The sequence below is a fragment of the Aeromicrobium sp. 636 genome (genome assembly GCF_024433585.1).
GTDB lineage: Bacteria > Actinomycetota > Actinomycetes > Propionibacteriales > Nocardioidaceae > Aeromicrobium > Aeromicrobium senzhongii.
The window spans coordinates 336,842-393,165 of record NZ_WNJU01000003.1 but is presented as its reverse complement, the minus strand read 5'-3'; the positions used below and the strand labels follow the sequence as shown (position 1 = coordinate 393,165).

The window sequence follows — 56,324 nt, the reverse complement described above, 5'->3', positions numbered from 1 at the left end:
GCCAGATGCGGCCCAGCGAGTAGTTGCCCACGATCGTGTCGGCGCTCGCCAGCAGGAAGACGATCGCGACGAGGAACGCCGGCAGCGCCCGGCGCGCCGCCCAGCCGCGGACCAGCCGCCACGACGTCCAGCCGATCAGGACGGCTGCCGCCGGGGCCATCACGAGGTAGGAGAAGGTGGCGGCCTGGACACCGATCGCGTGGGCGAGGGCGCCTTGGAGCGCCTCGATCGAGGGCGTGGGCAGACCTCCTCCGTACGTGGACTCCCACTCCCCCGAGCTGAACATCGTGTCGCGCAGCGTGGGGGTGCCGTGCGTGGCCACCCAGGTCGCGCGGTTCACGTAGTAGACGTCGTCCGCGTCGGGCCGGACCAGGAAGAGCGTCAGGGCGCCGAGGCCGAGGCTGACCGCGAGTGCCACGAGGTGGGCACCCATCGGGACGTCTGGCTCCGCAGGGGCATCGTCCACCGGGTCGGGCTCGCGAGCGCCGAGCCACGGGACCAACTGCAGGACGAGCGCTGCACCGGCGGCCACCGCGAGCGGCCACACCAGGTCGTGATCGCGCAACAGCAGCAGGGCGAGCGTGGCCACCACCACCACGGCGAGCAGGACGAGGCCTCCGACAGGACGCCGGGCCTCCGACGACCAGACGCGCGGCTGGTCCGTCCGCACCGCGCGCAGACCGCCCACCACGACGAGACCGGCGGTCAGCACGACCCAGGGCCACGCGGCCGGGAGCAGCGACCACTGCGTCTTCAGCGCGATCAGGTAGAACAGCGTCCACGCCGCGAAGGACAGGACGATGCCCTCGAGGGCACCGTCCAGGAACCGGGGCCAGGCGCGCCAGCGGATCACAAAATGTCGCCCGGACTGTAGGCGGCCGCCTCCGGGTGGCGCTTGAGGACGGCCCCGACCTGACCGACCACGGCGGCGACCTGCGACACCGCGGCGCCGGTGAAGGCCAGCGGCTCGGCGACGAGCCGGCGCAGGTCGTCGGCCGTCAGGCCCAGTCGCTCGTCGGCGGCGAGCCGATCGAGCAGGTCGTTCTCGGCCGTGCCCTTCTCGCGCATCTCGAGGGCCACGCCGACCGCGTGCTCCTTGATGGCCTCGTGGGCAGTCTCACGGCCGACGCCGTGACGGACGGCGGCCATGAGCACCTTGGTCGTGGCCAGGAACGGCAGGTACCGGTCCAGCTCGCGCTGGATCACCGCGGGAAAGACGCCGAACTCGTCGAGGACCGTCAGGAAGGTCTCGAACAGGCCGTCGGCGGCGTAGAAGGCGTCGGGCAGCGCGACCCGGCGCACGACGGAGCACGAGACGTCGCCCTCGTTCCACTGGTCGCCGGACAGCTCGCCCACCATCGAGGCGTAGCCGCGCAGCACGACCGCGAGGCCGTTGACCCGCTCGCACGAGCGCGTGTTCATCTTGTGCGGCATGGCCGAGGAGCCCACCTGGCCGGGCTTGAAGCCTTCGGTGACCAGCTCGTTGCCGGCCATGAGGCGGATCGTCAGGGCCAGGCTCGACGGGGCGGCGACCAGCTGCACGAGGGAGCTGACGGCGTCGAAGTCCAGCGACCGGGGGTAGACCTGGCCGACGCTGGTGAAGGTGCGCTCGAAGCCCAGGTGCGCCGCGACACGCTGCTCCAGGTCGGCCAGCTTGGACTCGTCGCCACCGAGCAGGTCGAGCATGTCCTGGCCCGTGCCCACCGGGCCCTTGATCCCGCGCAGCGGGTAACGGGCGATCAGCTGCTCGACGCGCTCGATCCCGATGAGCAGCTCGTCGGCGGTCGTGGCGAAGCGCTTGCCCAGCGTCGTGGCCTGCGCGGCGACGTTGTGGCTGCGGCCGGCCATCACGAGCTCGGCGTGCTCGGCCGCCAGCCGGCCCAGTCGCGCCAGGGCGGCGACCGCGCGGTCGCGCACCAACATGAGCGAGGCGCGCACCTGCAGCTGCTCGACGTTCTCGGTCAGATCGCGCGAGGTCATGCCCTTGTGGATGTGCTCGCTGCCCGCGAGGGCCGCGAACTCCTCGATGCGGGCCTTCACGTCGTGGCGGGTGATCCGCTCGCGGGCCGCGATCGAGTCCAGGTCGACCTGGTCGACGACCGCCTCGTGGGCCTCGATCACGCCGTCCGGCGTCTCGATGCCGAGGTCGCGCTGCGCCTTGAGCACGGCGATCCAGAGTTGACGCTCGAGGACGATCTTGTGTTCGGGCGACCAGATCCGAGCCAGCTCGGCGGACGCGTAACGGGAGGCCAGGACGTTCGGGGTGGTCACGCGCCCCATTGTCGCAGGACCGGCGGCCGACGCGAGAGCATGCTCGACCCGCGAACCGTCAGGCGGCTCCGTACGGATCGAGGACCACGCGTCCGTCGTCGTCGAGGACGTGACCCTGGCGCTTGACACTGCGCACGACCGTCGCGCGGTTGCGGACCCGCCAGCCCGGAATGTTGGCCGCGGCCCTCGTCTCGAGGTCGTAGACCGCGTCCAGCGAGGCGAACCGCGCCACCAGGGCGAGGTTCGCGGGACCGATCACCGCCGCGCAGCGCAGCACGGGCCTCTCGGCGCCGATGACCCGGCCGGCGGCGTGGGGGTCGTCGGTGCAGACCTCGAGCAGCACGGCGCGACCCGCACCACCCGCCGACGCCACGACATCGCACCCCAGCCGCAAGGCACCGGAGCTGAGGACGCGCTCGAGCAGTCGGCGAGCGGTCGGCTCGGGCTTGTCGAGGCGACGGCCGATGTCGGCCACGCTCATGCGGGGGTCCTCCCGCAGGATCTGCGTGACCTTCTCGAGCGTCTCGGCGTCCGGCGGCGTCGCCGGGCCCGTCCGCGGTCGTGCCAGGCCGCTCCTCTGCTCCTCGGTCAGGACGTCGAGCTGCCACTGGCCGTCCTCACGGTGCACCTCGGCGAGGAAGTACATCCGCGTGCGGACGATGTCCGGATCGGACGCCACGAGCTCCTCCACCGTCTGGCGCATCGTCGCGATCCCGCGACCGATGAGGACGACCGCGAGGTCGTCGTCGCCGGCGAGCAGGTCGACGGCGTAGACCTCGGGCACGGCCGCGATCCGCTCACCCACCCGGGCCTCGGCGCCGGGGCGGCAGCGCAGCTTCAGCAGGACACCGTCACGATCGGGCGCCAACTGCTCCGCGCTGGGCCGGACCACGAACCAGGCGAGGCGCTCCTCGACGAGCCGGTCCCACCGCCGTGCCGCGGTGGCGGGATCGACGCCGAGCGTGCGCGCGATCGCGCTCCACGGGGCGCGCGGCGCCACCTGGAGGGCGTGGACGAGCGCGAGATCGATGTCCGGGAGCTCCGGCAGGCACTGCGCCGATCCATACATGCGTCGGAGAATAGCGGCCCGGCGGGCCGAGTCCATGGATCGACCGAGGGGCGGGAGCGTCAGCGGGGGACGGACGCCGCGATGTCGGTGCGGTGGTGGGCGCCCCGGATCGAGATGAGGTCCACCCCCGCGTAGGCACGCCGACGCGCCTCGTCCAGGTCCGCTCCGACGCCGGTGACCGACAGGACCCGGCCGCCCGCCGTCACGAGGTTGCCGTCCTCGTCCATCTTCGTGCCGGCGTGGATCACGTCGACGCCCTCCAGCGCGTCCGCCTTCTCGACGCCCTCGATCCGGTCGCCCGTGACGGGGGCCTCGGGGTAGCCCTCCGCAGCGATGACGACCGTCACCGCGGCACCGTCGTGCCACTGCGGCAGGCCGACCTCGCCGAGCGTCCCGGTCGCCGCGCCGTGCAGCAGCGCCGCGAGCGAGGTCTTCAGCAGCGGGAGCAGCGCCTGGGTCTCGGGGTCGCCGAAGCGCGCGTTGAACTCGACCACCCGGGTGCCTCGGCCGGTGAGGGCCAGTCCCGCGTAGAGCAGTCCCTGGAAGGGCGTGCCGCGCGCGGCCATCTCCTGGACCGTCGGCACGAGCACGCGCCGCGACACCTCGGCGACGAGACCCTCGGGCGCCCAGTCCAGCGGCGTGTAGGCGCCCATGCCGCCGGTGTTCGGGCCCTCGTCACCGTCACGGGCGCGCTTGAAGTCCTGGGCGGGCTGCAGCGGCAGCACCGTCGAGCCGTCGGTGATCGCGAACAGCGAGACCTCGGGGCCGTCGAGGTACTCCTCGATCACGACGCGGTCGCACGAGACGCCGTGGTCCAGGGCGACCTGACGGTCCTCGGTGACGACGACACCCTTGCCGGCCGCCAGGGCGTCGTCCTTCACGACGTAGGGCGCCCCGAACGCGTCGAGCGCGTCCGCGACCTCGTCGGGCGTCTCGCACACGCGCGCGAGGGCGGTGGGGACGTCCGCCGCCGCCATGACCTGCTTGGCGAACGCCTTCGAGCCCTCGAGCTGGGCGGCCTCGGCGCTGGGGCCGAAGCAGGCGATGCCGGCCTCGCGGACGGCGTCGGCGACACCGGCCACCAGGGGCGCCTCGGGACCGACGACGACGAGATCCGCACCGATCCGCGAGGCGAGGTCGGCGACCGCCGCACCGTCGAGCGGATCGACGGGATGCAGCGAGGCGACTGCGGCCATGCCGGGGTTGCCGGGCGCCGCGTGCACCTCGGTGACCTGGGGGTCGCGGGACAGGGCCAGGGCCAGGGCGTGCTCACGGCCGCCGGTGCCGATGACGAGAACCTTCACGCGCCGAGCCTAGCGAGCGGCGTCCGTCTCCTGTCCATCCGCGGCCGCACTCTGGCGCGCGATCACGGCGAGAGCGCTCCACGGCTGCGGCTCATCGACCCCGGTCAGGAAGGACCCCCACGTCAGCGGGACGTCCTGCGGGAGGCTCAGCTCGTCGAACGCGCGGCTCCAGCCGCCCAGCAGGCGGGCGTCGTACCGGCCCGACGCCAGCAGGAAGGACGTGATGGCCGAGATGGTGGCGCGACGGCTGTCGTCCGTGTCGCGCAAGAGCTCGGCCAGGTCGGCGCCGAAGGCCTCCGCGTCGAACTCGGGCCACGAGACCGCCGCGTACAGGCCGTCGCGGAGCAGGTCGGGCAGGCGGTCCCAGCCGGCCACGTCCTCGCGGGACGGCTCCGACACCGTGGTGGCCAGCGCCATCACGACGCCCCGTGCCCCCACCCCGGCGAAGAACTCGGCCATGACCTCGGGGCGTGTGCGCTGGCGCTCCAGGACGCGCAGCACCCGCGTCAGCTCGGCGGAGTCCTGACGGCTCGGCTGCTCGGTCGCGAGCGATTCGGTCATCGGCGGCTCGTCCCTTTCGTCCCGCTGCGGTGCGTCCGGGGACGCGTGGAGATCGGTCATGCGTCCTCAGTCCCAGAAGCTGATGGTGTCCCAGGCCTTCGAGGCCGTCTCACTGATCTCGTCCCAGTGGTCGACCACCTCGGCGCCGGCCCACACCAGGCCGCTGCCGACGGCCAGGGCGCCCGTCACCGGGTTGGGCGCGACGAGGAAGGCGGTCGTCGAGGCGCTGAAGGCCGTCTCGGCCACGTCGGCGACGTACCCCGCGCCCTCGCGCTCGAAGGCATCGATCGGGTTGCCCTGCTGGACGAGATTCGCCACGCCGGCGCCCGTGCTGACGACACCACCGACGATGCCCAGGCCGCGCATGGCGCCCAGGCCGCTGGTCCGGAAGCTCGACGGGCTGCCCCATCCCGCGTTGCGCAGGGGCGACCCGGGCGTGTTCACCCACTTCGGCGGCTTGAGCAGGCTCGCGGGCGGCGCGAGGTGGCGCGGGCCGTTCAGCATCCAGCGCGCCCAGTCGCCCGCCCGCCCGGACTGCTGCGCGAGCTTCGTGAGCATCGTGCGGCCCACGAGACCGGTCTGGAAGACCGGCGCGACGCCGCGCGACATCTTCGTCATCTTGCCCAGCGCCGTGGCCAGGGAGATCAGGGGGAAGTCGTCGTCGTTGCCGAAGATGTTGCCGAACTCAGCGCCCAGGTACTCGCCGAGCATGTCGTTGAGCTGCTCCTGGATGCCGGCGAGCGACATCGACACCTTGCCCTCGCCCGACGAGTCGAGCAGCACCGCCACGTCGGCCAGTCCGTAGAGCATCGTGGCCTGCTCCTCGAGCCACGTCGCCTTGTTCTCGATGCCGTCGAGGCTGGGCAGCGCGACGGGACTGGCGCTGCGCGCCGACGCCGCGTTGGTGCGGATCTTCTGGGCGAGCTCCTCGGCGCGCGTGGCGGCGGTGGTGAGCAGTTCGTAGTCGAGTTCGACGGTCATGGGGGGCGTGCGTTCCTCTCCCGAGCGGAGGACGGTGGGATGGGCGGAGAGAGTCAGTCGTCGGAGGCGGCGGCGCGGCCCGTGACGACGTCGCCGAGCGCCGCGAGGACGGCCTCCAGGTCGAGCGGCACGAGCGTGACGTCGACCGGCTCGGCGCCCTCGCGCGGCGGGTGGTCGACCCGGTACCAGCCCTGACCGCCCGCGTCGACGATCGTGACGCCTGCGTCGATGCCGCGCTGCGCCCAGTTGCCGTTGGCGCGCCACGCCAGCCGCCAGTTCTCGATGATCGCGTCGAGGGCCGCGTCGCCGGTGGGCTCGACACCGCGCGCCGAGACGGCGGCGTCGAGCACGGTCGTGTCGGTGGTGACGACCTGGCGGTCGCCGGCGACCTCGCGATGGAAGATCCCCAGCCACTGACGCAGCTGGTCGCGCAGCAGGCCGAACTCGGTGGCCGTCACGACGACCGCCCCCTCGGCGTCCGGCGCACTGGTGGTGGCGCGCCCGTCCGGCAGCCAGCCGATGAACATCGGCGACAGGGTCGATCCGTCGAAGCGCTCGACGACCACGGACCGCGCCGGAGCCACGGCGACCTCGACCAGGCCGGCGGCCGTGGGGTTGAGGCCGGCAGACCCGACGAGTCCTGCCTGGCGCAGCCGGGCGGGCACGTCACCGGGCGCGGTCGTGCCCGCGTGCACCTCCGCGAGCAGCAGCAGATCGTCGTAGCCGACCGTCAGTTGCAGGAAGGTCTCGTCGAGGTGAGGCACAGCAGCTCCAGTCTTGGCGGTGTCGTCGTTCACGGGGGTCACCACGGGGTGACCTTGTCCCAGGCCTTCGAGGCCTTCTTGCTGATGGCGGACGTCTTCTCGGTGATGTCGTCCCAATTGTCCACGACCTCGGCACCGGCCCAGACCAGTCCGCTGCCCACGGCGGCTGCGCCGGTGACCGGGTTCGGAGCGACGAGGAACGCGGTGCCCGAGGCGGCGAAGGCCGTCTCGGCGACGTCGGCAACGTATCCGGCCCCCTCGCGCTTGAACGCCTTGTCGGGGCGGCCCTGCTGGTAGAGGTTGTGCGCGCCGTTGGCGGTGCTCAGCGCGCCTCCGGCGACACCGAGGACACGGAATGCCGCGAGCCCGCCCTTGCCCGCCTTCGCCAACGGGTCCGCCCAGCCACCGGTGGGCAGCATCTTTCCCTGGCCCGCCCACGCCGGTATCGCTCCCCCGAGGGCCCTCGGCAGTGCTTGCCGCTTGCCGCCGCCCTTGAGCATCCAATCGGCCCACTGTGCGCTGCGCCCACCCTGCTCCAGCATGCGGTTGAGCAGCAGCCGGCCGGTTCGCGTGGTCTGGAAGACCGGGGCCACCCCTTGACTGGTCCCCCTCATCGCGTCGATGCCCAGGGCGACCTCGATCCACGGGAAGTCCGTGTTGTCACCGAGCCCGTAATTGTCGTTGAACCTGGCCGTGAGGTACGAGCCCAGCACCTCCTCGAGGACGGCGCCGACCTCTTCGAGCGGCAGGTCGACCTGTCCGGACTCGTCGAGCAGGAGGGCCGTGTCGGCCAGGCCGCTCAGGACCTTGACCTGTTCCTCGAGCCAGTCGGCCTTCTTCTCGATGCCGTCGAGGCTGGCCAGGTGGACCGGGCTCGCCTGCCGTGCCGCCGCGGCGTTCGTGCGGATCCGGGACGCCAGCGCCTCGGCGCGCGTGGCGGCCAGGGTGAGCTTCTCGTAGTCGAGCTCGACGGTCATCGGTGCGTCTCCCTCATCGCGAACCAGAAGGCCACGTGCTCGGGGCGCGTGCCAGGCGCCACCCACGGCGGAACGACGCCATACTGGCCCGGCAGCGTGTAATGCCACGCGAAGTCGTCCCACGGAGCGCCCCACCGACGCGTGGACACCAAGGTCCCGGAATCGTCCGTCAAGGTGAGGAAGGTGGGCAACCCGCGGAGGGTGAGACGCATCCCCGGCAGGACGAACGACGGGTCGCCACTGATCTGCTGGCGGGCCCGCCGGAAGAACAGGCCCATCGGACCGCCCGGCTCGTTCGTGACGACGGCGACCTGCCTCCCGTCGAGCTCGACGGGCACCCCGTCGAGGAAGCGGCTGGCGAAGCGCTGCTTCTCCTGCTCAGCCTTCGACCGCCGGTCGGTGAGGTCCAACGCCACGGTGGAATCCCCGACGGTCGCCTCGACCGAGTTCACCCGGACCACCACGTGCACCGGGCCCCACCAGCTCCGGCTGAATCGGCTCCACTCGTACCGGACTCTGTCGCTCAACGTCGTCTCCCCCAGGCGCTCATCGGCAGGTCTCCCCGTCGCAAGCCACCGAGGGGCGTGACCCCGAGTCACCCGCGATGGGACCACACCCTAGCGACACTCCACCAGGTGGCGCAGGCGCATCAGACCGCCAGGGCCTCCTTGACCGCGAGCCACAGGGCGATGTGCTCGGGCCGGGCCTCACGGGCCACCTTCGGGGGGACGAGGTCGTGCTCGCGCACGATCGACCACTCGGTCACGGCCATGTTCAGCGGCGAGGCCCACCGCCGGGAGGCGACGAGGTTCCCCGCGCCGCTGCGCAGGGTCAGCAGGAACGGCAGCCCGCGATGGGTGAACGCCAGGCCCGGCAGCACGAACCGGTCGTCACCGGTCACCGCGAGCTGCTGCCGTCGCGCCAGACCGGTGCGACTGCCGGACGAGGTCGTGACGGTCGCGACCTGCTCACCGTTCCACGTGACGGGAACGCCGTCGGCGAAGACGCTGCGGTACGGGTCGGCCTGCCGCTCGGCGGCGGGACGACGGTCGGTCAGATCGATGCCGACGACGACGTCGCCGAGCTGGACCTCGATCGAGTCCCGGCGCCTCACCAGGTGGGCCGGCCCCCACCGGGACCACCGGTGGGCGCGCCACTCGTACCGGACGTCGTTCACCACGTCTCCCCCCATGACGGCGCCGGACCTCAGAGCAGGTCGTGCAGGACGATCGTCTGCTCGCGGCCCGGGCCGACACCGACGGTGCTGATCCGGGCGCCGCTGATCGCCTCGACGGCCCGGACGTACGCCTGGGCGTTCGCCGGCAGGTCCGAGAACTCGCGAGCGCCGCTGATGTCCTCGGTCCAACCGGGGAAGTACTCGTAGATCGGCTTCGCGTGGTGGAAGCCGGTCTGCGTCATCGGCATCTCGTCGACCCGCTCGCCGTCGACGTCGTACGCCACGCAGACCGGGATCTGCTCCCAGCCCGTCAGGACGTCGAGCTTGGTCAGGACGAAGTCGGTGACGCCGTTGATCCGGGCCGCGTACCGGGCGACGGGCGCGTCGTACCAGCCGCAGCGCCGCGGGCGGCCGGTCGTGGTGCCGAACTCGCCGCCGTTGATCCGCAGGCGCTCGCCGTCCTCGTCGAACAGCTCGGTGGGGAACGGGCCCTCACCGACGCGCGTGGCGTAGGCCTTGACGATGCCGATGACGCGGGTGACGCGGGTCGGCGGGATGCCCGAACCGGTGCAGGCGCCGCCGGTCGTGGCCGAGGAGCTCGTCACGAACGGGTAGGTGCCGTGGTCGACGTCGAGCAAGGTGGCCTGGCCGGCCTCCAGCAGGACGGTCTTGTCGGCCTTCAGCGCCTCCTCGAGCACGAGCGTCGTGTCGGCGACCATCGGGCGGAGCCGGTCGACGTGGCTGAGCAGCGACTCGACGATCTCGTCGGCGGAGACCGCGCGCCGGTTGTAGATCTTGGTGAGGATCTGGTTCTTGAGGTCCAGGGCGCCCTCGACCTTCGCGCGCAGGATCTTCTCGTCGAAGAGGTCCTGGATGCGGATGCCGAGCCGGTTCATCTTGTCGGCGTAGGTCGGGCCGATGCCGCGACCGGTGGTGCCGATGCGGCGGCTGCCCAGGAAGCGCTCGTTGACCTTGTCCAGCGTGCGGTTGTAGTCGGCGATGATGTGCGCGTTGGCGCTGACCAGCAGGCGCGAGGTGTCGATCCCCCGCTCGTTCAGTCCGTCGATCTCCTGGAACAGCACGTCGAGGTCGATCACGACGCCGTTGCCGATGACCGGGACGCAACCGGGCGAGAGGATGCCGCTGGGCAGCAGGTGCAGGGCGTACTTCTCGTCGCCGATGACCACCGTGTGTCCGGCGTTGTTGCCGCCGTTGAACTTCACGACGTAGTCCACGCGACTGCCCAGAAGGTCGGTCGCCTTGCCCTTGCCCTCGTCACCCCACTGGGCTCCGACGATCACGACTGCGGGCATGCGTTGCCACCCCTCCATCAGACGGAAAGCCCCGTGAGAGGGGCTCGTGCCCGCCAATCCTACCGAGGACGCCGCCCGCGGGCGATGAGTGTGGGGCCGGACGGGCCTTCTGCGCTCAAATATCAGGCATCTGCACCATTTCTGACGTAGTGACCGACGTCACGCCGAAGTGCAGTAGCCTCCGTGCAACGACTCATGTAACCGTGAGTTGCAAACCCCCCGGCCCCATCCCGGCGGCAGAAGGAGACCCCATGCATCCCCACCGTCTGACACTCGTCCCCGCGGGCGATGTCCACCTGTGGGTGCCGCGCTCCTCGACGCTGCGTGCCTTCGCGACGACCGCCCCCGATCCGCGACCCGTCACGCCCGACCAGGAGCGCCGCCTGCAGGTCGCGGGGGTGCCCCGCCGGCCCGAGGACGAGGTCAACCCCTGGATCGGGATGCGCGCCACCTTGCACGGGGCCGACTTCGTCTCCTTCGCCGGCACCCTGCGCCGTTTCTGTGCCCGTCACGAGAGTCTGCGCTGCATGTTCGTGCGGCGGGACGACGACACCTTCGAGCGCCGCATCGTCGAGCCGGAGATGATCGGCTTCCAGCCCCGCCACCTCGGCCACTACGACGACCGCGGCGAGGCCTTCGACGTGGTCATGGCCGAGCTGGACGACCGGACCGGTCCTCTCTCGTGGCCCAACGCCACCGTCCTCACCGTGACCGAGGAGAACGGTGACATCACGGTCTTCGCCGCCTTCGACCACGTGACCTTCGACGGTTACAGCGCCTACCTGACGATCGGCGAGCTCAAGCAGCACCTCGAGGCCGAGCTGAACCACGCACCGCTGCCCGCGCCCGTCGGCAGCTACGTCGACTTCGCCGTCGAGCAACGCGCCGTCCAGAGCTCCATCACCGTCGACAGTCCCGCCCTCGAGCCGTGGCGGCGGGCAGTCGACGCCACCGGCAACCTGCCCGGACTGCCCCGCGCCACGGGCGTCCGGCGCGGCGACGAGCTGCGCCACCGCCTGCGGTTCCCCACGTTCGCCGGACCCAAGCTCAGCGAGGCCTTCCGGCTGTGGTGCGACCAGCACCGCGCGCCCCAGCCCCTGGCGTACACCGCGGTGCTGCTGCGCGCGATGGTTGCCGAGGAGGACGACGACCGGATCACGGTCCTGATGTCCACCCACAACCGCAACCGGCCCGAGTGGCACAAGGCCATCGGCTGGTTCTCCGGCGTCGTCCCGATCACCGTCGACCTGGGCGCGGACCTGCCCCTGGCCGAGGCCATCCGTCGCACGGCCCAGGCGTGGATGTTCGGCAAGACCGCCGAGACCGTGCCCCTCCCCCTGGCCAACCGCCTGCTGGGTACCTCGATGCGCCCGGCCACCGTGCTGTCCTTCATGGACTCGCGCCACGTCCCGGGTCGCGAGGACTGGGAGGAGATGGACTCGACCGTCTTCCTGGGCGAGGTCGAGCCCAGCGACGAGATGCACATCTACATCAACGCCATGCCCTACGGCACCGAGCTGGCGCACCGCGCCCCGGACACGCCGCCGTGCACCGAGTGGCTCGACCGGGTGATGGGCCGCATGCGCGACCAGATGGTCGCGGTGACGCGCCAGGTGAACGACCCCATGGAGGCGCTGGCATGAGAATGGCTCGGATCGAGGAGCTCGAGACGATCGACGGCGAGGTCTTCCTGCTCCGTCCGTCCGAGGAGTCCCGCGCCGCCCTGGCCGAGGCGCCCGCCAACGGCCAGCGCCCGTCCTACATGCAGGACCAGCACGTGCGGCTGCGCCGCGCGATGGAGCGCGTGGGCTCGGCCGACGCCAACTGGCTCGGCCTGTGCTTCGACGTGCCCGGCGCTCTCGACGTCGACGCCCTCGAGCGTGCCGTCACCTCGTGGCTGCGCCGCCACGAGGTCATGTGGGGCACGTTCCGCGACGACCCCACCGACCCCGACGGCGAGATGACGCGCCACGCGATCGACCCCGAGCAGCTCACCGTGTCGGTGACGCCCCTGGGCGCGCACTCCGGCGACGAGGTCAACCAGGTCATCCTCAAGAACTTCACCGACGCCGTGGATCCGATCGACAACTTCGGCTACGCGATCGCCGGGGTGCGCGGCACCGATCGCTCCACCATCTTCTGCGGGCTCGACCACTGCTACGGCGACGGCTTCAGCGTCCTGCTGGCGTACATGGAGCTGTCCCAGCTGTACGCAGCCGAGACCGGACGCCCGTACACCGAACTGCCGCCGACCCTGGGCTACATGACGTACGCCCAGCAGGAGCGCGCCGACGCCCAGCAGTACGACATCGAGCACCCGGCCATGCAGTTCTGGGCCGACTACGCGATGGACGGCGCCGGTGCGATGGACGGCTTCCCGATGGACCTGGGGATCGCCGAGGGCGAGCGGTTCTGGCTCGTGCCGATGGACTACGACATCCTCACCGGCGAGGAGTGTGAGCGACTCGAGGAGATCGCGAAGCAGGAGGGCGCCACGTTCCCCTCGGTCATCTATGCGTCCTTCGCGATGGCCGCGCGCGACCTGGCCGGCAAGAGCGCCTACCGCTTCCTCAACCCCGTCGCGACCCGCAACACCCCCGAGACGCTCACGACGATGGGCTGGATGGTCAACGTCCTGCCCATCCACATCCCCGTCGGGCCCGGCGACGGCCTGTTCGAGATCGCCCGCGGCGTACGCCAGAAGTTCCGCGACGCCCGCGTCTGCGAGCCGGTGCCCGCACTGCGGGTCATGGAGGTCATCCGCGAGGTCTTCGGCTTCTCGCCCGACGACACCAGCCGTCCCGCGATCGTGTCCTACCTCGACGGCCGGATGATCCCGGGCCAGGAGCAGTGGGCCGCCGATCGCTTCTACGGCACGACCGGCCAGGGCTACGACGACAACGTCAACGTGTGGATCAACCGCACGCCCACCGACCTGTACGTGATGTGCAGCGTTCCGCAAACGCCGACGGCGATCGAGAACGTGGATCGGTTCTTCACGCACGCCTCGGGAATCCTGCGCCAGACGTTGGCCCGGTAGCGTCGAGGAGTGAACTCATGGCTCGCGGTCAGCAATGCCGGTGCAGGCTCGTCCGACGAGACCGTGATCGAGGAGGCGCTCGGCGCCCTGCGGCACGCCGCTGACGTCGAGCACGTCGCCACGGAGGACCCCGACGATCTCGCCCGGACGCTCGCCGAGCATCCCGACGTGGACCTCGTCGTCGCCATGGGCGGCGACGGCAGCCTGCATGCCGTCGTCCAGGCGCTGTACGACGCCGGCCGACTGCCGGGCACCGCGGTGGGGCTGGTCCCGCTGGGCACGGGCAACGACTTCGCCCGGACGCTCGAGCTCGACGAGGACCCCGTCTTGGCTGCCCGCGACCTCGGCGCCGGCACCGAGCGCGACATCGACCTCATCGTCGACGACCACGACATCGTCGTCGTGAACGCCGCTCACGTGGGGATCGGCGCCGAGGCCGCCGCCCGCGCCGAGCCGGTCAAGTGGGCGCTCGGCCCCCTCGCCTACGTGCTGGGCGCCCTGTCGACCCTCTTCACCCGCGGCGCCGACGTGCACGTCACGATCGACGACCGCACGCTCAGCGGGCACATCGCGCAGGTGGCGGTGGGCAACGGCCGGTTCGTCGGCGGCGGCGGCGAGCTGCTGCCGCGCGCCGTCATCGACGACGGCCTGATGGACGTGGCCGTGGCGTTCGCCGCCCGGGTGCCGCAGCGCATCGCCTACGCCCTGCACCTGCGCCGCGGGACGCACCCGGGCGCCGATTTCGTCCACTACACCCGGGCGACCTCGGTCAAGGTCGTCGGTGAGGCCGTCCGGTGCACCACCGACGGCGAGCTCACCGAGATGCGCACCGAGCACGCGTGGACCGTGACGCCCGGCGGCCTGCGGATGCGCCTGCCGAAGACCGGCTCGGCCAGTCGAGTCAGCTGACGAGCGCCTCGTAGCCCTCGAGGCTGGACTCGCGCAGGAACTCGCGGCAGCGGTGCGCCTCGGCGTCGTCGCCCAGGCGCTCGCTCGCGGTGGCCAGCACGGCCAGCGAGTGCAGGAAGCCGCGGTTCGCCTCGTGCGACCACGGGACCGGGCCGAAGCCCTTCCACCCGTTGCGGCGCAGCGAGTCCAGCGACCGGTGGTAGGCCGTCCGCGCGAACGCGTACCCCTCGAGATCGCGTCCCTGCGCGAGCGCGGCCTCGGACAGTCGGGCCCAGGCGGCGACCGAGTCGGGATGGCGCTCGGCCACCTCCTCGGGCCCGGCACCCTCGGCCAGCAGGGCGGCACCGGGGTCCTCCGGCAGCAGGGTCTCGGGCGGCTCTCCCAGCAGGTTCGTCATGCTGGCGAGCCTAGACGCGACCGCCCAGCCTCACCTCTGGTGGGTGTGGGCGATGTAGACGTCGCACGGGGCGTGCGCGGCGACGTCCCGAGCGATGCTGCCCAGGATGCGGGTCAGGCCCTGCACGCGCTTGTTGCCCACGACGATGACGTCGGCGCCGAGCTCCGCGGCGGCCTTGACCAGCGCGTCGGCCGGGTTGCCCTCGGCGGGTGCGTACGTCATCTCCAGGTCGGGGAAGTTCTTGCGCAGCTCGGTGAACACGTCCTCGGCCACGCCCTTGGCGGTCAGCTCGCTGGTGACCAGCACCTCGGCCTTCCCGTGCGCGATCCGCTCGGCCTCGAAGGCCCCGTAGGCCGACAGGATGTGCAGCCGGGCGCCCAGGCCGGACGCGAGGACGGCGGCCTTGTCAGCGGCAGCGGCAGCGGTCTCGGAGTTGTCGACGCCGGTCACGACGATCTTGGCCATGATTCCCCTTCCGGCCGGGCGGTGGACGACCGGCTTCCACCCGGAGCGTAGTGGTCCCGAGGGCCCGACGGGCCCGCTCGCAGCGGGATTCCATCCCCCGGACGGTCCCCCGGCGTGGGGACATGGGAACGGCGGGGACGATCGACTCGTCCCCGCCGTTTCGCGTGCTGCTGCTGCGTCAGTGCGTGCCGGCGCTGCGCAGGTTCTGGCAGGCCTCGACGACGCGCGCGGCCATGCCGGCCTCGGCGGCCTTGCCCCAGGCGCGCGGGTCGTACGCCTTCTTGTTGCCGACCTCGCCGTCGACCTTGAGGACGCCGTCGTAGTTCTGGAACATGTGGCCCGCGACCGGACGCGTGAACGCGTACTGGGTGTCGGTGTCGACGTTCATCTTGACGACGCCGTAGTCGACGGCGGCGCTAATCTCCTCGGGCAGGGATCCCGATCCGCCGTGGAAGACGAAGTCGAAGGCGCGCTCCTTGCCGAACTTGGCGGCGACGGCTTCCTGGGCGGCCTTGAGGACCTCGGGACGCAGCTTGACGTTGCCGGGCTTGTAGACGCCGTGCACGTTGCCGAACGTCAGCGCCGTCAGGTAGCGGCCCTTCTCGCCCAGACCGAGCGCCTCGACGGTCGCGATGGCGTCCTCGGGCGAGGTGTAGAGCTTGTCGTTGATCTCCGCCTCGACACCGTCCTCCTCGCCACCGACGACGCCGATCTCGACCTCGAGGATGACGTTCGCGGCGTGCGCCTTGGCCAGCAGCTCCTGGGCGATCTCGAGGTTCTCGGCCAGCGGCACGGCCGAGCCGTCCCACATGTGCGACTGGAAGTACGGCAGTCCGCCGCTCTTCACGCGCTCGGTCGACGCCTCGAGCAGCGGACGGACGAAGCCGTCCAGCTTGTCCTTGGGGCAGTGGTCGGTGTGCAGCGCGACGTTGATCGGGTACTTCTTGGCGACCTCTTGCGCGAACGCGGCGAAGGCCAGCGAGCCCGAGACCATGTTCTTGATGGTGGGGCCGGAGAAGTAGTCGGCACCGCCGGTGGAGACCTGGATGATCCCGTCGCTGCCGGCCTCGGCGAATCCGGCCAGGGCGGCGTTCAGCGTCTGCGACGACGAGACGTTGATCGCGGGGTAGGCGAAGGAGTTGTTCTTCGCCTTGTCCAGCATCTCTGCGTAGACCTCGGGAGTGGCGACGGGCATGGGTCCTCCTGTGGGGAAAGTCTCGTTGCTGTCAGTATTCCACCGATGTCAGGTCGGCATGCTCACGGATCCAGGCGTGCATCGTGATCGCGGCCGCGGCACCGGCGTTGATCGAGCGCGTGGAGCCGAACTGGGCGATCGCCACCATCGACTCACAGGCCTCAGCAGCCTCAGGCGTCAGGCCCGGTCCCTCCTGCCCGAACAGCAGGACGGCGTCACGCGGCAGGGTCGTGGTCTCGAGCGGCACCGCCCCCGGCAGGTTGTCCACACCGACCACGGTCAGGCCGGCGTCGCGGGCCCAGGCAGCGAAGGACTCGACGTCCTCGTGGTGGTGCACGTGCACGTAGCGGTCGGTCACCATGGCGCCGCGCCGGTTCCAGCGTCGCTTGCCGACGATGTGGACTCCCCCGACGTTGAACGCGTTCGCGGTCCGCACGATCGACCCGATGTTGAAGTCGTGCTGCCAGTTCTCGATCGCGACGTGGAGGCGGTGCCGGTGCTGGTCGAGGTCGGCGACGATCGCCTCGACGGTCCAGTAGCGGTAGCGGTCGACGACGTTGCGGGTGTCGCCCTCGCGCAGCAGCTCGGGATCCAGCCGGGGGTCCTCGGGCCAGGGACCTCGCCAGGGGCCGACGGTCACGCGACCCCGTAGCGCTCGCGGTACGCGCGGACGGCCGGCAGGTGCTCGGCGAAGCGGCCGGTCTCCTGCAGGTACTCGATGATGTCGTCGAACGTCACGATGGAGGTGACGGCGATCCCGTGGTCGCGCTCGACCTCCTGGATGGCCGACAGCTCGCCCGTGCCGCGCTCGCGGCGATCGACCGCGACCACGACGCCGGCGACCGTCGCGTCGAGTCCGTCGACCAGCGCGATCACCTCGCGGATGGCGGTGCCCGCGGTGATGACGTCGTCCACGACCAGCAGACGACCTCGCGGCTCGGCGCCCACGAAGAGGCCGCCCTCGCCGTGGTCCTTGGCCTCCTTGCGGTTGAAGCACCACGGGACGTCACGGCCGTGGGCGTCCGCCAGCTGCACCGCCGTGGCGGCTGCGAGGGGGATGCCCTTGTAGGCCGGGCCGAGGAGCACGTCGAACTCGAGTCCGGCCGCGGCGACGGCGTCGGCGTAGAACCCGCCGAGCGCCGAGAGTCGCGAGCCGGTGTCGAACGATCCGGCGTTGAAGAAGTAGGGCGACGTGCGACCGGACTTCAGCGTGAACTCGCCGAAGCGCAGGACGTCGTGCTCGAGGGCGAACTCGATGAAGCGGCGCTGGTAGTCGTGCACGCGCACAGCCTAGGACGGCCGCACCGGCCCCGGCCTCAGGCGTCCTTGCGGGTGGTCTTCTCCAGCTCGCCGACGACCACGTTGCGATCGTCGGTGCGGAACAGCTCCGAGCACGTCACGAGGGTGACGACGGCCCGCGTCGGCTTCTCGCCGGCGGCGTCGGGATCGGGCACGGGCCACAGCGGCCACGACGTGGTGAACGGGACGCGGATCTCGTCGCCGTCCTGCAGCAGCCGGTACGTGTAGACGTGGGTCCGCGTCTCGATCTCGACCTCGTCACCCACGCGCAGGTCCAGGAACTTGCGGAAGGGCTCGCCGTGGGTGATGCGGTGTCCCGAGAGCACGACGTTGCCGATCTCGCCGGGCAGGGCGCTGTCGAGGTTGCGCCCGACCCCCTTGGACAGCGTCGCGTCGTCCTCGCCGTCGAGGATCGGCACCTCGAAGTCGTCGCCGAACCGCGGCACGCGCAACAGCCCACGCCCGTCGATCTTCTTCTCGGCGGAGGGCTTCTTCCACTCCTCGACGATCTCGCTGCGGATCCGCTCGTGCTGGCGGTGCGACACGACGTTCGTGCCGAAGTACTGCCAGCCCACCCAGCCCAGAACGCCCAGGCCCGCGAGCACCAGGACGAGGCCCACGACGAGCAGGGAGCGTGACCCGCGGGCGCGGGTGGAGGTCGCTGACATGACTCCATTGTCCGGACCCTGTCCAGACCTGCACGGGAAGTTGAAGATGTGACATTCATCTTGCCCATTTCACTTCGGCGCCATGTGCCCGCATGTATGATGGACATGCAGGTTCGAGGAGCTCTTCAGAGCCGTCGATCCTGCCGTCGGCCCGCCGTTTCACCCCCCGAGAACGGCGGGCCGACCTTTTACTTTCTGCCTCCGTCAGCGGCCCTGGCCAACGCCCGCCGTTATCGTCGAGGCGTGAAGCAGCTCAGTGCGCGACTCGACGGCCTCGGGGTCACGATCTTCGCCGAGATGGCGCAGCTGGCCACCTCGACCGGCGCGATCAACCTGGGCCAGGGATTCCCGGACCAGGACGGGCCGGACGTCATCAAGGACGCGGCCCGCCGCGCGATCGCCGAGGGCCACAACCAGTACCCGCCGGGACTGGGCATCCCGGCCCTGCGCGAGGCGATCGCCCGACACCAGCATCGCTTCCACGGCATCGATGTCGACCCCGAGCGCGAGGTCGTCGTCACGACCGGGGCGACCGAGGCCATCGCCGCCGCGGTGCTGGGCCTGGTCGATCCCGGCGACGACGTCCTGGTGCTCGAGCCCTACTACGACTCGTACCGGGCCGTCATCCAGATGGCCGGTGCGCGACACCGTGCCGTCACCTTGCGCGCTCCGGACTTCCGGCTGCCCGTCGACGATCTGCGCGCCGCCGTCACGCCACGCACCACGGCGATCGTCCTCAACACCCCGCACAACCCGACCGGCGCCGTGCTGACCGCCGACGAGCTCGCCGCCGTCGCGCAGGTCGCGGTCGAGCACGACCTCGTGGTGATCAGCGACGAGGTCTACGAGCACCTGACGTTCGGGGTGCCGCACGTGCCGATCGCGACCTTGCCGGGCATGGCCGAGCGCACCCTGACGATCAGCAGCGCCGGCAAGACGTTCTCGTTCACCGGCTGGAAGGTGGGGTGGGCCACCGGCCCGGCCCACCTCGTGTCCGCGCTGTTCGGTGCGAAGCAGTTCCTCAGCTACACCTCGGGCGCGCCCTTCCAGCACGCGGTGGCGGAGGCGCTGGACCTGCCTGACTCGTTCTACTCGTCCTTCACCGCGGACCTGCGCCGCCGCCGCGACCTGTTGTGTGCCGGACTGGGGTCCGCCGGCTTCGAGGTCTTCGTGCCCGACGGGACCTACTTCGCCACGACCGACGTCGCCGCGCTGGGCTTCACCGACGGGCTCGAGTTCTGCCGCTCGCTGCCGACCCTGGCCGGGGTCGTGGCCATCCCCCACCAGGTCTTCTTCGACGACCGTCCCGACGGATCCAATCCGGGCCGGACGCTCGTGCGCTGGGCGTTCTGCAAGCGCGACGCCGTCCTGACGGAGGCCGTCGAGCGCCTGCGGTTGATCTCGCGCCTCAACTGACTCTTCTGCAACTCACGTTTGCAGGTGTCCCAGATCACGCCCTAGAGTCCTCGGAAGCGAACTTTCGGAGGGGGACTCCTGTGGGGCGAACGATCAAGGCGTTGGTGGTGGCGGTACTCGGAGCCGTGGTGGTGATCGCCGGCGGAACCGGGGCCACCGCGGAATCGGGATGGTGGGTGGCGACCGCGACGCCCAGCCCCGAGTCGGAGGTGAACGCCACCGGTGAGCCGGAGCGTGGCACCGACGCGGACGGCAACGTCACCGGTTACATCGACGCCCACACCCACATGTTCATGGACCTGGGCATGGGTGGGAACGCGGTGTGCGGCTCGACCTGGAGCGAGAAGGGCATCGCCGATGCCCTCAAGGACTGCGATCGTCACGGCGTCTCGATCCTGGAGAACCTGACGAACTCCGCCGCCGGCCGCGGCATCCTCGACAAGCACGACACGGTCGGCTGGCCCACGTTCAAGGACTGGCCGACGTACTCCTCGTTCACGCACCAGCAGATGTACTACAAGTGGGTCGAGCGGGCGTGGCGCGGCGGCCAGCGGGTCATGGTCAACGACATGGTGTCCAACCCCGGGCTGTGCCCGATCCTGGGCATCGTCGCCGGACCGAACAAGTACAGCTGCGACGACATGGACACCGTGCGGCGGCAGATCAAGGCCACCTACGACCTGCAGGACTACGTCGACAAGCAGTACGGCGGCGCCGGCAAGGGCTGGTACCGCGTCGTGAAGACGCCCGAGCAGGCCCGCAAGGTCGTCGCCGACGGCAAGCTCGCTGTCGTCCTGGGCGTCGAGGTGTCCGAGCCGTTCGGGTGCAAGCAGGTCCTCGGCGCCCCGCAGTGCACGAAGGCCGACATCGACAAGGGCCTCGATGAGCTGAAGGGCAAGGGCGTGTCGAGCATGTTCCTGTGCCACAAGTTCGACAACGCCCTGTGCGGCGTCCGCTACGACGAGAGCACGGCCGGCCTGCTGGTCAACGTCGGCCAGTTCCTGACGACCGGCACGTGGTGGAACCCGACGACCTGCAAGGAGGGCCAGGTCGCGGACAACACGGTGATCGGCGGCGTGCTGCCGAGCGAGATCGCCGCAGTGCCGGGCCTGCCCGCCGTCCTGCCGGTCTACCCGAAGGGCCCGCACTGCAACCCCCGCGGCCTCACCGAGCTGGGCGAGTACGCGCTGCGCGGAATGATCAAGCGCAACATGATCGTCGAGATGGACCACATGAGCGCGAAGGCCGCCGGCCGGGCCCTGGACATCCTCGAGGCCGAGGCCTACCCCGGCGCCGTGTCGAGCCACGACTGGATGGCCGAGCCGTACATGGAACGGCTCTACGCCCTCGGCGGCTTCGCGAGCCAGTACGGCCACAGCGCCGACGAGTTCGCGGCCCAGTGGAAGGAGACCAAGCCGCTGCGCGACAAGTACGGCGTCGCGTACGGCTACGGCACGGACATGAACGGCTTCGGCGGCACGGCCGCGCCGCCGACCGACGCCGCGAAGATCTCCTACCCGTTCACCGGCCGTGACGGCACGGTCTTCGAACGACAGGTCACCGGCGAACGGACGTGGGACTACAACGTGGAGGGCGTCCCCCACTACGGACTGGTGCCGGACTGGATCGAGAGCCTGCGCGTGCTGGAGGGCTCGGAGATCGTCGACGACCTCGCCGCGGGCTCCGAGTCATACCTGCGCACGTGGGGCGCGACCGCCGACTTCGAGCCGGGCGCGAACCTCGCCTCCGGGGCGATCGCCTCGGCCAGCTCGACCGAGCGCAACCTGCTCAAGGACCTCAAGCCCGGCAACGCCATCGACGGCAAGACCTCGACCCGATGGGCGAGCCGGTGGGGTCAGGACGACGCCTGGCTGCAGGTCGAGTTCCTGTCGGCGCGACAGGTGGGCAAGGTGACGATCGAGTGGGAGCAGGCGCACGCCCGGCAGTACCGCGTGCAGACCTCGCTCGACGGCAAGCGGTGGCGCGACGTCGCCATCGTGGGCCGGGGCGACGGCGGCCTGGACACCGTGCGGCTCGACCGCCCGGTCTCGGCCCGCTTCGTGCGCGTGCAGGGCGTCGAGCGGGCCACGAAGTACGGCTACTCCATCAAGGAACTCGGCGTCTTCAGCTGACCGAAACGGAGACCGCCCCGGACCACCAAGGGTGGCCGGGGCGGTTGTCGCCGGTGCTGCTCCGGCTTCACTTCGACCGAAGCCCGGAAGTGATGGGGCGACCCTATCGTTAGCAGAGCAACGAACATGAGGCGGGTCTCATGTTTTCTCCGGCGCGTGATTCAGACCCGATCGGCGACGAAGGCTGCGGCGCGGCCGAGGTCGCCGTTGACGAGATAGCCCAGATGCGGCAGGAAACGACTGTCGGGCGCGGGGTCGCACACGAGGTCCTTGGCCTGACAGAAGTTGACCGTCCGGCTCGCATACGGCTCCGCGACCGACCGGCCGACGATCCGCAGCGGGTCGCCGAACAACGCGATCGCCACGATGTGCGACGAGAGCTCGGCCGGGACGACGGCCGGCACGGGGACCGGTCCGTTGGGCGTGCCGGCCAGGTCGACGCCGAGCGCTCCGTTGACGACCTGCGCGCCCTGCGAGTACCCCGACAGCACGAGCTTCTCGTCCGGGCAGGCGGCGGCGCGTGCCCGGACCGTCGACACCAGCTCGGTGATCCCGGCCGGGGCGGAGTCCCTGCCGATGCTGGCCGGGTAGTCCAGCGCCGTCGCCTTCGCGCCGGGGACCTGCGCGCGGATCTTGCGGACCAGCCCGTCCCCCACGATCCAGCCGTAGGTGCCGGGCTCCCCCGTCCCGCGGACGACGATGACGTGCACCTCGGCGCAGTCGTCGGCGGCCGAGGCGGGAGCGGCCGCCGCGGCCGGAAGGGCGACAGCAGTGAGGGCCAGCAGGCCTGCGGCCAGGTGTGAACAGAGACGTCGGACGTTCTTCATGAGCGGTTCCTCGCGTCGAAGTCAGCCCGAGAACGGTGCGATCCAGATCACACTCTCGCTGCACGGTAACCCAGACGGGGCTGGGAACGGAGGCCGATTCTCGCGGGCCGGACACCGGTCCGATGCGGGAAGAGACGCGCGAAGCGCGGGGAAAAGATGGAGCCGCCTGTCGGAATCGAACCGACGACCTTCTCATTACGAGTCCGGCTGAACAACCGTGGCGTTCGTGCAGGTCAGCGGCGGAATCCCTCTGACCTGCGGAAACTCTATCGGTCTTTCCAGTCTCTTGTGCTCTGGAGCTGTCTCGCCGGTCTCCCGTTATGGCACGTTGTGGCACGGAGCCGGCACGCGGATCAGGGCTTGTTGGATGTCTCGGCCTGAGCACGGACTACGAGCCATGTCGCAACCGCTGCAGTGACCGACCCGACGACCCCGATTCCGACGACCATTAGAACCACGGCTACGGCGCGCCCTTCGAGAGTCACTGGAAAGCGATCCCCGTATCCGACCGTCGTGACCGTTGTGCACGCCCACCAGAGAGCGTCCCCGATCGTGGTGATGTTGGCGCCTGCCGCATCCTGTTCGACGTCGAGTACCGCTAATGACCCGAGACCCACTGACATGACAGCAGTGCCTGTCACATAAACAAGAACCCGGCCAGCAAGCGACGAGGCCGCGGACCGGTCAAGGACCCGGACGAGCGCGAGCAGACGCAAGAGTCGGAGCGGACGAAGCATCGGAAGCACGATCAGTGCCACGTCGTACCAGTGCGTGAGTGCGTAGGAGGCGCGCTCACTCGCGAGCCACACGCGGACGGCGAAGTCGAGGGCGAATACAAACCAGACTGTCCAGGTGACGCCGACCAGGACTGTCCGTAGATCCGTCTCCAAGCGTGGGTCCAGCACCGGCCAGGCGTAGGCGACGAGAAAAGCGACGGCGAGGAGCAGCAGCGGAACATCCGCGCGGCGCTCCCATCGTTCGACACGAGTTTGGCTGGTCGGTTTCACACTCGCTGACGATAGGCGGGGCGAGCGCAGAAGTGGCTGGAACCCGGGATTGGCCTACTCGACGGCGGCGTGGCCGAGCGCGACCATCGCATCTGCCCAGTCACAAAACACCTGGGAGCCGCCGTGCGTACGCGACCGAAGATAGGAATCAAGGTCTTCGTGATCATTTACTGGCAGCACGTCGGCGACCTTCTTGAAGTTCACTTCCGTCTTGTGAGCGACGTAGTTCCGAAGCTTCTGGAGGCTGGCGCTGGGATTATCGACAATGATCGACTCACTCAGCTGAATCTGCGATGCGGTCAGCGCTCCGCCAATCTCGGGGCCGTTCTCAAGCTCCAGCGTCTCGGCAATCTCGAACGTGTCCTTCGCGATATACCACTTAGGCTCGCCCCTCTTGCCGAAGGAGAGTTGATAGCTCTTGCCGGCATGCTTCTCAGCCTCAAGGTGTGCAAGGGCGTCGGTCGGAGTCCGCTGCACCTTCGGGGCGTAAACGGCACCACCGGCGCTTTCAACGTCCCCGGCCGCACACGTCAGGATCAAGTTTCGAACAAATCGCCCCCACGCATCCCAGAGGCTGACAACACATCCATCAGCCAAAGGCGCGTATGGAAAGGGCGAGTGCTCCACCACCTTGGCGATAGAGCCCGTGAGGAACCACTCCTGGATGCGGTCGACCTCGCGCTCGAAATCTAACGCCGTCTGCGCAAGCGAAACGGTCATCTCTGGTCAGTCGAGTGGCTGGGAGAGTGCCTTGCAGAAGATCGCAAACCGGGCCTTCCGGCTCTTCATGCGCTGAGTCGTCGCGCGAGCTTCCCGAAATTCGATCAGGTCCCGCGTGGTGGCCGCTTCAGCGTCACCAAGAGCACGGTTCAGACGCTCGAAGTTGTCTTGAATCGTCTGCGAGTCCGTCATCCCCAGCTTCCGGAAGTCCTCGAACTCGGCGAGGTCAAGCCTTCCGGGGCGCAGGTCACCTTGCATGAACAGGAGCGCCGCATACAGAACCAGGAAGTGCGGACGCTTCACAAGTGCCTCCCCATGGAACGGCGCAAGCAAGTCCGCAACGGCGAGACACTGTCCAACAATCGTCTCTGCTGGCGGGAGGTCGGATACCTCGCTGGACCGGTGTGTCTCGTAAATCTTTGTGATGTCCTTCTCCGCGCCATCCGTGAGGCCGGAGGTCGTAATGCCGACCAACTCCGCAACCAGAGATTGGTCGATCATCCTGACGCGGTCGCGTTCGCTAAGCACTCCCAAGGCCCACACAGAAGAAAGCGCCTTTGCAAGTTCCTTCACGTACGAACTGAACTCGTTGTCGAACTGCGCATTACGAAGTTCAGGTTCGTTGACCGGTACCGCATAGGAGTTGATCCGTCCGAACACCTCAAGCACGTCATCATCGGAGGCGTTGATCAGCTGCTCGCAAGTGAGCTTGTATGCGAGCAGCCGATCCTGCTCATCGGGCTCCAGGTCCGAATAGCGCTTTCCCTGATATCCGGTTGCCTTGGGGCCCAGGACGAGCTTGTCGTTCACGAAGTCGAAGATTGTTCTGAGTCGCTGCTGGCCGTCGACGACGTCTCTCACCGTTCGCCGTGTCGTCCGGTCGACGGTTGTGCGAAGCAGCAACTTCGGGATCGGATACCCGCGCAGGAGGGAGTCGATCAGGTAAGTCCGAGCGTGACTTGGCCAGACTGAACCTCGTTGGAAGTTCGGGTTAAGGACAAGTTCCTTGTCCTCGTACCACTTCACGAAGTCCGCAACGGTGTAGTGCTGGGGGGTGCTTCCCTCCACGGGTTCCTCCTGCTTGTGACTTGCACCGAACGGTAGCCCGTTCCAGCCGGGCACCCCACCTAGTTCAACATAACAACGACCGTGGCGGCCGGTTTTTGTCTCGCACAACGAACAATCTCAAGTTGCTCAAGACGTTGACCCTGGGCGTACATCGCTAACCCATGCAGTTCCGTAACACGCCGTTGGGCATCAGCGTTAGTGCAGATCCGGACCGGGTATCAGTAAACGCTGAACCTCCCCCACAAGCGGGGTCCCAGTCGCGGATCAACGCTCTGCGAGAGACATGCACGCGCACGTGCGATCCTGTCGCAAGGCGCACCTAGGCAACCGGCGCGGGGTAGTGCTCACAACCCGCGTTCCACACGTCAAACTCCAGTCACGAGATTCGCGTTCCAGCCACTGTTAGCGCTCCACTGACCTAGGTTTCGAGCATGGAGTTCAATCATCAAGACACCTACGTTCGGGACGAAACAAAGCGCCTCACTGCCTCCGGCGAGTTGATCCCGCGAGCCCTCTTGTTGCCTTATCTCGCGCTCCTTGCTGAGCGGTCCCCAGAAAAGGTGCTTGTCGAGCATCAGTCGCGCGGAAAACAGACCGTGATAGCTGTGCACGCGATATTGGGTCGCACGTTGATCCGCGTATGCGGTTCAGGACCTGCCGGATGGGAGAACCCCCATCCCCAGGCGCCCAAACCCGCCACCCTTGAGGCCGACGCGTTTGATATTGCTTGCCTTCAGCGTGCCGAGGTGCTGCCGGACGGCCGAATCGAGGCAGAAGGTGCTGTCGACCGGTACGAGCCCGTGATCAGGTTCCACATTCTCAACCACGTGGGGATCGACATCCCTCACTGCGACTCCGGCCGCGCTCTGTCAGAAGTCACCGCGTTCCAACTTGCCCTGCTCGAGAGACTCGGGAGCAACTAGTGAGACCGGGCTCGCACACACGCAGAGCCGCCCCACCGCTCCCGCATAGCCCGAAGACCTGCCACGCCCTGCCTTGGCGAGCGGGGCGCGGCATGACTTCGTGGCCGTCGAGCCACCCGGCGAAGTAGGTCGCGAGGGTGACCGCTCCGGCGTCGGGGTCGCGCCAGGAGCCGCGCACCAGGTCGGCGCGGACGGTGGCCAGCCAGGCGTCGGCGTCGTCCTTGCGGGTGAAGGTGGTCGGCGCGGTGTGGTCGCGGCCGTCAGGTCCCTGGCACCGGGCTTGGTAGCGGCCGGACGGGAGTTTGCGGATGGCGCCGAACGTGCGGCGCGAGGACCGCCGACGGGCGGTGGAGGGGTTGCGTGTGGTGGTGGATTTGCTGGTCATCGGTCGGGCCTTTCAGGCGCGCTATGGCACGTTGTGGCACGAACGCCACAATCGAGCCGCGCTGATTGACCATCAGAAAGGGCTCCAACCCTGCCTGACCAGCGGAAACTCTGGAGCCGCCTGTCGGAATCGAACCGACGACCTTCTCATTACGAGTGAGATGCTCTACCGACTGAGCTAAGGCGGCGCGATTCGGCGAGGATCGCCCGCCGAACCAAAAGTGGACTATACCCCGTCCGGACACCTGAAGGACAACCCGGGTTCGGACCGTATGATCGGCGCGTGGACGCACCGACCCAGGCCGAGCTCGACGACATCCGCGCCAGCATCGACAACATCGACGCGGCGCTCGTTCACCTGCTGGCTGAGCGGTTCAAGTGCACCAAGCGCGTCGGGCGGCTCAAGGCCGAGCACGACCTGCCCCCGGCGGACCCCGCCCGCGAGTCGCGTCAGATCGAGCGACTGCGCGAGAAGGCGATCGAGGCCGACCTCGATCCGGCGTTCGCGGAGAAGTTCCTGAACTTCATCATCAGCGAGGTCATCCGCCACCACGAGGCCATCCGCGACTGATCGCGGGGCTCACTGCTCGGCGCAGACCGTTCCGTCATCGGGGACGGTGCCGTCCTCGAAGTACGCGTCGACGGCCTTGCGGATGCACTCGTTGCCCGACGTGTACGCCGTGTGACCATCGCCCTCACGCGTCAGCAGGACGCCCGACTCGAGCTGCTCGGCCATCGCCACGGACCACTCGTACGGCGTGGCCGGATCGCGGTTGGTGCCCACGACCAGGATCGGCGGAGCACCCTCGGCCTTCACGGCCTGCTGCGGGTGGGTGGCCTTGATCGGCCAGTCGTGGCATGCCATGACGCCCCAGCCGAGCGAAGCACCGAACACCGGTGAGACCGCGCGGAACTTCGGGATCAACGCCTTCGTCTGCGCCGCGTCGGGTGCGTCGTCGGTGTCCATGCAGTTGACCGCGTAGATCACCTGGCCGGAGTTGTTCGCGTAGGTGCCGTTCTGCTTGCGCTCGAAGTAGGCGTCGCTCAGGACGAGCAGGACGCGGCCGTCGCCCTCGACGAGCCCGCTGAGGGCGTTGGTGAGGTACGGCCACGACTCCTGCGAGTACAGGGCCATCGCGATGCCGTAGAACGCCTGACCCTGGCTGAGCTCGCGGCCGTCGACCTTCAGCGGGGTCGTGCCCAGCGCCGTCATCAGCTCGGTGATCGTGGTGGTCGCCTCGGCGACCGAGTCCCCGACCGGGCACTTCCCCTTCTCGATGCAGTACTCGAGGTAGGCGGTCAGTGCCTGCTGGAAGCCCTTCGCCTGGCCCAGCCCCTGACCGACCGGATCGAGGCTGACGTCGACCGCTCCGTCGAGCACCATTCGCTCGACCTTCTCGGGGAACAGGTTGGCGTACGTGGCGCCCAGTTGGGTGCCGTAGGAGAAGCCGAACCACCACATCTTCTTCTGGCCCAGCACCGCGCGGACGATGTCGTGGTCGCGCGCGGCCTCCTCGGTGGAGACGTGCGCGGCCAGCTCGCCCGAGTTCTCGCGACACGCCTCTCCCATCCCGCGCACCGAGCGCGCCAGCGCGTCGATGCCGGCCTGGTCGTCGGGATCAGGATCGGTGTCGATGAAGGCGTCGAAGCCCCGGTCGGACAGGCACTGCAGCGGGGTGCTCTGACCGACGCCGCGCGGGTCGACGCCGACGACGTCATGGGTGCGGCGCAGCGAGTCGGGCAGCTCGGAGGCCAGGTAGCCCACGAAGTCCTGCGCCGAGCCGCCCGGGCCGCCGGGGTTGGCGAAGATCGCCGAGCCGCCCTTGCCGGTGGCCGGCACACGGCGCACCGCCAGGCGCAAGGTCTCGCCGTCGGGCTTCTCGTAGTCGATCGGCACCTCGACCGTCGTGCACCGGTCGTCGTCGCAGTCGGTCCACGTCACGTCCTGGCCGTAGAAGCGCTCGAGCCCGGTGGGGGCGGCCTCGTCCGTGCGCTTCGGGTCGGGCGCCTGGCGCTCGACCAGGAAGATCGCGCTGACCGCGCCCGCCACGAGCGCGACGACCAGGACCGACACCAGCGCGATGATCGTGAACCGCTTCATCCCAGGAACCTCGACATCATGTGCTCGAGCGCCAACTGGGGCGCGGCGTTGGCTTGCAGGGCCTCGCGACAGGCGACGATCGCGTCGATCGCGGCCAGCGTCTCCTCGGGGGTCTTGCGAGCCGCGAGATCGGCGATGTCGTCGGCCACGTCGGCGTTGATCGGCTCGGCACCGGTGGCCAGCTGGACCGTGAGGACGTCGCGCTGGAACGACAGCAGGTCCAGCAGCACCCCGTCGATCGCGTCGCGGGCCATGCGCTTGCGGCGCCGCTCCTGCTCCTTGGTCATCGACGAGAGCGCACCGGCGTACCCGGCGGGGCGCCGGCCACGCTCCTCGACCCCCCAGGACTCCTGCAGGTTCGACAGCTCGCGGGCGTCCAGGACGTCGCAGCGCTCCTTCGCCCGGGCGGTGGCCTCCTGGTCGATCCGCTGGGCCGCGCGCAGGCAGTCGCCCAGGCCGCGCAGGCCGACCGGCAGCGCCAGGATCTCGGCGCGGCGACGACGAGCCTCGGGATCGCGGGCCAGGCCTCGGGCCCGGCCGATGTGCCCCTGTGCGGCGGCCGCGGCCTTGCGGGCGACCTGGGGATCGATCCCGTCGCGCTCGTGCAGCAGACGGGCGATGGCGCTGGCCGGCGGCGTGCGCAGCAGCACCGGGCGGCAGCGCGAGCGGATGGTCGTGATGACGTCCTCGACCGACGGCGCGCACAACAGCCACACGGTGCCCGGCGCCGGCTCCTCGATGGCCTTGAGCAGGGCGTTGGCCGCCTGGTCGGTGAGCCGGTCGGCGTCCTCGACGACGAGCACCTGGTACCGGCCGAGGGAGGGGTGCAGCGCAGCGCGACGGACGGCGTCACGGGCCGCGTCGACGCCGATGCTGAGGCCGTCGGTGTTGATGATGGCGATGTCGGGGTGGCTGCCCGCGGCGGCCGTGACGCACGAGTGGCACTGGCCGCAGCCGCCGCGCTCGCACTGCAACGCCGTGGCGAAGGCGACCGCCGCGTTCGACCGACCCGACCCGGGCGGGCCGGTGAAGAGCCAGGCGTGGGTCATCTGCCCGGCGACAGCCGCGCTCAACGTTCCGACGACGTCGTCCTGACCGACGAGCTCCTCCCAGACGGGGGCGGTCACGACGCCACCTCGCGCGCCTGACCGAGCCACGGCGTCACGGCGGCGCGCACCCGGTGGTGGATCGTCTCGGGATCCTCGTCGGCCGCGAGCACGACGTAGTGCGCCGGGTCGGCGGCAGCCAGCTCGAGGAAGTGGTGGCGGACCCGGTCGTGGAACTCGACCGGCTCGCCCTCGATCCGGTCGGGCTCGCCGGCGCGGCCCAGGCCGACGCGCGGGTCGATGTCGAGGACGACCGTCAGGTGCGGGCGCAGGTCGGCGGTGGCCCACCGGGCCAGCGGCTCGAGCTCGGCGACGTGCAGCGCCCGGCCGGCGCCCTGGTAGGCCAGGGTCGAGTCGACGTAGCGGTCCGTGATGACCACCGCGCCGTCGGCCAGCGCGGGCAGGATCATCGTGTCGACGTGCTCGGCCTTGTCGGCGGCGTAGATCAGCGCCTCGGTGCGCGGCGACAGGTCGCCGGTGGCCGGGTCGAGCAGGATCGAGCGCAGCATCGTGCCCACGGCGGTGCCACCGGGCTCGCGGGTGAGGACGACGGAGTGACCGGAGGACTCGAGCCACTGCGCCAGCAGACGCGACTGGGTGGACTTGCCGGAGCCCTCACCGCCCTCGAATGCGACGAAAACGCCGACCTCGGTGACGAGGGGGTCCTGCGAAGGCTGCATGGGGCGAGCCTAGTCGGGGCGCCCGACACGGCGCGGGAGCGGCCGCAGGCTCAGCTCGGGGCGGCCGGCGGCTCGACCGGCTCGGGGTCGTTGTCCGGACCGAGCAGGTAGTCGTGGGAGAAGCCCGCGATGGCCGCGCCCACGATCGGCGCGAGGATGAAGACCCACACCTGCAGGAGCGCGTCGGAGCCGGCGAACCACGCGACGCCCAGCGAGCGCGCCGGGTTCACCGACGTGTTCGAGATCGGGATGCTGATCAGGTGGATCAGCGTGAGCGCCATGCCGATCGAGAGCCCGGCGAAGCCGACGGCCGCCCGCTTGGCGGTCGCGCCCAGGATCACGAACAGGAACACGGCCGTCAGGACCACCTCGGCGACGATCACGGAGCCGAGGTTGTAGCCCATCGGCGAGCGGTCGCCGTAGCCGTTGCTGGCGAAGCCCGACTCGACGGGATCGAACCCGCCGGCGATGCCCTCGGCGATCACCAGCAGCACGGCGCCCGCGACCGTGGCGCCGACGACCTGGGCCACGACGTAGCCGGGCAGGTCACGCCAGGAGAACCGCTTGGCCATCGCCAGGCCGACGGTCACGGCCGGGTTGAAGTGGCCGCCGGACACGGGCCCGAACGCGTACGCGCCGGTCAGGACCGTGAGACCGAAGGCGAAGGCGACGCCCAGCCAGCCCACGCCGACCGCCATCTGGGCGTCGGCCGGAATGGCCGTGGCGGCGAAGATCGCGGTGCCGCAGCCACCGAACACCAACCAGAAGGTGCCGAGCGCCTCCGCGCCGAGGCGCTGGCTCATCGTGTACTCCGGTGCCTGGCTCATCGCGGCTCCTGGTGTGAGGATTCCTCTCACCGTACGACAGACGCACCCCGCCGGGCGAGACCTCGAATCGAGGTCCCGCCGGCGGTCAGGCCTTCTTCGCGGGGGCCTTCTTCGTGGCCGTCTTCTTGGCCGCCGTCTTCTTCGTGGCCGTCTTCTTGGCCGTGGTCTTCTTGGCGGTCGACTTCTTCGTCGTCTTCTTGGCGCCCTTCTTGGCCGGGCCCTTCGCCCGACGCTCGGCCAGCAGCTCGACGGCCCGCTCGTGCGTCAGGGTCTCGATGTCGTCGTCCTTGCGCAGCGTCGCGTTGTACTCACCATCGGTGACGTACGCGCCGAACCGGCCGTTCTTGGCGACGATCGGCTGACCGCTCGTCGGGTCCTCGCCGAGCTCCTTGAGGGGCGCCGCCGCGGCCCGACGGCCGTAGGTCTTGGGCTGCGCGTAGATCGCCCGGGCCTGCTCCTCGGTGATGGTGAGCAGCTGCTCCTCGGACTCCAGCGAGCGCGAGTCGGTGCCCTTCTTGAGGTAGGGACCGTAGCGGCCGTTCTGGGCCGTGATCTCGGTGCCCTCCTCGTCGGTGCCGACGACGCGCGGCAGCGTCAGCAGCTTGACGGCGTCCTCGAGCGTGATCGTCTCGAGGTCCATGGACTTGAACAGGCTGGCCGTGCGCGGCTTGGCGCCCTTCTTGGCGTCCTCGGGCAGGGCCTCGGTGACGTACGGGCCGTAGCGGCCGTTCTTGGCCACGACCTGCAGGCCGGTCTCGGGGTGGTCGCCGAGCACCTTCTCCATGCCGGCCGGGGCGGCCAGCAGCTCCTTGGCCTTCTCGAGCGTGAGCTCGTCGGGCGGCAGGTCCTCGGGGATGTTGGCGCGGGTGGGCGTGGGCGTGCCGTCCTTGCCCTCGACCATCGGCGGGCCCTCGACGTACGGGCCGTAGCGGCCGACGCGCACCGCGATGTCCTCACCGAGGTCGAACGTGGCCAGGCCACGCGCGTCGATCTCGGGCAGGTTGTCGACCAGGCGCTTGAGGCCGGTGTCCTTCTCGTCCTCGCCGGACCAGAAGCTCTCGAGCACGGCGACGCGGTTCTCGCGACCGTGCGAGATCTCGTCCAGCACGCCCTCGAGCTCGGCGGTGAACTCGTACTGCACCAGGCGCGGGAAGTGCTGCTCCATCAGCCGGATCACGCTGAACGCGACCCACGCCGGGACGAGCGCCGTGCCCTTCTTGTAGACGTAGCCGCGGTTCTGGATCGTGTTGACGATCGAGGCGTAGGTGGAGGGACGACCGATCTCGCGGTCCTCCAGCTCCTTGATGAGGCTGGCCTCGGTGTAGCGGGCCGGCGGCTTGGTCTGGTGGCCGGCCGCAGCCAGCTCGACGGCCGTGACGCTGTCGCCCTCGGAGAGGTTGGGCAGCTTGGTCTGCTTGTCGTCGTTCTCGGCGTCGGGGTCCTCGGTGGTCTCGACGTACGCCTTGAGGAAGCCGTGGAACGTGATCGTGCGGCCGGTGGCGCTGAACTCGACGTCCTGGCCGTCCTCGGTGGCCGCGCCGATGCGGATCGACACCGAGTTGCCCTTGGCGTCGGCCATCTGCGACGCGATCGTGCGCTTCCAGATCAGCTCGTAGAGCTTGAGCTCGTCACCGGACAGGCCGGTCTCCTTCGGCGTCCGGAAGCTCTCGCCGGCGGGACGGATCGCCTCGTGCGCCTCCTGGGCGTTCTTGACCTTGGAGGTGTAGACGCGGGGCTTGTCCGGCAGGTAGTCGGCGCCGTACAGCTCCTTGACCTGGGCACGCGCCGCGGTGAGCGCGGTCTGCGACAGCGTGACCGAGTCGGTACGCATGTAGGTGATGTAGCCGCCCTCGTAGAGCTTCTGGGCGATCGACATCGTGCGCTGGGCGCCGAAGCCGTACTTGCGCGAACCCTCCTGCTGCAGGGTCGTGGTGCGGAAGGGCGCGTACGGACGGCGGGTGTACGGCTTGGACTCGACCGAGCGGACCGCGAACTCGCGGCCCTCGAGCGCGGTGGCCAGGGCGCGGGCTGCGGACTCGTCCAAGTGGACGGCGTTGCCCTTGAGCGTGCCGGTGCTGTCGAAGTTCGAGCCCGACGCGACGCGCTTGCCGTCGATCGTCGCGAGCTTCGCGGGGAAGCGCGACGGCTCCAGGTCGCAGCCGAAGGTGGCCTCGAGGTCCCAGTAGTCGGCCGAGCGGAACGCCATGCGCTCACGCTCGCGCTCGACGACGAGGCGAGTGGCGACCGACTGGACGCGACCGGCCGACAGGCCGCTCATGACCTTCTTCCACAGGACCGGGCTGATCTCGTAGCCGTAGAGACGGTCGAGGATGCGGCGGGTCTCCTGCGCGTCGACGAGGTCCTGGTCGATGTCGCGGGGGTTGGCGATCGCGCGCTGGATCGCCTCCTTGGTGATCTCGTTGAAGGCGATGCGCTTGACCGGGACCTTGGGCTTCAGCTCGTCGAAGAGGTGCCAGGCGATCGCCTCGCCCTCGCGGTCCTCATCAGTGGCCAGGACGAGCTCGTCGGCGTCCTTGAGCAGCCGCTTCAGCTCGGTGATCTGCTTCTTCTTGTCGGCCGGCACGACGTAGACCGGCTCGAAGCCCTCGTCGATGTTGACGCCGAGCCGCGCCCACGACTCCCCCTTGTACTTGGCGGGGATCTGGTCGGCCCCCTGCGGCAGGTCACGGATGTGCCCGACCGACGACGAAACGACATAGCCGTCCCCGAGGTAGGCAGCGATGCTGCGCACCTTGTTGGGCGACTCGACGATCACCAGTGATGTCACGTTGGGCTCCTCTGAGGCCGCCAGGTGGGGGATGTGCGGCCGATGGAGGCCCACCGTAGCGCCTCTGCTCAAGCATTTTCCTCACCGGTCCCGGCCGTGGGAGAATCGACCAAGTGGAGAAGGTGACGTACGGACAGGTGCTTCGGGCACCCGGCACCGTCCCTCTCTACCTTGCCGCATTCCTCGCGAGAATCCCCATGATGGCCGTTCCGCTGGTCCTGACCCTGCTCGTCGTGGAGGGGCTCGGCGGCAGCTACGGCGAGGCCGGGATCGTCGCCGCGGTCGAGACCGTGGGCGCCGGCCTGGGTGCTCCGTGGCGGGGCCGGTTGATCGATGCGCTCGGGGTCCGGCGCGCCCTGCTCCCCTCGATCGCCGTCCTGTTCGTCGTGTACCCGCTCGCCACGATGGCGACCTACTTCTGGCTGCTCCCCCTGGCCTTCGTGGCCGGCCTGTTCCTGGCGCCGGTCCACTCGATCGTGCGCGTCTCGTTGGCGGCGAACCTGCCGACCTCACACCACCGCAGCGCCTTCGCGCTCGACTCGGTGATGGCCGAGGCGTCCTTCATCATCGGTCCGGCCGCCGCCGGCGCCCTGGTCGTCGCGGCCTCCCCGCAGACGGCGCTGGTCGCCGTCGGGGCGACGGTCGGCGTCGGCCTGGCGATCCTGTGGTGGCTCGATCCGCCGACGCGCAGCACCGACGAGCCGCTGGCGCCGCGCGTCCGCGGGTTCGGCTGGGTCACGCGCGACCTGGTCTTCCTCTTCCTGGTGTCCGCCGGCGCGATGATCGCGCTGATGGCCACCGACCTGGGCATCATCGCCTCGTTGCGCGAGCTGGACGCGATCGGACTGGTCGGCGTCGTGTACCTGGGCTGGGGGCTCTCGTCGCTGGTCGGCGGGCTGGTCTACGGCATGCGGCCGGCGTCGATCCGCCCGACCCGCCTGCTGCTGGTGATGGGGCTGCTGACCATGCCGGTCGGCATCGCGCACGCGCCGTGGACCCTCGCGCTGGCCGCCATCCCGGCCGGGCTGCTGTGCGCGCCGATCATGACGGCCTGCAGCGAGTACATCGCGCGGCTGACCGACGAGGCCCGGCGTGGCGAGGCGATGGGCTGGCAGGCGTCGGCGTTCACGGCCGGCGGCGCCCTCGGGGCCCCGCTCGTCGGGACCGCGATCGACCAGTGGGGTGCAGCCGCGGGCTTCGCCGCCGGTGGCGCGATCGCGGCGCTGATCGCGCTGGTCGCGATCGGTGGTCAGCGCGGACCGCGAGCCTCCTCGACCCCCGGGTCGCGCGTCCACGTCTAGTCGACGAGGAACCCGTCGGCCACGAGCTGCGCCACCACGGGCGTGTAGACCTGCCGCAACTCGCGGGGGTCGCGGTCGAGGATCTGCGCCAGCGCGTCGAGGATCTGCCCGGCGGTCAGGTCGCCGTCGCAGGCCGAGAGCAGGCCGGCCTCGATCGTGTCGACCTGGCGCGAGGGCCGCAGCCCGCCCGTCCGCAGCACGCGGATGAGGGCGGGGTCCTCGGCGCCGACGGGTCCGGCCGTCTCCTGCAGGACGTCGGTCCCGAGACGCCACCGGTGCGCCAGCAGGTCACCGGAGGCCAGGGCGTCGGCGCGCCCCGCCCAGGCGAGGAAGTCCGCGCCGACCGGCTGGGCGACCGGTGCCGTCCACTCCTCGATCCGCACCTGCGGGAGGTCGCGACCGGCCTTGCGCAGCGTGATCCAGCCGAAGCCCATGGCCTCGGTGCCCTGCTCGGCGAACCAGGAGAGCCAGCGGTCGTAGCGCTCGACGTGGCCCGGCGCATGCCGCAGGCCGGCGTCGGCGAGCCACATCTCGGCGTACTCGGGCAGGTCGACCCGCTCGCGCTGGACCACCCACGCGTCGAGGCCGGTCGGCTCGATCCACGCGGCCAGCCGCTCCTGCCACGGCACGCCGTCCTCGTGGATCCACGCCGCCAGCAGCTGGCACCAGCCCCCGTCGTTCAGGTGACGGTCGGCGCCCATGACGATCCGGCGGACCACCTCGTCGCCGGGGAACCCGGTCTCGCGGTAGACGAGCCGGTCGCCCTCGGGCGGCGAGACGACGAAGGGCGGGTTGGTGCAGATCAGGTCGAAGCGCTCGTCGGCCACCGGCTCGAACAGGCTGCCCGCGCGCACGTCGACGTCCAGTCCGTTCAGGGCCGCCGTCAGCGCGGCCAACTCGACGGCGCGCGGGTTGACGTCGGTCGCGACGACGTCGCGGGCATGTCCGGTGAGGTGGAGCGCCTGCACGCCGCAACCCGTGCCCAGATCGAGCGCGCGGCCCACCTGGGGCCGCACCGTGAGCTGGGCGAGCGACGAAGAGGCCTCGCTGATGCCGAGGACGTAGAGCGGGTCGCGGGGGTTCTCGCGACCGTCGAGTCCCGGAGTGAGGTCGCAGACGACCCACCAGTCGTGCTCCTCGTCGCCGTACGGACGCAGGTCGAGCAGCGCCCGCGCCTCGTCCCCGTCCACCGTAACGAGGCCGAGCGCCTGGGCGGCGGTCCACGCCGGGCCGAAGGCGGCCTCCGCGGCCGAGCGCGGCACCGGTGCCTGCAGCTGGAAGAGCCGGATCAGGGTGGACAGCGACGACCCGTCGGCCGTGGCACGCAGGCCCGGGACGGTCTCGGAGCGCGCCAGCGCTCGCCACGCCTCATCGCCCAGGACCCCGTGGACGGCGTCGACGGTGAAGCCGGCGATGGCCTCACGCAGTCGCGCGACATGCGTGTCGGTCACCGTCAGGAGACCAGCTCGTCGATCGAGGCGTGCAGGCCGAAGACCTTGTCCAACCCGGTGATGGCGAAGATGCGCAGCAGTCGTTCGCTGGTGCAGATGATGTCGAGCGAGCCGTTGTCCGCCCGGACGCGCTTGAGCGCGCCGACGAGCACCCCGAGTCCGGTGGAGTCCAGGAAGGCCACGTTCTCGATGTCGATCACGAGCCGGGTGTGTCCGTCGTCGATCGCGCCGACGACGACCTCGCGCAGGCGCGGCGCGGTGTAGACGTCGATCTCCCCCGCGACCTCGACCACGTGGAACGGCGGCGACTCACGTTCGGTGAGCGTCAGATCCATGACCGCATTCAATCATCTGGAACCGATTCTCCCCACATGAACGACGCGCGGCGCCCCCGTCAGGTCCGTGCGGGAGACTTCGAGCATGCAGTTGCACCCGGCTCTCGCGCGTCACAGCGAGCGACTGGTGCACATCCAGCACCACCCCGCGGTCGAACCGGTCGTCGAACCGTGGCCCGAGTGGATCGACCCCGAGGTCCGTGAGCTCTTCGCCGCCGAGGGTGCCGACGTCCTGTGGGGACACCAGGCCGAGGCGCTGGCCGCGCTGCACGACCGACGCCACGTCGTCGTGGCCACCGGCACCGCGTCGGGCAAGTCCCTCGTCTACCAAGCAGCGGCCCTGCAGGCGCTGCGCGACGGTCGCGGCGGCTCGTCGCTGTCCGGTGCGCGCCGTCCCTCGGTGCTCTACCTGGCGCCCACCAAGGCGCTGGCGGCCGACCAGCTGCGCCGCCTGCCGGTCGCGGCGGGCCTGCGCCCGGCCACGGTCGACGGTGACAACAGCCGCGAGCAGCGCGCCTGGGCGCGCGACCACGCCAACTGGGTGCTGGCCAACCCCGACATCCTGCATCGCACGATCCTGCCCACCCACGAGCGGTGGGCGCGTCTGCTGGCCGGGCTGCGCGTCGTGGTCATCGACGAGTGCCACCACTACCGCGGGGTCTTCGGCGCCCATGTCGCCCTGATCCTGCGACGCCTGCGCCGGATCTGCCAGCACTACGGCGCCGACCCGCTGTTCGTGCTCTCCTCGGCCACGGTCGCCGAGCCCGCCGCCTCGGCCGAGCGCCTGCTGGGCGCCCCGGTCACCGCCGTCACCGAGGACGCCTCGCCGCACGCGGCGCGCACCGTCGCGTTCTGGCAGCCGCCTCTGCGGGCCAGTCGCGAGGGGGTCGAGTTCCGCCGCGCCGCGGGCTCGGAGGCCGCCGATCTGCTGACCGACCTGGTGGTGGACGGCACCCGCACCCTCGTGTTCGTCCGCTCCCGGCGCGGCGCCGAGCAGCTCGCGATGACGACACGACGGGCGCTGGCCGAGGTGCACCCCGAGCTGGCCGACCGGGTCGCGACCTACCGGGGCGGGTACCTGCCCGAGGAGCGGCGCGAGCTGGAGTCGCGGCTGCGCTCGGGGGACCTGCTCGGACTGGCCAGTACCAACGCCCTCGAGCTGGGGATCGACGTGGCCGGGCTCGACGCGGTCGTCTCGGTCGGGTTCCCGGGGACCCGCGCCGCCCTGTGGCAACAGTGGGGCCGCGCCGGACGCGCCGGGGTGGACAGCATCGGCGTGATGATCGCGCGCGACGACCCGCTCGACTCCTTCCTGGTGAACCACCCCGAGGCCGTGCTGGGCGCACCGGTCGAGGCGACCGTCTTCGACCCCGAGAACCCCTACGTCCTCGGACCCCACCTCGCGGCCGCCGCCCAGGAGCTGCCCCTGACCGAGGCCGACTTCGACCGCTTCGGCCCGCGCGCCGGCGAAGGCGTGGCGGCGCTCGAGGCCGCCGGGATGCTGCGCCGCCGCGCGTCCGGCTGGTTCTGGACCAGCCGCGAGCGCGCGGCCGACCTGGCCGACATCCGCTCGGCGGGTGGGCACCCCGTCCAGATCGTCGAGGGCAGCACGGGCCGCCTCGTCGGCACGGTCGACGCGGGCTCGGCCGACGCCGAGGTCCATGAGGGAGCGATCTACGTCCACCGCGGCGAGGACCACCTGGTCGAGGCCTACGACCCCGAGCAGGGCACCGCCGTCGTGCGGCGGGCCGAGGTGCACCACACCACGAGCGCCCGGACCGCGACCGCCGTGACCATCGTCGAGCAGCGCCGCGAGGTGCAGTGGGGGCCGGCGACCGTCGCATTCGGTGACGTCGAGGTGGTCAGTCAGGTCGTGGGCTACCAGATCCGCGACCGCAGCACGGGCCGGATCATCGGCGAGGAGCCGCTGGACCTGCCCGAGCGCACCCTGCCCACGGCTGCGGTCTGGTGGACGCTCGACACGGACGTCGCCCTGGGCCTGATGGACCCCGAGGCGCTGCCGGGCGCGGCCCACGCCGCCGAGCACGCCGCCATCGGGATCCTGCCGCTGCTGGCGACGTGCGACCGCTGGGACATCGGCGGCCTCTCGACCGCCCACCACCCCGACACGGGGCGGCTCACCGTCTTCGTCCACGACGGTCACCGCGGCGGTGCCGGCTTCGCCGAACGGGGCTACGAACAGATGGCCGCGTGGCTGCGGATGACGCGCCAGACGATCAGTGACTGCACGTGCCGCGACGGGTGTCCGTCCTGCGTGGTGTCGCCGAAGTGCGGCAACGGCAATCACCCGCTGGACAAGGCCGGAGCGGTCGTTCTGCTGGACGCCGTGCTGGGCTCCTGCGTCGACTGAGCACGCGACCGCAGCGCTCTCCCGCCGCCCGTTCTCCACGGGTCGGCCGCGCTGCTGACGAATTGCCGGGTCATGCGACTCGTGCAACGGTGGGGAGGTTTGCACCGTCCCACCCGTCACATTGTTCAGGAGAGATTGCATGGCCACCGGCCTCGACCGACCGATCGATGACGTCCGCGAACCGGAACTCGAGCCACAGCCGGAGACCCGGCTGGACCGTGCGGTCTTCGGCATCGCCGCGGTCCTGGCGCTCGCGGTCGTCACCTGGGGTCTGGTCGACCAGGCCTCCCTCGGGAGCCGTGCGGCACAGGCCCAGTCCTGGGTGATCGAGTACACCGGCTGGCTCTACGTCCTGTCGACCACCGGCTTCGTCGTGTTCGCCATCTGGGTGGCCGCGAGCCGCTACGGCAAGATCCCGCTGGGCCGCGACGGCGAGCGGCCCGAGTTCCGCACGACGTCGTGGATCGCGATGATGTTCAGCGCGGGGATGGGCATCGGCCTCATGTTCTGGGGCGTGGCCGAGCCGTTGACGTTCTACCTCTCGCCGCCGCCGGGCACCGTCGAGGCCGGCACCGACGGCGCCGCCCAGGTCGCGATGGCCCAGACGCTGTTCCACTGGACGTTGCACCCGTGGGCCGTCTACGCGGTCGTGGGTCTGGCGATCGGCTACGGCACCTTCCGCCTGGGCCGGCCGCAGCTGATCTCCTCGGCCTTCACGAAGCTGCTCGGGCGCAAGCAGACCCGCGGCCCGCTCGGCAAGGCGATCGACATCATGGCGATCTTCGCGACACTGTTCGGCTCCGCCGCCTCGCTGGGCCTGGGCGCTCTGCAGATCGGCGCCGGCATCGAGCACAACGGTTGGGTCGACAGCGTGGGCGAGACCCTGGTCGTCGTGATCATCGTCGTGCTGACGATCCTGTTCATCCTCTCGGCCGTGTCGGGTGTCGCCCGCGGCATCCAGTGGCTGTCCAACATCAACATGGTGCTGGCCCTGGTGCTGGCGGCGTTCGTCTTCATCGCCGGCCCGACGCTGACGATGCTCAACCTGATCCCCACCTCGATCGCCGACTACGTGGCCATGCTGCCCGAGATGGCCGGGCGCACGAACGCCAACGGCGCCGCCCTCGCGGACTGGCTGGGTGCCTGGACGATCTTCTACTGGGCCTGGTGGGTGTCCTGGACGCCGTTCGTCGGCATGTTCATCGCGCGTATCAGCCGTGGTCGCACCATCCGTCAGTTCGTCACCGGCGTCCTGCTCGTGCCCAGCATGGTCAGCCTCGTCTGGTTCGCGATCTTCGGCGGCGCGGGCATCAACGACGCCGAGGCGATCACGGGCGCCGACGGGGTCGTGGACTCCAACTACGCCCTGTTCGACCTGCTGCAGCAGTACCCGCTCGCGTCGGTCATGACGGTGCTCGTCATGGTCCTGGTCGGCATCTTCTTCGTGTCCGGCGCCGATGCCGCCTCGCTGGTCATGGGCACCCTGACGCAGCGCGGCTCGATCCACCCGTCGACCTGGAACGTCATCTTCTGGGGCGCGCTGACCGGCGCCGTGGCAGCGATCATGCTGCTGATCGCCGACCCGGGCGACCCGGTCGCCCTGCAGGGCCTGCAGGCGCTGACGATCGTCGCGTCGCTGCCGTTCCTGCTGGTGATGGTGCTGCTGTGCGTGTCGCTCTACCGCGACCTGCGCGAGGACCCGATCATTCTGCGCGAGGACCTGGCACAGACCCTCGTCGAGGAGGCCGTCATCGTCGGCGTCGACCGCCACGGTGAGGACTTCTCCCTCGTGGTCGAGGAGAGCACGACGGGCTGGCCCGAGGAGGACATCCCCACGAGGTCCGATCGGGACGACTGAGCCCGACCCGGCCCGGTGCCTCACTCGAGGTACCAGGCCGGGGCGGCTCGCGCCCGCTGCTCGGCCGCCCACCGGCCGATCGCCCACCGTGGTCCCGCCGCGCGCACCGTGACCGTGGCGACGTCGGCGTCCATCCGGCACTGTCGCAGCCTGGCCCCGTTGTCCTGCGCCAGCTCGCGAGCCACGGCGCACGGATCGCGTCCCTCGACACTGGCCTGCGAGGCGGCGAGCGCGGCCAGGTCGGCGGCTGCAGCAGCGCGCTGACGCAGCCCGACGGCGAGCGCGACCTGCAGACAGGCGAAGGCCACGAAGCACACCAGGACGGTCAGCCCGAGCGCCTGGACGGTGGCCGAGCCCCGTTCGCGGATCACTCGACCACCGCCACCGACCGGCCCACCAGGTCGAGGTGGACCCCCGGCACGAGCGGCAACCGGGCTCGGAACCGGACCGTGACCCCGGCCCGTCCCCCGGCCAGCCTGATGTCGACCGCGGAGCCCGGCGCACTGTCGCGGGCCACCCGGCGGGCATCGCCCGCGTCCTGCCCCCGTGCCATGACCCGCGCCCCGTCGCGGGCGGCGTCGGAGACGCGCATCTGGGTCAGGCCCAAGGACACGACCCACGTCAGCACGAAGGCCACGAGGACGACGAACGGCAGCACCATCGCCGTCTCGGCGGTGATCATCCCCCGTTCACGACGCGTCACCACGGCCACCTCAGGATCTCGGGCAGGGTGAGCGAGAACGAGCGGGCGAGGTGATCGAGGACGAACTCGCGCAACCAGTTCGCGAGGATGGGCTCGGGGCCGACGAGGACCCCGGCGATCGTCGCCGCACCGAGAGCGGCCACCGCGTACTCGGCGGTGACCTGGCCCCGCTCGGCGCGGCCGTCCGGATCGATTCGATGCATCGCACTACCTCCTGGGTGGGGGTGGGGTCCCACGGCACCCGTGCACCCGGGTGCCGTGGGATCGAGGTCAGAACGGCAGCAGGTCGGGGATCTTGCCGATGACGTCCTGCAGGAGATCGCCGAACCAGTCGGACTGCCCGATCTTCACCAGGACGCCGCCGATGGTGCAGGCGCCGAGCGTGCCCACGGCGTACTCGGACGTGCTCATGCCCCGCTCGTCGGCTCGGGCGGCGACGCGGCGCAGGGCGTTGATCATCTTCATGGGATGTCCTTTCAACGGATGATGTGACACCTGAAGATGGAGATCGGGACGCCTGATCTGCGGCGGCCCGAGCCGGTTGGGGACAACGCCGCCGCGCGGGGACAGGTTGGGGAGAACTCAGAAGCCGACCGAGCCCAGTGCGGCCAGCACCGTCGGTGCCACACCCACCAGCACGAACGCCGGCAGCAGGCACAGCCCCATCGGCAGGGTGGTGCGGACGCCCACCCGACCGACGGTCTCCCGCCGCTCGGCCCAGGCCCGCCGACGCAGGTCCGCGGCGGTGTCGCGCATCAACGGCACGATCGCCGCCCCCGAGGTCTCGGCCCGCGCGAAGGCCCGACCGACCGGCTCCAGGGCGCTGCCGTCCAGCGAACGCCACGCGACGGCGGGATCGGCGGCGAGCCGGACGCGATGAGCGAGCGCCTGCAGCTCATCGCCGAGTGGTGGCGGGGTGTGCACCGCGACCAGCCGGACCGCCTCCTGCGGCGAGCGGCCCGCCGCCAGCACCGCAGCGACGAGGTCCAGCGCGAGCGGCGCCTGACGGACGAGCATGGCCCGGCGCCGCTTCGTCCGCTCGGTCTCCCACCCCGAGACCTGCCGATGCAGGAAGGGCGCCACCGCGACGCCGACGACCAGCCCGACCGGGCCGAGCAGGAGCAACGCCAGCACCGGGATCGAGACGGCGACGACCAGGGGCGGCCCGGGGCGGACGAAGCCCGCGGTGCCTCCGTTCACCCGCCGGGCCCGACGCCCGGCCGGTCCGGGCACGGCGACGAGGAACGCCGCCACGACCAGCAAGGCGGCCGGCAGGGCGCCCGTCACGACCCGGTCTCCACACCGTCGGCGATGAGTTCGATCCACCGCACCCCGGCCAGGGCGAAGCCGACACCGGCGGCCACGCACAGCGCCCCGGGAACGGTGGTGAGCACCACGTGGAGCGGATCGACGCCCAGGCCGGAACCCAGTCCCAGACCGAGCGGGGGCATGGCCACCATCAGTGCCGCCGTGGCCCGTGCCGGCGCCACACCGGACGCGAGCTCACGCTCGAGCTCTCGCTCCTCGCGGAGCGTCTCGCGCACCTGCTCCAGCGTCGGGGACAGCGGCGCTCCGCACGATTCGGCGACCGCCCAGGCCCGACCGATCTCGGCCAGCGGGTGTGCGCCGTCGCGCCGCCCCTCAGCGACGAGCGCTGCCGGAACATCGCCCCCGCCGGCCGCCGCCACGGCGGCCGAGCCGAGCGCGCCCGTGTCGGCGGCCGCTCGCTGGAGCGCCACGACGGGCGGGGCGCCGGTGCGCAGCTCGGCCACGAGTCCGTCGATCACGCCCTGGCACTCCTCACGCACCACGGTGCGGCGCCGGCGGGCCCGGCCGCGGCGCCAGCGTGTGCCCGCGCTCACGGCGACGGCCACCAACGTCCACGCCACGATGGTGGGAGCGGTGGGAAGCAGCACCAGGCTGAGACAGAGCACCCCGGCGACCGCCACCACGCCCTCGCGCCGTCCGGGTCGTGGCCAGCGAGCGCCCGTCACCCGCACCCGCACCCACGACCACGGCGGTCGCCAGACCAGGACCGTGGTGAACACGAGAGCCGCGCACAGTGCTCTCACGGGTCGACGACCCGGCCCCGGCGCACCACGAGCCGGGACCGCACCACCAACCGCCCCCGGTCGTCCGCGTCGACGTCCGCCACGGCCGCGACCTCGCGGTGTCCGTCCGCGTGACGAACGACGTGGACGACCGCGTCCAGTCCGGCTGCGACCTGGGCGTGGACGGCGTCGCGACTCAGGCCGGCGGCGATGCCCAGCGCCTCCATCCGCGCCGGGACGTCATCGGGCGCATTGGCGTGGACCGTGCCGCACCCACCCTCGTGCCCGGTGTTGAGGGCGGCGAGCAGGTCGACCACCTCGGCGCCACGCACCTCACCCACGACGATCCGGTCGGGCCGCATGCGCAGCGCCTGGCGGACGAGGTCCCGCAGGCCCACGGTCCCGGCGCCCTCGATGTTGGGCGGCCGCGCGACCAACCCGACGACATGGGGATGGTCGGGCCGCAGCTCGTCGGAGTCCTCGACCACGACGATCCGCTCCGTCGCGGGGACCAGGCCGAGCAGGGCGGACAGGACGGTGGTCTTCCCCGAGCCGGTGCCGCCGGTGACGAGGAAGCTGCGCCTGGAGGCGATGAGCTCGCGCAGCCACCGGCCCATCTCCGGCGCCACCGAGCCCCGCTCCTCCAACTCGGCCAACGCGAGCGTCCGGCGCGCGGGCACCCGCAGCGAGATGACGGTGCCCGTGCGGGCCACCGGCGACAGGACGGCGTGCAGGCGCGTCCCGTCCGCGAGCCGCCCGTCGACCCAGGGCGACGCGTCGTCGAGCCGGCGCCCGGCGGAAGCCGCGAGCCGTTGCGCCAGCCGGCGCACGGTCGGCTCGTCCGCGAAGGTGACCTCGGGCCGACGGACCAGGCCGTCACCCGCGTCGACGTACACGCCGGAGGAACCGTTCACCAGCACGTCCGTGATCCCCGGCAGTGCCAGCAGCGGCTGCAAGACCCCCGCCCCGAGCACCTCGCTGCGCAGCTGTTCGACGATCGCGAGCACCGTGGTGCTGCCCCACAGCTGGTCCTCGGCCCGGAGCGCCTCAGCCACCGTGTGCGGCGTGGGCTCGGCACCGGAGCCGGCCAACCGGCGCCGCACCCGTTCGACGACCGCTCCGTCGACCGGGCTCATCGCAGCCCGACGGTGTCGAGGATCCGGCGTGCCGCCGAGCGCACGGTCCTGGCGCGCAACGGTCCGAGTCCGTGCTCGAGGTCGGCCGGCAACCGCCGCGAGGTCCCCAGGTCGGCCAGCACGGGCAGCCCCAGCTCACGCCCCACGGCCGCGGAGGCCAGGGCGCCGGGCGCCGTGCGCGTGACGACGGCCAGGGCACCGGACCAGTCGCCGAGCCGCTCGACGAGGGCACGTGCCGCGACGACGCCCCGCACGTGACGGGGCACGACCACGACCGTGAGAACCGAGCGGGAGACCAGCTCGCGGCCGAGTCCGTCCAGGTGCCGCGGGACGTCGGCGACGACCACGTCGAATCCGCGCATCGCCGCCGCGATCACGGGCGTGGCACCCTCCACGGGCCGTCCCGAGCGCGCGAACGAGACGAGCGCGAGTCCGCGATGCACCGGCAGGCTCGACACGAGCTCGGCCGCGCCGACGTGGCCGATGGCGCCGTCGAGGTCGTCCCAACGGGATCCGGTCGCGTGCTCGGCGCCCGCGACCAGGTCGAGGCCGCCGCCCATCGGGTCGCCGTCGACGAGCACCGGCGCGAGATCACGGGTCGCCGCCAGCCCCGCCGTCGCGGCGGCGAGGGTGGAGGCACCGACGCCGCCGACGGCACCGACCACCGTGATCGCGCAGGCCTCGCCCGATCCGTCCAGGGCCCGCACGAGAGCACCGACGATCGCCGCATCCTCGCTTCCGGCCAGGACGTCGCGCGCGCCCAGGTCGAGTGCCTCGCGCCAGGCGAGGCCGGGATCGGCGGCCACGACGAGCACCTCGTCACGGCGCGGCAGGCCGACGGCCAGGAGCGAGTCCACGTCACGCTCGTCGACCAGGACCGCCGGTGCCGAGCGCCAGGACCGGCGGACGCGATCGAGGTCGGTGACGGTCTCCGGCTCGTGCCCGGCTGCGGCGCACCACCGGCGGGCACTCTCGGCGAAGGTCTCGTCCCGCGTGACGACCAGGGGCGGGGCGGAGCGTTCACGATCGTCCATGGCCCCACCCTCGCGACCCCGGGCGACGGGCGGCAGAGGGCAGCGACCGGCTGTGGACGGCCGCGCCGGTGTGACGCACGTTGTGGACCAATGTCGGTGTCCACGAGGCGGGAGCGCCTAGTGTGGGACGCATGTCGACAGCAGCGGGGCGTCCCGCCGCCTTCTTCGACCTCGACAAGACCATCATCGCGAGGTCCAGCACGCTTGCCTTCAGCAAGTCGCTCTTCGCCGAGGGTCTGCTCAGCCGGCGCTCCGTCCTGCGCAGCGCGTACGCCCAGTTGGTGTTCAGCACCGGCGGCGCCGATCACGACATGCTCGAGAAGATGCGCAAGGAGATCAGCAAGATGGTCACGGGCTGGGAGGCCCAGGCCGTCCGCCAGATCGTCCGCGAGGCGCTCTACGAGGTCATCGAGCCGCTGGTCTACGCCGAGGCGCTCGAGCTGATCGAGCAGCACCGCGAGGCCGGCAACGACGTCATCATCGTGTCGGCCTCCGGGTCCGAGATGGTCGAGCCGATCGCGCAGATGCTGGGCGCCACCCACGCCATCGCGACCCGCCTCGAAGAGGTCGACGGTCGCTACTCGGGTCGCATCCTGCAGTACTGCTACGGCCCCAACAAGGTCACCGCGATGCGCGAGCTGGCCGAGCGCGAGGGCTACGACCTCTCCCGCAGCTTCGCCTACTCCGACTCCCAGACCGACATCCCGATGCTCGAGGCGGTCGGGCACCCCTTCGCGGTCAACCCCGACAAGGGCCTGCGTCGCCGCGCCACGGAGGAGGGCTGGCCGATCCTGACCTTCGAGCGGCCCACCGCCCTGCGCTCGCGGCTGATGCCCGAGTCCACGACCGGCAAGGCGATGGCGCTGGGCGGACTCGCCGCCTCGGCGTCGCTGTTGGCGCTGGGCATCACCGCCGCGTTGCGGCGACGGGCTCGCCCCGAGACCTTGTGATCCGGGCCGTCGCGGGGCACAGTGGGACGGGAGAACACCACAGCAGCCCGCACCCCAGTACCCACGCGGCGACCTCCCTTCCTACAGGGCAATCGCAGGTCGGGACATCCGCACCCTGATGCACGCGGCCCCGGGGCGATGATCGAAGTAGCACGCTTGGTAGCAGCGGTTCGGGCTCTCGACGGCGTCGGACCTGTCCGGCGCCGTCGTCCTGCGAGCAGCGTCAGCGCGAGGCCAGCGGGGACGCCTCGGCGCCCCGCGTGAACGCCTCGGCCGCGTACAGCAGCCACTGGTGGACGCCCGTCTCCTCGGCGCCGTAGGCGGCCAGCGCCCCGAAGTAGTCCGGAGCCGCCGCCACGTGCCCGGCCTCGGGCACCGTGACCGACGCGGGGTCGACACCGCGCGCGACCAGGACGAGCCGCTCGGCCGCGCGGGCCACGACGCCGTTGTGCGAGACGAAAGCGCCGGCGGCGGCGATCTCGGCGTGCGTCAGGGCCGCCACGACCAGTCCGGGCGCCTCGGTCTTGCGGCTCAGGAGGCTGGCCAACAACGTCAGTCGCGCGGTTCCCTCGGGATTGACCGGGCGTCCCAGATCGCTGTCGGGGACCGAGCCGGCCGCGGCCAGCGCGTGCAGCCGGGCCATCGCCTGGACGGGCGAGCGCTGCCAGATCGGCAGCAGGCCCAACAACTCGGTCGAGAGGCGGACGGCGGCGCGGGCGGTGGCGTCACCGCCGCCGGCGGCCAGCTCGTCGAGGTCGCACTCGCTGCCCTCGAGGGTCGCGGTGGCCCAGGCGCCGATCAGCAGCGATCGCGCCGTGTCGTCGGGCGTGCTGCGGCGCAGTCCGCGGTCCCGCAAGATCGCGTCCATCCCGTCTCGGGCGGCGCGGAACGCCGACGGGACGCCCTCGAGGGAGGCGGCGGCGATGAAGGGATCGGACACGAAAGCAGCGTACCCAGCGCGCGTCCGGGCCCAAGCCGTGCCCGACGGTAGCCTCGGAACGTGGACGTCATCCCTGCACAGCGCGCCGCCAAGTGGATGGTGGGCGACCGGTTGTCCACCGTGCTGCACCTGGGAGACGGCGGTCTGGCGTACGAATTGGCCGAGCAGGGCCACGACGTCACGGTGCTCGGTGACGAGGTCGAGCAGGTGCGCAACCCGGACCTGTCGTACATCCGCTCCGGCGGCGACCGGCTGCCGCTGCGCTCCTCGACCTTCGACGTGGTCATCACCCCGTTCTTCGAGGAGTCGCCCGCTGCGCTGGCCGAGTACGCGCGGGTGCTGGTGCCCGGCGGCCTGCTGTCGAGCATGAGCCGCCGCTACGACGACTCCATCCCGTGGATGCGCCGATTGCGGACCATCACGGGCGATCGCGACGCCCCCGAGCCCGCGGTCGACACCTTCTCGGCGTCCGGCCTGTTCGGCACGCCCGAGGTCGAGGTGTTCAACGCGTGGGAGGAGCTCGACCTGCCCCACCTGATCCGCTTCGCCGAGCAGACCCGCCGCCCCTCGGTGCCCGAGTCGGCCCTCGGTGCCGTCCACGACCTGTGGCGCGAGTACTCCACCGGCACCGCCAAGCTGCGCCTGCGGCACGAGACCCGCTGCATCCGGGCGGTCGTCGACAAGTCGGCGCTGGCCTCGGAGCCGGACCCGCCGGCCGCGATCCTGCTCTCGCTGGACTGACGTGGACCCTGTCGACGTCGCGATCGCCCTGGCCGTCGCGGCCGTGCTCGCCGGGCTGGCGCTGCTGGCCCGGTGGATCCTGCTGAGCCGACGTCGCAGTCTCGGATCGCCCGAGGACCGAGCGACCTACGAGACGCTGCACACCGCGTCGCTCGCCGCGCCCGCGCTGCGCGCCGGCCTCGATGCCGAGAGTGCCGCCCGGGCCCTGCCCCACCTGCGTCAGCTGATCGGCGCCCGCACGGTCGGCCTCACCGACACCCACGGTCCGCTGGGCTGGGCCGGCGAGGACGAGACCGAGCAGACCGCCGAGCTGGTGGCGGTCGCGCTGGAGCACGGCCGGACGCAGGCGTCGAACCGGGTCATCGTCGCCCCGGTGTCGGTCGAGGGCAGGGTCGTGGGCAGCATCGTCGTGGTCGACGCCAGCGCCTCGGCCGGCATGGCACGCACCGCGACCGAGGTGGCCGGCTGGGTGTCGAGCCAGCTCGAGCTGGCCGAGCTGTCGGCCTCGCGCACCGCCCTCATGGAGGCCGAGCTGCGCGCGCTGCGCGCCCAGATCTCCCCGCACTTCATCTACAACTCGCTCGGCGCGATCGCCTCGTTCGTCCGCACCGATCCCGAGCGGGCCCGCGAGCTGCTCCTGGAGTTCGCCGACTTCACCCGGTACTCCTTCCGTCAGCACGGCGACTACACGACCCTGGCCGAGGAGCTCCGCTCGATCGAGCGCTACCTCGTGCTCGAGAAGGCGCGCTTCGGCGACCGGCTGCGCGTGACGACCCGCATCGCCCCGGAGGTCCTGAGCCTCACGGTGCCGTTCCTGACGATCCAGCCGCTGGTCGAGAACGCGGTGCGCCACGGACTCGAGCGCAAGCCGGGCCCCGGCACCTTGACGGTCATCGCTGAGGACGCGGGCGCGGAGTGCGTCATCTCGATCGAGGACGACGGCGTCGGCTCCGACCCCGAGACGGTGCGGGCGGCGCTCGGCGGCCGCACCAGCTCGCCGTCGGTGGGCCTGGCGAACGTCGACGAGCGGCTGCGCACCGTCTACGGCAACGACCACGGCCTCGTCGTGGAGACGGCGCCGGGCCTGGGCACGAAGGTCACGTTGCGGATCCCGAAGTTCACCCCCACCACGGTCGACTGATCATCCGTAGACTTGCGCGGTGAGGTTTCTCAACGATCTGCAGCCCAGCCACGACCTGACGTACAACGACGTCTTCATGGTCCCCGGACGTTCCGAGGTGGCGTCGCGCTTCGACGTCGACCTGTCGACCGCCGACGGGACCGGCGCCACCCTGCCGCTGGTGGTCTCCAACATGACGGCCGTCGCCGGGCGACGCATGGCCGAGACCGTCGCCCGCCGCGGCGGCATCGCGATCCTGCCGCAGGACATCCCGCTGGACATCGTCGCCGAGACGGTCAGCCGGGTGAAGGCCGCGCACCTCGTCTACGACACCCCCGTCGTGCTCACCCCGACCATGACGGTCGGCGAGGCGCTGAGCCTCGTCCCCAAGCGCGCCCACGGCGGCGCGGTCGTCGTCGAGTCGCTCGAGGGCCCCGAGATGAAGGTCATCGGCGTCTTCACCCCGCAGCAGGCCGCCGAGATCGACCGGTTCGCCCAGGTCCGCGAGGTCATGCTGACCGATCCGTTCGTGCTCGAGGCCGGTGGCGACCCTCGCGAGATGTTCAACGAGCTGTCCGGGCAGCACGTGCCCTTCGCCCCCGTCGTCGACGGCGGTGCGCTGGCCGGCGTGCTGACCCGCAAGGGCGCGCTGCGCTCGACGATCTACACCCCCGCGACCGATCCCCAGGGCCGGCTCGTCGTCGGTGCCGCGATCGGCATCAACGGCGACGTGCGCCGCAAGGCCGAGGAGCTCGTCGCAGTCGGCGTGGACGTCCTCGTCGTCGACACGGCGCACGGCCACCAGGCGAAGATGTTCGACGCCCTGCCGATCGTCCGCGAGGTCCGCGACGCGCACGAGGCCGCCACGGGGCGCCGCGTGCCGATCGCGGCCGGCAACGTCGTCTCGGCGTCGGGCGTGCGCGACCTCGTCGCGGCCGGTGCCGACATCGTCAAGGTCGGCGTGGGTCCCGGCGCGATGTGCACCACCCGCATGATGACCGGCGTCGGTCGGCCCCAGTTCTCGGCCGTGCTCGAGTGCGCCGACGCCGCCCGCGAGCTCGGGGCCCACGTGTGGGCCGACGGCGGCGTGCGCTGGCCGCGCGACGTGGCGCTCGCCCTGGCCGCCGGTGCCGGATCGGTGATGATCGGCTCGTGGTTCGCGGGCACGCACGAGAGCCCCGGCGACCTCATGCACGGTGCCGACGGACGTGCCTACAAGGAGTCGTTCGGCATGGCGTCCTCGCGCGCCGTGGCCAACCGCACCCGCGACGCCGCCGGCTTCGAGCGGGCGCGCATGGCCCTGTTCGAGGAGGGCATCTCGACCTCGCGGATGTTCCTCGATCCGGAGCGTCCGGGCGTCGAGGACCTGATCGACCAGATCACCGCCGGTGTGCGCTCGTCGTTCACCTACGCGGGCGCGCGCTCGCTGGCGGAGTTCGCCGAGCGCGCCGTCGTGGGCCTGCAGTCCAGCGCGGGCTACGACGAGGGTCGCCCCCTGCACGCCTCCTGGTGACGGCGGCGGCGGCCATGATGGGATGAGGCCGTGCAGATCCGGGAGATGACCGAGTCCGACTGGCCGCAGGTGTGGCCGTTCTTCCAGGAGATCGTCCGGGCGGGCGAGACCTACGCCTATCCGCTGGACCTCACCTCCGAGCAGGCACGTGAGCTGTGGACGAAGCCGGCGCCGGGACGCACCGTGGTCCTCGAGGACGACGGCATCGTCCTGGGCAGCGCCGCGATGGGCCCCAACCGGCCCGGTCGCGGCAGCCACGTGGGCACCGCCTCGTTCATGGTGTCGCCGCAGGCGCGCGGCCGCGGGGTCGGGCGCCGCCTGGGCGAGCACGTGGTCCAGTGGCACCGCGACTCCGGCTACCGGGCGATCCAGTTCAACGCCGTGGTCGAGACCAACACGGCCGCCGTCGCACTGTGGAAGTCGCTGGGCTTCGAGATCATCGGCACCGTGCCGGAGGCGTTCGACTCGCGCGCGCACGGCCTCGTCGGCCTGCACGTGATGCACCTGCCGCTGGAGCCGTTCAGCGCAGGATGAGCGCGAGGCCTCGGGCGAAGGAGGCGTCGAGGTCGGGATCCTCGGCCACGATGCCGACCTGGGCGGCCTGGCGGTGCATCTGCGTGGCCTGGGTGTGGCCGAAGACGTAGAGCAGCAGCGTGCGCGCCACGTCGGGCGAGGTGATCGCGGCCAGCTCGTTCTCGATCCGCGAGTCGCCCAGCCGGAACGCGGACGCCGTCGCGACGACGTCGGCCCCGTCGCGCACGGCCATCATCGCCTCACGCAGGGCGAGCGCGGCCTTCTGGGCATCCGCGCCCACCTCGACGTCGGCGACGATGCGGTCGGCCATGAGCGCGAGCAGCGTCTGCTTGTCCGGGACGTGATGGTAGAGCGCGCTGGGCTGGACGCCGAGCTCGCCGGCGACCCGGCGCATCGAGCAGAACTCGAGCCCGTACTGGTCGAGCACGCGCAACGCCCCGGAGACGACGTCATCGAGGGAGTTGGCCACGGGACCACTGTATCGGCTAGCCTGAACGCCGTTCAGGTGAACACCGTTCAGTCCGCCACGCAGGGAGCCCTCATGACCGGCACCACCACCCGCCCGGGTCGCAGCCACGTCGCCACCGACGTCGCACTCGTCGCCACCTTCGCGGCCTTCATCGCCGTGTGCGCGCAGTTCACGCTGCCCTTCTCGGTCAACGGGCTCGTCGAGTTCAGCCTCCAGCCCCTCGCCGTCCTGCTGTGCGGAGCGGTGCTCGGCGCGCGTCGCGGCTTTCTGGCCGTCGTGCTCTACCTGGCCCTCGGCGCCGCGGGCCTGCCGGTCTTCGCCCAGGGCGGCAGCGGTGCGGGTCAGTTCGTCGGGGCGACCGGCGGCTACCTGCTGACCTTCCCGCTCGTGGCCCTGGCGACCGGGCTGGCGGCCCAGTGGTTCCGCGGTCCGCGGCGCCCGCTGGCCATCGTCGTCGGCGGTGCGATCGGCCTCGTCCTGAACTGGCTCGCCGGCGCCCTGAGCTTCAGCCTGGTCCTCGACCTGCCGTACAGCACGGCCGCCAAGTCGCTCGCCGTCTTCCTGCCCGCCGACTTCGTCAAGCTCGCGATCGTCGCCGTCGTCGCGACGGCCGTGCACCGCGCCTTCCCGCAACTGCTGGGACGCCGCTGACGATGATCCGGTTCGACGACGTCACCGTCCGGGTCCAGGGCCCCGAGGACGACATCACCCTGCTCGACCGCGTCTCGGCCGAGATCGGCGAGCGACGGGTGGCCGTGATCGGCGGCAACGGTGGCGGCAAGTCGACCCTCGTCCGGCTGATCAACGGCTTGGTCGAGGCCAGCTCCGGGAGCGTGACCGTCGACGGGCTGGACGTCGCTAAGGACGCCTCGGCCGTGCGCCGCCGGGTCGGCTTCGTCTTCACCAACCCGACCTCGCAGCTGGTCATGCCCACGGTGGCCGAGGACGTCGCCCTGTCGTTGCGGCGCACCATCAAGGACCGCCGCCGGCGCACCGCGCGTGCGCTCGAGATCCTCGAGGACTTCGGCCTGGCACATCGCGCCGACACGAGCGTCCACGCGCTGTCGGGCGGTCAGCAACAGCTGCTCGCCCTGGCCGGGGTGTTGGCCTGCGAGCCGTCGGTCGTCGTGGCCGACGAGCCCACCACCCTGCTCGACCTGCGCAACTCGCGCCTCGTCGCCGACCGGCTCTTCGCGCTCGAGCAGCAACTCGTCCTGGTCACGCACGACCTCGAGCTGGCCGCGCGCTGCGATCGGGCCCTCGTCGTCGAGTCCGGCCGGATCGCCTTCGATGGACCGGCTCCGGAGGCCGTCGAGCACTACCGCGCCAGCGTGCCGGCATGAGGCGCTCGCTGGGCCTGGGCCTGTACGTGCCGGGCGACACCGTCCTGCACCGCCTGTCGCCCGGCCCCAAGCTGCTCGGCCTGCTCGTCCTGAGCATCGGCGTCGTCGCCGCCCGAGGTCCGTGGCTGCCGGTCTGCGTCTTCGTCGTCGCGATCGCGACCGCCCTGTGGGTCGGGATGTCACCGCGGACCCTCGCCGCCGCGCTGCGTCCGGTCGCGATCGTCATGGTGGTCGCCGTCGGCTTCCAGTGGTGGATGAACGGCTGGCAGCTGGCCCTGGAGGTGTTCGCCACCGTGCTCGCGCTCGTCGTCGCCGCGGCGATCCTCACGGCGACGACGCCGACCGACGAGATGCTCGACTCGATCGCGCGCTGGCTCGGGCCGTTCCGGCGCTTCGGCGTGAACCCCGAGGTGGTCGCGCTGGCGTTCTCGCTGGTGATGACCTCGATCCCCACCCTGTTCACGATCTTCGGCGAGACCCGCGACGCCGCCAACGCCCGCGGCCTCGGCCGGAGCCCGAAGGCGACGCTGACGCCGGCGGCGATCCGCGTCGTCGCGCACGCGTACGCCACCGGCGATGCGCTCCATGCGCGCGGAATCCTCGATGACCCGGACGAGGGTGACTAGGCTCACTGCCATGGCTCGCCCCCTGCGGACACTGGTCGTCGACGACGAGCAGCCGGTGCTGGACGAGCTCGTGTGGCTGCTCGGCCGCGACGACCGCATCGGCACGATCGCCACCGCACGATCGGGCACCGAGGCGCTGCGCCGCCTGGACTCCGGCGACATCGACCTGTTGTTCCTGGACATCGCGATGCCCGGCCTCACGGGCATCGACATCGCCCGCCTGCTGGGGCGGTTCTCCTCGCCGCCGAAGATCATCTTCGTCACCGCCCACGACGCCCACGCCGTCGAGGCGTTCGACCTCAACGCGGTCGACTACCTCCTCAAGCCGATCCGCGAGGAGCGCCTGCGCGAGAGCGTCCGACGGGCGGTCGCCGACACCGATGCGGGCGCGGCGGACTCCGACGACACGATCGCGGTCGAGCTGGCGGGCGTGACCCGCTTCGTGTCCCGCTCGAAGGTCACCCACGCCGAGGCGCAGGGCGACTACGTCCGGTTGCACACCCTCGACGGGTCGAGCCACCTCATCCGCACCCCGCTGGGATCCCTCGCCGAGGACTGGTCCGAGGCCGGCTTCCTGCGCATCCACCGCAGCATGGTCGTGAACCGCGCTCACATCGTCGAGGTCCGGATGAGCTCGGGCCGGGCCAGCGTCGTCGTCTCGGCGCCCGGCGGCACGACGACCGAGCTGCAGGTGGCCCGCCGGCACACCCGCGCCCTGCGCGAGCTGATCGGCGAGCACACGCCGTGACGGACACCGCCCCTCCCCCGCCGGAGCACACCGGGCGGGTCCGCGTCACCAACCCGCTGTCGACCGCCTCGCCCCACGTCCGCAGCACCGTCGGGCAGGAGATCGACGAGGCGACGGGCATCGGCGAGGTCTACATGCAGTCCCTCATCCGCTCGCAGTTGCGGGCCGCGGCCACGGTGACCATCACCCTGCTGTTGACCGTCGTCAGCCTGCCGCTGGTCTTCCTGTGGGTGCCGGGCCTGCGTGACGCGAGCATCCTCGGCGTCCCGCTGCCGTGGCTCGTGCTCGGTGGCTGCGTCCACGCCGGCGTCATCGTCCTGGGCTGGCTCTACGTCCGCCACGTCGAGCGGGCCGAGCGCCTGTTCACGCAGCTCGTCGAGCCGAACGACACGAGCCCATGAGCCCGGCCTGGGGCATCGCCGCCGTCGCACTGGTCTCGATCGCCACCTTGGCGATCGGCAGCTTCGGACTGCGCATCAGCCGCACGAGCAGCGACTTCTACGTCGCCTCGCGCTCGGTCTCCCCCTCGCTGAACGGCTCCGCGATCAGCGGGGAGTACCTGTCGGCCGCGTCCTACCTCGGCATCGCCGGACTCGTGCTGACCCACGGCGCCGACATGCTCTGGTACCCGATCGGCTGGACCGTCGGCTACCTGTTGCTGCTGGTCTTCGTCGCCGCGCCACTGCGCCGCTCGGGCGCCTACACGATCCCCGACTTCGCCCAGGTCAGAC

The 56,324-nt window shown here is 70.9% G+C and carries 59 protein-coding genes and 1 tRNA gene (2 of these 60 running past the window's edge); 21 read left to right on the top strand and 39 right to left on the bottom strand.

The window, feature by feature from the left end; all coding sequences use genetic code 11:
* From GL325_RS12750 to GL325_RS12700, 11 genes are all read right to left on the bottom strand, one after another.
* Positions 1-853: the 5' portion of a DUF6077 domain-containing protein gene (locus GL325_RS12750; RefSeq protein WP_187769787.1), read on the bottom strand. The gene continues 1,079 nt to the left of window position 1, outside the view; only the first 853 of its 1,932 coding nucleotides appear in the window; it begins with the start codon at positions 851-853; its stop codon lies beyond the left edge, outside the window.
* Positions 850-2,280 (bottom strand): adenylosuccinate lyase, encoded by a 1,431-nt coding sequence (purB, locus tag GL325_RS12745; protein ID WP_187769786.1) that lies wholly within the window; start codon positions 2,278-2,280, stop codon positions 850-852. The genes GL325_RS12750 and purB overlap by 4 nt, the downstream gene beginning before the upstream one ends.
* Before the next feature lie 49 nt (positions 2,281-2,329).
* Positions 2,330-3,340: an Lrp/AsnC family transcriptional regulator gene (locus GL325_RS12740; RefSeq protein ID WP_187411679.1), complete on the bottom strand. Its 1,011-nt coding sequence runs from the start codon at positions 3,338-3,340 to the stop codon at positions 2,330-2,332.
* A 59-nt stretch (positions 3,341-3,399) separates the two neighbouring features.
* Positions 3,400-4,644, bottom strand: coding sequence for a phosphoribosylamine--glycine ligase (gene purD, locus GL325_RS12735; RefSeq protein ID WP_187411678.1), 1,245 nt, complete (start codon positions 4,642-4,644; stop codon positions 3,400-3,402).
* A gap of 9 nt (positions 4,645-4,653) precedes the next feature.
* Positions 4,654-5,205 carry a hypothetical protein gene (locus GL325_RS12730; RefSeq protein WP_187769785.1) on the bottom strand — a complete coding sequence of 184 codons (552 nt, stop codon included), beginning with the start codon at positions 5,203-5,205 and terminating at the stop codon, positions 4,654-4,656.
* Between the two features lie 66 nt (positions 5,206-5,271).
* On the bottom strand, positions 5,272-6,186 hold the full coding sequence (locus GL325_RS12725; RefSeq protein WP_187769784.1) for a hypothetical protein: 915 nt from the start codon (positions 6,184-6,186) through the stop codon (positions 5,272-5,274).
* A gap of 53 nt (positions 6,187-6,239) precedes the next feature.
* Complete coding sequence (locus GL325_RS12720; RefSeq protein WP_187769783.1) at positions 6,240-6,995, bottom strand: hypothetical protein; 756 nt, start codon at positions 6,993-6,995, stop codon at positions 6,240-6,242.
* Positions 6,989-7,927, bottom strand: coding sequence for a hypothetical protein (locus GL325_RS12715; protein WP_187769782.1), 939 nt, complete (start codon positions 7,925-7,927; stop codon positions 6,989-6,991). Before GL325_RS12715 ends, GL325_RS12720 begins: the two co-directional genes overlap by 7 nt.
* Positions 7,924-8,454, bottom strand: coding sequence for a hypothetical protein (locus GL325_RS12710; protein ID WP_187769781.1), 531 nt, complete (start codon positions 8,452-8,454; stop codon positions 7,924-7,926). The genes GL325_RS12715 and GL325_RS12710 overlap by 4 nt, the downstream gene beginning before the upstream one ends.
* 122 nt (positions 8,455-8,576) lie before the next feature.
* Entirely contained in the window at positions 8,577-9,104 is a 528-nt protein-coding gene (locus tag GL325_RS12705) for a hypothetical protein (protein WP_187769780.1), read from the bottom strand.
* Between the two features lie 29 nt (positions 9,105-9,133).
* On the bottom strand, positions 9,134-10,417 hold the full coding sequence (locus GL325_RS12700) for an adenylosuccinate synthase (protein WP_154596030.1): 1,284 nt from the start codon (positions 10,415-10,417) through the stop codon (positions 9,134-9,136).
* Between the two features lie 251 nt (positions 10,418-10,668).
* Here GL325_RS12700 and GL325_RS12695 point away from each other — a divergent pair, with 251 nt between their 5' ends.
* From GL325_RS12695 to GL325_RS12685, 3 genes are read left to right on the top strand one after another with little or no spacing between them, the layout of a single operon-like run.
* A complete protein-coding gene (locus GL325_RS12695) occupies positions 10,669-12,060 on the top strand; it encodes a condensation domain-containing protein (protein ID WP_187769779.1) in 1,392 nt (463 codons plus the stop codon).
* Positions 12,057-13,457 carry a condensation domain-containing protein gene (locus GL325_RS12690; RefSeq protein WP_187769778.1) on the top strand — a complete coding sequence of 467 codons (1,401 nt, stop codon included), beginning with the start codon at positions 12,057-12,059 and terminating at the stop codon, positions 13,455-13,457. The genes GL325_RS12695 and GL325_RS12690 overlap by 4 nt, the downstream gene beginning before the upstream one ends.
* 9 nt (positions 13,458-13,466) lie before the next feature.
* A complete protein-coding gene (locus tag GL325_RS12685) occupies positions 13,467-14,366 on the top strand; it encodes a YegS/Rv2252/BmrU family lipid kinase (RefSeq protein ID WP_187769777.1) in 900 nt (299 codons plus the stop codon).
* Here GL325_RS12685 and GL325_RS12680 read toward each other — a convergent pair.
* The 6 genes from GL325_RS12680 to GL325_RS12655 form a co-directional block, all read right to left on the bottom strand.
* Positions 14,359-14,763 carry a DUF3151 domain-containing protein gene (locus tag GL325_RS12680; RefSeq protein ID WP_154596034.1) on the bottom strand — a complete coding sequence of 135 codons (405 nt, stop codon included), beginning with the start codon at positions 14,761-14,763 and terminating at the stop codon, positions 14,359-14,361. The two genes, GL325_RS12685 and GL325_RS12680, sit on opposite strands and share 8 nt — an antisense overlap.
* Before the next feature lie 30 nt (positions 14,764-14,793).
* Entirely contained in the window at positions 14,794-15,228 is a 435-nt protein-coding gene (locus GL325_RS12675; RefSeq protein ID WP_154596035.1) for a universal stress protein, read from the bottom strand.
* Positions 15,229-15,406: 178 nt separating this feature from the next.
* Positions 15,407-16,423: a class II fructose-bisphosphate aldolase gene (gene fbaA / locus GL325_RS12670; RefSeq protein ID WP_154596036.1), complete on the bottom strand. Its 1,017-nt coding sequence runs from the start codon at positions 16,421-16,423 to the stop codon at positions 15,407-15,409.
* A gap of 31 nt (positions 16,424-16,454) precedes the next feature.
* Positions 16,455-17,063 carry an RNA methyltransferase gene (locus tag GL325_RS12665; protein WP_187411677.1) on the bottom strand — a complete coding sequence of 203 codons (609 nt, stop codon included), beginning with the start codon at positions 17,061-17,063 and terminating at the stop codon, positions 16,455-16,457.
* On the bottom strand, positions 17,060-17,704 hold the full coding sequence (gene pyrE / locus GL325_RS12660) for an orotate phosphoribosyltransferase (protein WP_187411676.1): 645 nt from the start codon (positions 17,702-17,704) through the stop codon (positions 17,060-17,062). Before pyrE ends, GL325_RS12665 begins: the two co-directional genes overlap by 4 nt.
* A 35-nt stretch (positions 17,705-17,739) precedes the next feature.
* Positions 17,740-18,390 (bottom strand): sortase domain-bontaining protein, encoded by a 651-nt coding sequence (locus GL325_RS12655; protein ID WP_187769776.1) that lies wholly within the window; start codon positions 18,388-18,390, stop codon positions 17,740-17,742.
* 243 nt (positions 18,391-18,633) lie between these two features.
* Between GL325_RS12655 and GL325_RS12650 the strand changes: the two genes are divergently transcribed.
* Positions 18,634-19,806: a pyridoxal phosphate-dependent aminotransferase gene (locus GL325_RS12650; protein ID WP_255956214.1), complete on the top strand. Its 1,173-nt coding sequence runs from the start codon at positions 18,634-18,636 to the stop codon at positions 19,804-19,806.
* 80 nt (positions 19,807-19,886) lie between these two features.
* Entirely contained in the window at positions 19,887-21,938 is a 2,052-nt protein-coding gene (locus tag GL325_RS16025) for a discoidin domain-containing protein (RefSeq protein WP_223111264.1), read from the top strand.
* Positions 21,939-22,099: 161 nt separating this feature from the next.
* Here GL325_RS16025 and GL325_RS12640 read toward each other — a convergent pair whose 3' ends face one another.
* From GL325_RS12640 to GL325_RS12625, 4 genes are all read right to left on the bottom strand, one after another.
* Positions 22,100-22,765: a cutinase family protein gene (locus GL325_RS12640; RefSeq protein ID WP_154596039.1), complete on the bottom strand. Its 666-nt coding sequence runs from the start codon at positions 22,763-22,765 to the stop codon at positions 22,100-22,102.
* Positions 22,766-23,118: 353 nt separating this feature from the next.
* Positions 23,119-23,772: a potassium channel family protein gene (locus tag GL325_RS12635; RefSeq protein WP_308209242.1), complete on the bottom strand. Its 654-nt coding sequence runs from the start codon at positions 23,770-23,772 to the stop codon at positions 23,119-23,121.
* A gap of 54 nt (positions 23,773-23,826) precedes the next feature.
* Positions 23,827-24,492 carry a hypothetical protein gene (locus GL325_RS12630; protein ID WP_187769774.1) on the bottom strand — a complete coding sequence of 222 codons (666 nt, stop codon included), beginning with the start codon at positions 24,490-24,492 and terminating at the stop codon, positions 23,827-23,829.
* Positions 24,493-24,498: 6 nt separating this feature from the next.
* Positions 24,499-25,614, bottom strand: coding sequence for a DUF262 domain-containing protein (locus tag GL325_RS12625; RefSeq protein WP_187769773.1), 1,116 nt, complete (start codon positions 25,612-25,614; stop codon positions 24,499-24,501).
* A gap of 377 nt (positions 25,615-25,991) precedes the next feature.
* On the opposite strand from GL325_RS12625, the gene GL325_RS12620 reads away from it, so the two are divergent.
* Positions 25,992-26,483, top strand: coding sequence for a hypothetical protein (locus GL325_RS12620; protein WP_187769772.1), 492 nt, complete (start codon positions 25,992-25,994; stop codon positions 26,481-26,483).
* A gap of 496 nt (positions 26,484-26,979) precedes the next feature.
* On the opposite strand, the gene GL325_RS12615 is transcribed toward GL325_RS12620, so the two are convergent.
* A tRNA-Thr gene (locus GL325_RS12615) sits at positions 26,980-27,055 on the bottom strand.
* 95 nt (positions 27,056-27,150) lie between these two features.
* Here GL325_RS12615 and GL325_RS12610 point away from each other — a divergent pair.
* The gene (locus GL325_RS12610; RefSeq protein ID WP_187411673.1) at positions 27,151-27,438 is read left to right on the top strand and encodes a chorismate mutase; all 288 of its coding nucleotides are present in this window, start codon (positions 27,151-27,153) and stop codon (positions 27,436-27,438) included.
* Between the two features lie 9 nt (positions 27,439-27,447).
* Here GL325_RS12610 and GL325_RS12605 read toward each other — a convergent pair whose 3' ends face one another.
* The 5 genes from GL325_RS12605 to topA form a co-directional block, all read right to left on the bottom strand.
* The gene (locus GL325_RS12605) at positions 27,448-28,968 is read right to left on the bottom strand and encodes an alpha/beta hydrolase (protein WP_187769771.1); all 1,521 of its coding nucleotides are present in this window, start codon (positions 28,966-28,968) and stop codon (positions 27,448-27,450) included.
* Positions 28,965-30,095: a DNA polymerase III subunit delta' gene (locus tag GL325_RS12600; RefSeq protein WP_187411672.1), complete on the bottom strand. Its 1,131-nt coding sequence runs from the start codon at positions 30,093-30,095 to the stop codon at positions 28,965-28,967. The genes GL325_RS12605 and GL325_RS12600 overlap by 4 nt, the downstream gene beginning before the upstream one ends.
* On the bottom strand, positions 30,092-30,754 hold the full coding sequence (tmk, locus tag GL325_RS12595; protein ID WP_154596049.1) for a dTMP kinase: 663 nt from the start codon (positions 30,752-30,754) through the stop codon (positions 30,092-30,094). The genes GL325_RS12600 and tmk overlap by 4 nt, the downstream gene beginning before the upstream one ends.
* Positions 30,755-30,804: 50 nt before the next feature.
* Positions 30,805-31,581 (bottom strand): aquaporin Z, encoded by a 777-nt coding sequence (gene aqpZ, locus GL325_RS12590; RefSeq protein ID WP_154596050.1) that lies wholly within the window; start codon positions 31,579-31,581, stop codon positions 30,805-30,807.
* An 85-nt stretch (positions 31,582-31,666) separates the two neighbouring features.
* The gene (topA, locus tag GL325_RS12585) at positions 31,667-34,369 is read right to left on the bottom strand and encodes a type I DNA topoisomerase (RefSeq protein WP_187769770.1); all 2,703 of its coding nucleotides are present in this window, start codon (positions 34,367-34,369) and stop codon (positions 31,667-31,669) included.
* Positions 34,370-34,482: 113 nt separating this feature from the next.
* Here topA and GL325_RS12580 point away from each other — a divergent pair, with 113 nt between their 5' ends.
* Positions 34,483-35,670: an MFS transporter gene (locus tag GL325_RS12580; protein WP_308209241.1), complete on the top strand. Its 1,188-nt coding sequence runs from the start codon at positions 34,483-34,485 to the stop codon at positions 35,668-35,670.
* Here the strand turns inward: GL325_RS12580 and GL325_RS12575 are convergent.
* Together GL325_RS12575 and GL325_RS12570 are read right to left on the bottom strand one after the other, a co-directional pair.
* Positions 35,667-37,121, bottom strand: a complete 1,455-nt coding sequence (locus GL325_RS12575; RefSeq protein ID WP_255956208.1) for a methyltransferase — start codon at positions 37,119-37,121, stop codon at positions 35,667-35,669. The genes GL325_RS12580 and GL325_RS12575 overlap by 4 nt on opposite strands.
* A 2-nt stretch (positions 37,122-37,123) precedes the next feature.
* Complete coding sequence (locus GL325_RS12570; RefSeq protein ID WP_154596053.1) at positions 37,124-37,456, bottom strand: STAS domain-containing protein; 333 nt, start codon at positions 37,454-37,456, stop codon at positions 37,124-37,126.
* 85 nt (positions 37,457-37,541) lie between these two features.
* Here GL325_RS12570 and GL325_RS12565 point away from each other — a divergent pair, with 85 nt between their 5' ends.
* Positions 37,542-39,827 (top strand): DEAD/DEAH box helicase, encoded by a 2,286-nt coding sequence (locus GL325_RS12565; RefSeq protein ID WP_187769768.1) that lies wholly within the window; start codon positions 37,542-37,544, stop codon positions 39,825-39,827.
* Positions 39,828-39,966: 139 nt separating this feature from the next.
* A complete protein-coding gene (locus tag GL325_RS12560) occupies positions 39,967-41,685 on the top strand; it encodes a BCCT family transporter (protein WP_187769767.1) in 1,719 nt (572 codons plus the stop codon).
* Between the two features lie 20 nt (positions 41,686-41,705).
* On the opposite strand, the gene GL325_RS12555 is transcribed toward GL325_RS12560, so the two are convergent.
* The 8 genes from GL325_RS12555 to ssd form a co-directional block, all read right to left on the bottom strand.
* On the bottom strand, positions 41,706-42,056 hold the full coding sequence (locus tag GL325_RS12555) for an Rv3654c family TadE-like protein (protein WP_154596056.1): 351 nt from the start codon (positions 42,054-42,056) through the stop codon (positions 41,706-41,708).
* On the bottom strand, positions 42,053-42,388 hold the full coding sequence (locus GL325_RS12550; protein ID WP_154596057.1) for a TadE family protein: 336 nt from the start codon (positions 42,386-42,388) through the stop codon (positions 42,053-42,055). Before GL325_RS12550 ends, GL325_RS12555 begins: the two co-directional genes overlap by 4 nt.
* Positions 42,385-42,591, bottom strand: coding sequence for a DUF4244 domain-containing protein (locus tag GL325_RS12545; protein ID WP_187769766.1), 207 nt, complete (start codon positions 42,589-42,591; stop codon positions 42,385-42,387). Before GL325_RS12545 ends, GL325_RS12550 begins: the two co-directional genes overlap by 4 nt.
* Positions 42,592-42,658: 67 nt before the next feature.
* Entirely contained in the window at positions 42,659-42,853 is a 195-nt protein-coding gene (locus tag GL325_RS12540; protein ID WP_222865812.1) for a DUF4244 domain-containing protein, read from the bottom strand.
* A 117-nt stretch (positions 42,854-42,970) separates the two neighbouring features.
* A complete protein-coding gene (locus GL325_RS16020) occupies positions 42,971-43,675 on the bottom strand; it encodes a type II secretion system F family protein (RefSeq protein WP_187769765.1) in 705 nt (234 codons plus the stop codon).
* Positions 43,672-44,460 carry a type II secretion system F family protein gene (locus GL325_RS12530; protein ID WP_187769764.1) on the bottom strand — a complete coding sequence of 263 codons (789 nt, stop codon included), beginning with the start codon at positions 44,458-44,460 and terminating at the stop codon, positions 43,672-43,674. The genes GL325_RS16020 and GL325_RS12530 overlap by 4 nt, the downstream gene beginning before the upstream one ends.
* Positions 44,457-45,575, bottom strand: coding sequence for a TadA family conjugal transfer-associated ATPase (locus GL325_RS12525; protein WP_187769763.1), 1,119 nt, complete (start codon positions 45,573-45,575; stop codon positions 44,457-44,459). The genes GL325_RS12530 and GL325_RS12525 overlap by 4 nt, the downstream gene beginning before the upstream one ends.
* Entirely contained in the window at positions 45,572-46,609 is a 1,038-nt protein-coding gene (gene ssd / locus GL325_RS12520) for a septum site-determining protein Ssd (RefSeq protein ID WP_154596062.1), read from the bottom strand. The genes GL325_RS12525 and ssd overlap by 4 nt, the downstream gene beginning before the upstream one ends.
* Before the next feature lie 131 nt (positions 46,610-46,740).
* Between ssd and GL325_RS12515 the strand changes: the two genes are divergently transcribed.
* A complete protein-coding gene (locus GL325_RS12515) occupies positions 46,741-47,559 on the top strand; it encodes an HAD family phosphatase (RefSeq protein ID WP_154596063.1) in 819 nt (272 codons plus the stop codon).
* A 223-nt stretch (positions 47,560-47,782) separates the two neighbouring features.
* Here GL325_RS12515 and GL325_RS12510 read toward each other — a convergent pair whose 3' ends face one another.
* Positions 47,783-48,499: an oxidoreductase gene (locus GL325_RS12510; RefSeq protein ID WP_187411669.1), complete on the bottom strand. Its 717-nt coding sequence runs from the start codon at positions 48,497-48,499 to the stop codon at positions 47,783-47,785.
* 60 nt (positions 48,500-48,559) lie between these two features.
* Here GL325_RS12510 and GL325_RS12505 point away from each other — a divergent pair, with 60 nt between their 5' ends.
* Genes GL325_RS12505 through GL325_RS12490 form a run of 4 tightly spaced genes read left to right on the top strand, consistent with a single transcriptional unit; the run spans position 48,560 to position 52,407 of the window.
* On the top strand, positions 48,560-49,240 hold the full coding sequence (locus GL325_RS12505) for a class I SAM-dependent methyltransferase (protein ID WP_187769762.1): 681 nt from the start codon (positions 48,560-48,562) through the stop codon (positions 49,238-49,240).
* A gap of 1 nt (position 49,241) precedes the next feature.
* Entirely contained in the window at positions 49,242-50,381 is a 1,140-nt protein-coding gene (locus GL325_RS12500; RefSeq protein WP_255467117.1) for a sensor histidine kinase, read from the top strand.
* 19 nt (positions 50,382-50,400) lie between these two features.
* The gene (locus tag GL325_RS12495) at positions 50,401-51,873 is read left to right on the top strand and encodes a GuaB1 family IMP dehydrogenase-related protein (protein ID WP_187411668.1); all 1,473 of its coding nucleotides are present in this window, start codon (positions 50,401-50,403) and stop codon (positions 51,871-51,873) included.
* A gap of 30 nt (positions 51,874-51,903) precedes the next feature.
* Positions 51,904-52,407 (top strand): GNAT family N-acetyltransferase, encoded by a 504-nt coding sequence (locus tag GL325_RS12490; RefSeq protein WP_187769761.1) that lies wholly within the window; start codon positions 51,904-51,906, stop codon positions 52,405-52,407.
* On the opposite strand, the gene GL325_RS12485 is transcribed toward GL325_RS12490, so the two are convergent.
* The gene (locus tag GL325_RS12485; RefSeq protein WP_187769760.1) at positions 52,394-52,876 is read right to left on the bottom strand and encodes a TetR family transcriptional regulator; all 483 of its coding nucleotides are present in this window, start codon (positions 52,874-52,876) and stop codon (positions 52,394-52,396) included. The genes GL325_RS12490 and GL325_RS12485 overlap by 14 nt on opposite strands.
* 72 nt (positions 52,877-52,948) lie before the next feature.
* Here GL325_RS12485 and GL325_RS12480 point away from each other — a divergent pair, with 72 nt between their 5' ends.
* The 6 genes in view from GL325_RS12480 to GL325_RS12455 are tightly spaced (at most 10 nt apart) and all read left to right on the top strand, a layout consistent with a single transcriptional unit that may run on beyond the window.
* Positions 52,949-53,527, top strand: a complete 579-nt coding sequence (locus tag GL325_RS12480) for a biotin transporter BioY (protein WP_187769759.1) — start codon at positions 52,949-52,951, stop codon at positions 53,525-53,527.
* 2 nt (positions 53,528-53,529) lie between these two features.
* Entirely contained in the window at positions 53,530-54,219 is a 690-nt protein-coding gene (locus tag GL325_RS12475; RefSeq protein ID WP_187769758.1) for an energy-coupling factor ABC transporter ATP-binding protein, read from the top strand.
* Positions 54,216-54,845 carry an energy-coupling factor transporter transmembrane protein EcfT gene (locus GL325_RS12470; RefSeq protein WP_187769757.1) on the top strand — a complete coding sequence of 210 codons (630 nt, stop codon included), beginning with the start codon at positions 54,216-54,218 and terminating at the stop codon, positions 54,843-54,845. Before GL325_RS12475 ends, GL325_RS12470 begins: the two co-directional genes overlap by 4 nt.
* 10 nt (positions 54,846-54,855) lie before the next feature.
* Entirely contained in the window at positions 54,856-55,593 is a 738-nt protein-coding gene (locus GL325_RS12465) for a LytTR family DNA-binding domain-containing protein (protein ID WP_187769756.1), read from the top strand.
* Positions 55,590-55,994, top strand: a complete 405-nt coding sequence (locus GL325_RS12460) for a hypothetical protein (RefSeq protein WP_187411665.1) — start codon at positions 55,590-55,592, stop codon at positions 55,992-55,994. Before GL325_RS12465 ends, GL325_RS12460 begins: the two co-directional genes overlap by 4 nt.
* Positions 55,991-56,324 carry the beginning of a cation acetate symporter gene (locus GL325_RS12455; protein WP_154596069.1) on the top strand. The gene runs 1,172 nt beyond the window's last position, so 334 of the gene's 1,506 nt are visible here — the first part of the coding sequence; the start codon lies at positions 55,991-55,993; the stop codon falls past the right edge of the window. Before GL325_RS12460 ends, GL325_RS12455 begins: the two co-directional genes overlap by 4 nt.

Coding starts and splice junctions, on each gene's coding strand:
- GL325_RS12570 (WP_154596053.1), bottom strand. CDS start 37,456: ATGGATCTGACGCTCACCGAACGTGAGTCGCCGCCGTTCCACGTGGTC.
- GL325_RS12690 (WP_187769778.1), top strand. CDS start 12,057: ATGAGAATGGCTCGGATCGAGGAGCTCGAGACGATCGACGGCGAGGTC.
- GL325_RS12560 (WP_187769767.1), top strand. CDS start 39,967: ATGGCCACCGGCCTCGACCGACCGATCGATGACGTCCGCGAACCGGAA.
- GL325_RS12695 (WP_187769779.1), top strand. CDS start 10,669: ATGCATCCCCACCGTCTGACACTCGTCCCCGCGGGCGATGTCCACCTG.
- GL325_RS12740 (WP_187411679.1), bottom strand. CDS start 3,340: ATGTATGGATCGGCGCAGTGCCTGCCGGAGCTCCCGGACATCGATCTC.
- ssd (WP_154596062.1), bottom strand. CDS start 46,609: ATGGACGATCGTGAACGCTCCGCCCCGCCCCTGGTCGTCACGCGGGAC.
- GL325_RS12700 (WP_154596030.1), bottom strand. CDS start 10,417: ATGCCCGCAGTCGTGATCGTCGGAGCCCAGTGGGGTGACGAGGGCAAG.
- aqpZ (WP_154596050.1), bottom strand. CDS start 31,581: ATGAGCCAGGCACCGGAGTACACGATGAGCCAGCGCCTCGGCGCGGAG.
- GL325_RS12655 (WP_187769776.1), bottom strand. CDS start 18,390: ATGTCAGCGACCTCCACCCGCGCCCGCGGGTCACGCTCCCTGCTCGTC.
- GL325_RS12465 (WP_187769756.1), top strand. CDS start 54,856: ATGGCTCGCCCCCTGCGGACACTGGTCGTCGACGACGAGCAGCCGGTG.
- GL325_RS12565 (WP_187769768.1), top strand. CDS start 37,542: ATGCAGTTGCACCCGGCTCTCGCGCGTCACAGCGAGCGACTGGTGCAC.
- GL325_RS12675 (WP_154596035.1), bottom strand. CDS start 15,228: ATGGCCAAGATCGTCGTGACCGGCGTCGACAACTCCGAGACCGCTGCC.
- purB (WP_187769786.1), bottom strand. CDS start 2,280: ATGGGGCGCGTGACCACCCCGAACGTCCTGGCCTCCCGTTACGCGTCC.
- GL325_RS12515 (WP_154596063.1), top strand. CDS start 46,741: ATGTCGACAGCAGCGGGGCGTCCCGCCGCCTTCTTCGACCTCGACAAG.
- fbaA (WP_154596036.1), bottom strand. CDS start 16,423: ATGCCCGTCGCCACTCCCGAGGTCTACGCAGAGATGCTGGACAAGGCG.
- GL325_RS12680 (WP_154596034.1), bottom strand. CDS start 14,763: ATGACGAACCTGCTGGGAGAGCCGCCCGAGACCCTGCTGCCGGAGGAC.
- GL325_RS12605 (WP_187769771.1), bottom strand. CDS start 28,968: ATGAAGCGGTTCACGATCATCGCGCTGGTGTCGGTCCTGGTCGTCGCG.
- tmk (WP_154596049.1), bottom strand. CDS start 30,754: ATGCAGCCTTCGCAGGACCCCCTCGTCACCGAGGTCGGCGTTTTCGTC.
- GL325_RS12725 (WP_187769784.1), bottom strand. CDS start 6,186: ATGACCGTCGAACTCGACTACGAACTGCTCACCACCGCCGCCACGCGC.
- GL325_RS12620 (WP_187769772.1), top strand. CDS start 25,992: ATGGAGTTCAATCATCAAGACACCTACGTTCGGGACGAAACAAAGCGC.
- GL325_RS12545 (WP_187769766.1), bottom strand. CDS start 42,591: ATGCATCGAATCGATCCGGACGGCCGCGCCGAGCGGGGCCAGGTCACC.
- GL325_RS12475 (WP_187769758.1), top strand. CDS start 53,530: ATGATCCGGTTCGACGACGTCACCGTCCGGGTCCAGGGCCCCGAGGAC.
- GL325_RS12480 (WP_187769759.1), top strand. CDS start 52,949: ATGACCGGCACCACCACCCGCCCGGGTCGCAGCCACGTCGCCACCGAC.
- GL325_RS12730 (WP_187769785.1), bottom strand. CDS start 5,205: ATGACCGAATCGCTCGCGACCGAGCAGCCGAGCCGTCAGGACTCCGCC.
- GL325_RS12640 (WP_154596039.1), bottom strand. CDS start 22,765: ATGAAGAACGTCCGACGTCTCTGTTCACACCTGGCCGCAGGCCTGCTG.
- GL325_RS12525 (WP_187769763.1), bottom strand. CDS start 45,575: ATGAGCCCGGTCGACGGAGCGGTCGTCGAACGGGTGCGGCGCCGGTTG.
- GL325_RS12540 (WP_222865812.1), bottom strand. CDS start 42,853: ATGAAGATGATCAACGCCCTGCGCCGCGTCGCCGCCCGAGCCGACGAG.
- GL325_RS12715 (WP_187769782.1), bottom strand. CDS start 7,927: ATGACCGTCGAGCTCGACTACGAGAAGCTCACCCTGGCCGCCACGCGC.
- GL325_RS12470 (WP_187769757.1), top strand. CDS start 54,216: ATGAGGCGCTCGCTGGGCCTGGGCCTGTACGTGCCGGGCGACACCGTC.
- GL325_RS12630 (WP_187769774.1), bottom strand. CDS start 24,492: ATGACCGTTTCGCTTGCGCAGACGGCGTTAGATTTCGAGCGCGAGGTC.